Genomic DNA, 54790 nt, shown 5'->3' on the forward strand with positions numbered 1-54790 from the left:
AGCTTGCTCGGGGAGGATCGCTAAGGTCGAACGGGCGTTCAACAGCCGAGGAGACATTCCATGCCGCTGACCGACGATGCCGAGATCAAGTCGCTGCTGGAGGAAACGCGCACGATCGCGCTGGTGGGGGCGTCCGACCGGCCCGACCGCCCGTCGTACGGCGTGATGAAGGAATTGCAGGACCACGGCTATCGCGTGATCCCGGTCAATCCGCAGATCACGGGCGAGCATCTGCATGGCGAGTTCGTCTTCCGCGAGCTGGCGCAGCTGGGCGATCCGATCGACATGGTCGACATCTTCCGCCGGTCCGACGCGGCGGGGGAGGCGGTCGATGCGGCGATCGCGATCGGGGCGAAGGCGGTGTGGATGCAATTGGGCGTGGTGAACGAGGCGGCGGCGGCGCGCGCGGAGGCGGCGGGGCTGAAGGTCGTCATGGACCGCTGCCCCGCGATCGAGATCCCGCGGCTGGGCGTCGCGCGGGTCGACGCGTCGTGATCCTTCTGGCGTTCCTGTTGCAGGTCAGCGACGCGACCTTGGTCGCCGATGCGCGATCGCGCCTGTCGGCCGAGGCGCCCGCGCCGTCGCGCAAGGACACGCGTTACCGCATCGACGATGACGACGACACCGGCCCCGACGGCAAGACGCGCGCGCTGGGCGTGACGGGGCAGCCGTGCGCTCTGGTCGGCGCGCGCGTGTGCACGCGCAAGCCGCGGACATGGGTGAAGGCGCCGTTGCCGCAATGATCCGATCGCGGGACGATCGACTGTCGTTCGATCTTGTCGGCTGGTGATTGGTCGCCAGCCGCGATATCCCTGCAACGGTCGTCGCCCCGGATCGCGTCCGGGGTGACGGTCAAGGGATAGGAACCACCATGACCGACCGTGCCGACCTGACCATCGCCCCCGTCCTGACGGATTTCATCGAAGCGCGCGCGTTGCCGGGCACGGGGATCGAGGCCGCCCTCTTCTGGCAGGGCGTCGCGGCCATCTTCGCCCGCTTCACCCCCGACAATCGCGCCCTGCTGGCGCGGCGCGACTCGCTTCAGGCGCGGATCGACGCGCGCTATCGTGCGGGCGGCGCGGTGGATGCGGCGTTCCTGCGCGACATCGGCTATCTGGTCGACGAACCCGCGCCCTTCACGATCGCGCCGCCGAACGTCGACGCGGAAGTGGCGCGGATCGCGGGGCCGCAGCTGGTCGTGCCGATCCTGAACGCGCGCTTCCTGCTGAATGCGGCGAATGCGCGCTGGGGCAGCCTGTACGACGCGCTGTACGGCACCGATGCGATTCCGGGGGAACGGGCGCCGGGATACGACATCGCGCGCGGCGCCAAGGTGATCGCCTGGGCCAAGGCGTTCCTGGACGATGCCGTCCCGCTGGCGGAGGGATCGTGGGCGGACCTGGCCGGGGAGCCGGTGCCCGCCGATCCCGCGCTGTTCGTCGGGCGGTCCGACAAGGGCCTGCTGTATCGCCACAACGGCCTGCATATCGAGGTGGTGATCGATCGCGATCACCCGATCGGGCGCGACGATCCCGCGGGGATCGCGGACGTGATCCTGGAAAGCGCGATCACGACCATCTGTGACCTGGAGGATTCGGTCGCGGCGGTCGATGCGGACGACAAGGTCGCGGCCTATGCCAACTGGCTGGGGCTGATGAAGGGCGACCTGACCGATACGTTCGAGAAGGGCGGACGCAGCGTCACGCGCGCGTTGAACCCCGATCGCCGCTATACCGCGCCCGACGGATCGACCCTGACGCTGCCGGGGCGCAGCCTGCTGTTCGTGCGCAACGTCGGGCATTTGATGACGACGCCCGCGGTGCTGCTGCCCGACGGAAGCGAGGCGCCGGAAGGGATTCTCGACGCGATCCTGACCAGCCTGATCGCAATGCACGACGTTCTTGACGGGAAGGGGGGCCTGAACAGCCGCACCGGCAGCATCTATATCGTGAAGCCCAAGATGCACGGGCCGGACGAGGCGGCGTTCACCAACCGCCTGTTCGACGCGGTCGAGGACCTGCTGGGCCTGTCCCGCCATACGATCAAGGTGGGCGTGATGGACGAGGAGCGGCGCACGTCCGCCAACCTGGCCGCGTGCATCCACGCGGTGAAGGACCGCGTGGTGTTCATCAACACCGGCTTCCTCGACCGCACCGGGGACGAGATGCACACCGCGATGCAGGCCGGACCGATGATCCGGAAGGGCGAGATGAAGGCGTCCGGCTGGATCAGGGCGTATGAGGATCGCAACGTGCAGATCGGCCTCGCCTGCGGCCTGTCCGGCCGGGCGCAGATCGGGAAGGGCATGTGGGCCGCGCCGGACATGATGGCGGACATGCTGGAGCAGAAGGCGGCGCACCCGACGAGCGGCGCGACGACCGCCTGGGTCCCGTCCCCCACCGCGGCGACGCTGCACGCGACGCATTACCACCGCGTCTCCGTCGCCGAGCGGCAGAAGGCGCGCGCGGCCGAGCCGGTGGCGTCGCTCGACGCGCTGCTGGCCGTGCCGGTCGCGACCGGGCGCAACTGGTCGCCCGACGAGGTGCGCGAGGAACTGGACAACAATGCGCAGGGGATTCTGGGCTATGTCGTGCGCTGGATCGACCAGGGCGTGGGCTGTTCGAAGGTGCCGGACATCCACGACGTCGGCCTGATGGAGGATCGCGCGACGTTGCGGATATCGTCGCAGCACATGGCCAACTGGCTGCTCCACGGCGTCGCCACGCCGGAGGAGGCGGATGCGGCGCTGGCGCGGATGGCGGCGAAGGTGGACGCGCAGAATGCGGGCGACCCGGCGTACCGGAAGCTGACGCCCGACGGACTGGCGTGGCAGGCGGCGCGCGCGCTGGTGTTCGACGGCGTGGACCAGCCGAGCGGCTATACCGAACCGCTGCTCCACCGTTTTCGTGCTGAGGCGAAGGCGCGGGGGTGAGGACCGTTCACCGCCTCCGTTCGGCCTGAGCGACGTCGAAGGCCAAGCGCTGCCTGTGTGCTTCGACGACGCTCAGCACGAACGGATGTCGGGATCCGTCATTTCAGGCAGGAGTCCAGCCCGGCGCGGCGGATGACGCCGACGTGGCGGGCGATGGTGTTGCCGTGGCGGCGGACGAAGCCGCGGGGGGCCACCGCCTCGCGCTTCTTGGGCAGCGGCAGGACCGCGGCGATCCGGCCCGCCTCCGTCGGTGACAGCGTCGCGGCGGAATGGCCGAAATAGCGCTGCGCCCCGGCCTCGACCCCATAGGTGCCGATGCCCGTCTCCGCGACGTTCAGATACACTTCCATGATCCGCTTCTTCCCCCACAGCGTCTCGATCAGGAAGGTGAACCACGCCTCGAACACTTTGCGGACATAGCCGCCGCCCTGGAACAGAAAGGCGTTCTTCGCCGTCTGCTGGCTGATCGTGGAGCCGCCGCGAATCCGGCCGCCCTTCGCGTTCCGGTATGCGGCGTTGGCGATCGCGCCCAGATCGAAGCCGTTGTGCGAGCAGAAGCGCGAATCCTCTCCCGCGATCGCCGCGCGCGGCATGTCGGGATCGATCCGCGACAGCGGCGTCCAGTCCTTCGTGATCGAATGGCCGCCCAGAAGGTCGCCGACCATCGTGAAGGTGATGGGCGGGGGGACGAAGCGATAGAGGCCGACCCAGACCACGCTGACGACGACGAACCACAGGACGATCTTCGACAGGAAGCGGACGGCGTGGATCATCGCGTATCGCTAGGCGAAAGGGGGGTGGGGAGGGAAGCCCCGACGCTCGGCCCGTTTCCGTCATGCCGGGCCTGTCCGGGCATCGCGAATTACACGCGGCGGCGCCCGCGACTCTGGATCCTGGGACAAGCCGGGAACTACGCCGTCAGGCGGGCGGCGCGGATTGTCGCGCACGGTCAAACGAAACGCGGACGGAGGGGGAAGGGGGTGTGTCCCCGCGAAGGCGGGGACCCGGTCCGGGCTCCCGCCTTCGCGGGAGCACACACTATGCCGTCAGCAGCCGCCTGTCGCCCGCCAGCCGCATCATCGCGCGTTGCAGCTTCTCGAACGCGCGCACCTCGATCTGGCGCACGCGTTCGCGCGACACGCCGTACACCTGCGACAATTCCTCCAGCGTCTTGGGATCGTCGGTCAGGCGGCGTTCGGTCAGGATGTGCTTCTCGCGATCGTTCAGGTCGTCCATCGCGTCGACCAGCATGCCGTGGCGCACGTCCGCCTCCTGCTGGTCGGCCACCACCTTGTCCTGCAACGGGGCGTCGTCCTGCAACCAGTCCTGCCACTGGCCCTCGCCGTCCTCGCGCATCGACACGTTCAGCGACGTGTCGCCGCCCATCGCCATGCGGCGGTTCATGCTGACGACGTCGGATTCGTTGACGCCGAGGTCGGTCGCGATCTTCGTCACGTTCTCGGGGCTGAGGTCGCCGTCCTCGAACGCGTCGAGCCGCGCCTTCATCCGGCGCAGGTTGAAGAACAGTTTCTTCTGCGCCGCGGTGGTGCCCATCTTCACGAGGCTCCACGAGCGCAGGATGAATTCCTGGATCGACGCGCGGATCCACCACATCGCATAGGTGGCGAGGCGGAAGCCGCGGTCGGGCTCGAACTTCTTCACGCCCTGCATCAGACCGATGTTGCCCTCGGAAATCAGCTCGCTGACGGGCAGGCCGTAGCCGCGATAGCCCATCGCGATCTTCGCCACGAGGCGCAGGTGGCTCGTCACCAGCTGCGCCGCCGCGTCGGTGTCGCCATGTTCCTGGAATCGCTTGGCGAGCATGTATTCCTGCTCGGGCGCCAGGATCGGGAATTTCTTGATCTCGGACAGATAGCGATTGAGGCTCTGTTCACCGCCCAGCGCGGGGATCGTCGCGGGTACGTTGCTGCGGCCTGCCATGATCGAAAACTCCCTTTCCCTGTCGGGAATGCGTGCCCTGCTGCGGCGCAACACATATACCCGTTCTATACGTCGAGCTGACTGAACAGTTCCTGCATGTCGGCCGGCATCGCGCTCTCGAACGACACGGCGATGCCCGTCACCGGATGGACGAACCCCAGCAGCGCCGCATGCAGCGCCTGCCGGTGGAACGACAGGCGTTCCAGCAGCTCCTTGTGAGCCTGCTTTGTTCTACCGTACACCGGGTCGCCGAGCAAGCCGTGGCCGATCGAGGTCATGTGGACGCGCACCTGGTGCGTGCGCCCGGTTTCCAGCCGGCATTCGACCAGCGCGGCGCCCTTCAGACGCTGCACCGTGCGGAAATGGGTCACCGCGCGCTTGCCGCCCGATACGATCGCGACCTTCTTCCGGTTCTGCGGGCTGCGCGCCAGCGGGGCGTCGACCGTGCCCGCGGGCGGGACCGGATGGCCCGCGACGATCGCGCGATAGCGGCGGTCGATCGAATGCGCGGCGAACTGTTTCGCCAGCCCTTCGTGCGCGCGATCGGTCTTCGCCGCCACCATCAGGCCGGACGTGTCCTTGTCGATGCGATGGACGATGCCGGGCCGCGCGACGCCGCCGATGCCCGACAGCGATCCGCCGCAGTGATGCAGCAGCGCGTTGACCAACGTGCCGTCGGGATTGCCGCAGGCGGGGTGGACGACGAGGCCCGCGGGCTTGTCGATAACGATCAGATGCTCGTCCTCGAACGCCACGACCAGCGGGATGTCCTGCGCCACGTTGTGCGCGGGCGTGGGATCGGGGATGACGACCGCGAAGGCGTCGCCCGCGGCGGCGCGCTTCGCGGGATCGCGGACCAGCGTACCGTCGCGCGTGACCTGTCCGGAGGAGATCAGCGCCTTCAGCCGCTCGCGCGACAGCGTCGGGACCGCGTCCGCGAGCGCGCGGTCGAGCCGCCATCCGTCGGCGGCGGGCGCGATCTGCGCCTGTATGATGGAAACCCCCCGGTCCATTGCGTAAGCGAGATGGGGATGACCGCCGCGCTTTCAATCGAACTTTCGCTCGCCCAGCGCGAAGCCGTGCTTCGTCACGCGTCGGAAAGCGCGGACGAGGTGTGCGGCCTGCTGCTGGGACGGGGCGACCGCGTCATGGAGGTGAGGGCCTGCGCGAACGTCGCCGCCGATCCGGCGCGCCGGTTCGAGATCGATCCGGCGGCTTTGATCGCCGCACATCGCGCGGCGCGGGGCGGCGGGCCGCGCGTGATCGGGCATTATCATTCGCACCCGTCGGGCGACGCCACGCCGTCGCCGCGCGACGCCGCCGACGCGGTGCCCGACGGGTCGGTGTGGATCGTCGTCGCGGGCGACGCGCTGACCGCGTGGCGCGCGACGGCGGACGGCGCGCTGCATGGCCGCTTCGTCGCGATCGACGTCATGACGCCGGTTGCGCCGCGAGTCGCGAGCGGCCATTAGGTGCGGCGTCAAGGGTATCGGCCCGAGGGGATTTCATGACGATCAGCCCGGTGGATTTCGCCAGCCTGCTATGTTCGCGGCTGTGCCACGACCTGCTGTCGCCCGTCGGCGCGCTGAACAACGGGCTGGAGCTGCTCGCGGACGAAACCGATCCCGAGATGCGCGCGCGGTGCATGCAGCTGCTGCACGAAAGCGCGCGGGTGTCGGCGAACAAGCTGAAGTTCTTCCGCCTGGCGTTCGGCGCCGCGGGCGGGTTCGGGGAGCGGGTCGACACGCGTGAGGCGCGGGTGGCGCTGGAAGGATTGCTGGGCGACAACAAGCGGCTCGACCTGCATTGGCAGGTGGCGGAGAACGAGCTGCCGAAGGCGGCGGTGAAGGTGCTGCTGAACCTGGCGCTGATCGCGGGCGACGCGCTGCCGCGCGGCGGGGCGGTGACGATCGGCGCGGAGGAGACGGGGGAGGCGACCGAGATCGTGATCCAGGCCGAAGGGCCGCGCACGATCCTGGACCCCGAATTGCGCGACACGTTGGTCGACGGGGCCGCGGGCGACGCGGTGACGCCGCGCGCGGCGGCGGCGTTCCTGGTCCATGCGCTGGCCAGCGAGGCGGGCGGATCGGTCGTCGTCAGCGCGCCGGTCGACGGCGCGCTGCTGTTCGGGGCGACGCTGCCGACGCGGTGACGGAAACAACTCCCTTTCTCCTGCGGGGAGAGGGCCAGGCAACCACTCGACCTAAATCCCCTCTTAACCATCGCCGTGCGATGCGCGGCGCATGGACGATCTGTTGCAGGAATTCATCGCCGAGACGCGCGAGACGCTGGAGGCGATATCGGGCGAGATCATCGGATGGGAGGCGGCGCCGGGCGATCGCGCGCGGCTGGATGCGATCTTCCGCTTCGTCCACACGATCAAGGGCAGTTGCGGCTTCCTCGACCTGCCGCGGCTGACGCGCCTGAGCCATGCGGCGGAGGACGCCTTGTCCGCGGTGCGCGACGGCACGCGCGTGCCCGACGCCGCGCTGGTCACCGCGATCCTGGCCATCATCGACCGGATCGGCGAGGTGGTCGAGGCGATCGACGCGGGCGCCGCGCTGGACGACAGCGGCGAGGACATCCTGGTCGCCGCGCTGGACGGCCTGCCCGTGCCCGATCACGCCGCGGTCCCCGACGCGCAGGCCGAGGCGGCGGTGCCGCACGTCCCGCGCGCCGCCAAGCGTACCGTGCGCCTGTCGGTCGACCTGCTGGACCATATGATGAGCGGCGTGTCCGACATGGTGCTGGCGCGCAACCAGCTGGCGCGCGGGATGCGCGACACGGGCGATCCGCGGCTGGAATCGCTGCTGGAACGGTTGACGATGACGGTCGACAGCCTGCGCGACACCGTCACGCGGACGCGGATGCAGCGGATCGAGGCGCTGTTCGCGCCCTTGCCGCGGCTGGTGCGCGACGTGGCCGCGTCGGTCGACAAGCAGGTGGCGCTGTCGATCGAGGGCGCGGACGTGGAGCTGGACCGCGAGATGATCGAGCTGCTGCGCGATCCGCTGGTCCATCTGGTCCGCAACGCGATCGACCACGGGATCGAGGCGACGTCGGCGCGCCTCGCCGCGGGAAAGCCCGCTGCGGGCGCGCTGAAGGTATCGGCGCGGCAGGCGGGGAACCTGATCGTCATCGAGATCGCGGACGACGGCGCGGGCATCGATACCGACCGGCTGGTTGCCAAGCTGACGCGCGAGGACCCGTCGCGCGCGCGCGCGCTGGCGCAATTGTCCGACGCCGATCGCGCGGCGCTGGTGTTCGAACCCGGCCTGTCGTCGCGCGACGACGTGACCGCGGTATCGGGACGTGGCGTCGGCATGGACGTGGTGAAGGCCAATGTCGAACAGGTCGGCGGCCGCATCCAGCTGGTGAACCGGCCGGGCCAGGGGCTGGTCGTCGCGCTGGAGGTGCCGCTGACGCTGGCGATCCTGAATGCGGTGATGGTCAGCGCGGCGGGCAGCCGGTTCGCGCTGTCGCGCCAGGCGGTGGAGGAGATCGTCGCGATCGACCAGGCGCAGGTGCGCGTCGACCGTTTCGGCGCGACCGCGATGGTCGTGGTGCGCGGGCAACGATTGCCGCTGGTGCAGTTGCCGCGCCTGCTGGGCCAGCCCGATGCGGCGACGCTGCGGCTGCTTGCGGTCGTGTCGGTCCGCGCGGGGCGCTACGCGCTCGCGCTCGACGACGTGACCGATACGCAGGAACTGGTGGTGAAGCCCGCCGCGCCCGCCGTGATGCGCGCGGGCATCTTCGCCGGGCAGATGCTGCCCGACGACGGCGTCCCCGTCCTGTTGCTGGACGTCGCGGGCATCGCCGATCGCGCGGGCCTGTCGTTCGAGGATACGGTCGTCGCGGTAGAACCGGCGGCGGTGGTGGAGCCGCTGCGGGCGCTGATGTTCGACGACATGGACGGCGTCCGGCGGCTGATCCCGGCCGATGCGATCGATCGCATCGAGCGGGTCGTGGCGGGCACGGTGAACGTCGCGGCGGGCAGCATGTGGCTGACGTGCGGGGCGCGTTCCGTGCCCTTGTGGGGGGGCGTGCGCGACCCCGACACGGTGAAGACGGTGCTGCGCCTGACGCTGGACGGGCGCGAACTGGCCTATCCGGTGCGGCGCGCGATCGAGATCGTGCCGCTGCCCGACGACCCGGCCCCCGCCGCATCGGGCGCGGCGGTCGGCATCGTCGTGATCGACGGCCGGCCGGTCGAACTGCTCGACCCCTTCCTCCTGTTCAATCCCGCCGAAGGCGCGGCGGCGGCGGACCGGCCGCTGTGCCTGCTGCACGGCGGCGACGGACCGTGGATGGAGGCGTTCCTTCGCCCCACGATCGAGGCGGCGGGATATCGCGTCGCGCGCGTCCTGGCGCCCGGCGAGACGCCGCGCGTCGCGCTGGCGATGGCGGAGGACGCGGACCCGCCGGCGGGGCCGGTCATCCGGCTGGGCCGGAGGCGCGGCGAGGGCGTGTATCGCTACGATCGCGTCGCGCTGGTCGCCGCATTGCGGGAGGTGCGGGCATGAACGGGACGCTGAACCTGGTCGCGCACCTGGGCGGGTGCGGGCTGCTGATCGAGGCGACCCGCGTCGATTCGGTCGTCGACGTCGACACGCTGGTCCCCGTGCCGGGCGTGTCGCCCGCGGTGCTGGGCCTGGCGGCGATGCGCAGCCGGGTGGCGACCGTCATCGACGCGCGCCGCCTGCTGGGCCTGCCCGCCGCCGCCGCCGCCACCGCCACCGGGCGCGCCGTCGTGACCGCGGTCGACGGCCACCTGTACGCGATCGCGGTCGACACGCTGGAGGATGTGGCACGGTTCGAGATCGAGCCCGTCCCGCCGGGCATGAGCGCGGTATCGCAGGTCGTGTGCGGCGTCGCGGAAGGGGAGGGGGAAACGCTCCTCGCGCTCGACATCGACCGGCTGATCGCCGCGGTCGACGGCCATGTTAACGTCAAACTTACGCCTGCCGATCCATGTCGCGGCGGACAGAACAACGGGTGATGCGTATGAAGACCTGCCTCATAGTCGACGATTCGAAGGTGATCCGCAAGGTCGCCCGCCACATCCTGGAGACGCTGGATTTCACGGTGGCGGAGGCGGTCGACGGGCGCGACGCGTTGATGCAATGCCGCGCGTCCCTGCCCGACGTCATCCTGCTGGACTGGAACATGCCCGTCATGAGCGGGATCGAATTCCTGCGCGCGCTGGGCACCGAGCCGATGGCGCAGCGGCCCAAGGTCGTCTTCTGCACGACCGAGAACGGCATGGCGCACATCCGCACCGCGATCGAGGCGGGCGCCGACGAATATGTCATGAAGCCGTTCGATCGCGAGACGCTGCAAAGCAAGCTCCAGATCGTCGGGGTCGCCTGAACCCGCGATGCGTCCGTCGCATGCCCCCACCGATGCGCCGCCGCGCATCCTGATCGTCGACGATTCGGCGGTGGCGCGCGCCGCTCTGTCGCGGTTCGTGTCGGGCAGCGGGCGCTATGTCGTCGCGGGTGCGGTCGGTTCGGCCGACGCGGCGCTCGCCTTCCTGCGGGCCGAACGGGTCGACGTCGTCCTGCTCGACCTGGAGCTTCCCGGGACCAGCGGGATCGAGGCGTTGCCCGCGCTGCTTTCCGCCGGGCGGGGCGCGCGCATCCTGGTGGTATCCGGGTCCGCGGCCGAAGGGGCGGCGGTGACGATGCGGGCATTGGCGCTGGGCGCGGCGGACACGCTGGTGAAGCCGGTGGCGAACGCCTTCGCCTCCAGGTTCGGCGATCTGCTGGTCGGCCGGCTCGACCTCCTGACCGGCGGCGATGCCGCGACGCGGGCGCAGGCCCCGCGGCCGCGCGCCCCCGCCGGCGCGTTCGATGTCATAGCGATCGGTGCGTCGACCGGGGGCATCCACGCGCTGGCCACGCTGTTCGCCGCGGTGCCGGTGGAGATGACGCGCCCGATCCTGGTGACGCAGCATCTGCCCACCGCCTTCTCCCCCTTCTTCGCGGCGCAGGTCGCGCTGTCGGCACGGCGCCCGTGCGACGTGGCGCAGGACCGCGTCCGCATCCGCGACGGCCATGTGCTGGTCGCGCCGGGCGACGCGCATCTGGTGGCGGTGTCGCTGGGCGGCGGGGCCGCGGCGCGGCTGTCGCGCGAACCCGCGCCGACGGGCAACCTGCCGTCCGTCGACCCGATGTTCGCCAGCCTCGCCACGGTGTACGGCCCGCGCGTCCTGGCCATCGTGCTGAGCGGGATGGGGCGCGACGGGCTGGAAGGTGCGCGCGCCATCCGCGACGCGGGCGGCACGGTGGTGGTGCAGGACGCCGACAGTTCGGTCGTGTGGGGCATGCCCGGCGCGATCGCGGGCGCGGGCCTTGCCAATGCGGTCCTGTCGCCCGCGGAAATCGGCGTCTACGCCGCCTCGATCGGACGTGCCGCATGAACGCCCCGGCCCGCATCCCGTCCCCCGCGCGGCGCGGTCGTGCCGCCACCATCCTGGCGCGACTGCTGGAACAGCGGACCGGCCAGCGGCTCGCGGCCGATCGCGAATGGCGGATCGACACCGCGATCCGCCCGCTGCTGGCGGCGCTGGACCTCGACCATGCCGACGCGCTGGCCGCGCGGCTGGAAAAGGGCGGCGACGCCGGACTGGAGGAGCGGGTGGTCGACGCGCTGCTGAATCAGGAAACATCGTTCTTCCGCGACGCCGGCGTGATCGAATCCGCGGTGGAGGCGGTGCGCGGCGCCGCGGTGCCGGGCGCGCGGCAAAGGATATGGTGCGCCGCATGCGCGACGGGACAGGAGCCGCTGTCGCTGGCGATGCTGTTCGCGGAGGCGGGCGGCACCATGCCGGAAATACTGGCCACCGACGTATCCGCGGGCGCGATCGCGCGTGCGCGGTCGGGCGCCTATTCGCATTTCGAGATCCAGCGCGGCCTGCCGATCCGGCGCATGATGCGCTGGTTCGGGGACGAGGACGGCAAGTGGATCGCCGCGCCCGAACTGACGGGCATGATAAGCTTCCGCCGCCAGAACCTGGTCGCCGATCCGGCACCGGCGGGGGGATTCGACCTGATCCTGTGCCGCAACGTCCTGTTCTACCTGTCGCCCGGCGCGCGCGAGCAGGTGCTGGCGCGGCTGGCGAAGGCGTTGCGGCCCGACGGCCTGCTGCTGCTGGGCGCGGGCGAGACGGTGATCGGACAGTCCGCGCTGCTGCGGCCCAGCGCGCGGGCGCGGGGCCTGTACGAACGCATGGATCGCGACGCCGCCGGTCCGCCACGGGTTTACACCTAGCGCCGACGCCGCCAACGGTCGCGGCGTGCCTGCCCGCCCGCATCCCGCGCCGTTCGGCGCCCGCGACCTTCTGGTCGTCCTGGCCATGAACCTGTTGTGGGGGTTCAACATCATCGCGGTGAAGGCGTCGGTCGAGCTGATGCCGCCGCTGACCGCCGGGCTGTTGCGCCAGGCGATGGTCCTGATCGTGTGCGGCGCGGCGTTGCGCGTCGTGCCGGGGAAGATGCGCGCGCTGCTGCTGCTCGGCACGTTGACGGGCGGCGTGTTCTACATCTTCATCAACCTCAGCCTGGCGGTGTCGGACAATGTCGGCGCGCTGGCGATCGCGGGACAGCTGGGCGTACCGTTTTCCATGCTGCTGGCGGTGCTGGTGCTGCGCGAGAAGATCCACTGGCCGCGGATCGCGGGCATCGCGCTGTCGTTCGTCGGCGTCGGGCTGCTGGTGTTCGACCCCGCGGCGGCGAAGCAGGGCATGGGCCTGCTGCTGACCGCGGCGGCCAGCTTCGTCTGGGCGATCTGCTCGCTGATCCAGCGCAACCTGAAGGGCGTAAAGGTGCTGACCATCTACGCATGGGTCGGATTGATGGGCACGATCGTGATGGCGGCGGCGTCGCTGCTGGCGGAGCCGGGCGCGCTCGCCGCGGTGCCCGACCTGCCGATCGCGGTGCTGGCGCCGATCGCCTTTTCCGCGGTCGGATCGACCGTGCTGGGGCAGGGGGCGATGGTGTGGCTGTTGCAGCGGCACCCGGTGTCGACGGTCACGCCGCTGACGCTGGCGGCGCCGGTGGTATCCGTGTTCACCGCCGCCTATTGGTACGACATGCCGCCGACCTGGCCGATGCTGCTGGGCGGGGCGGTGGCGATGCTGGGGGTGGGAATCGTGACGGTGAGGACGGCGCAGGCGAGCGAAGGGAAAGCGGGCGGGGGGAAAGCGGGCGAGGGACGAAAAGCGGCATGACGCCAATCGAGCTGCCGTCCCCGAATTTCAACGCGCGCACCGGGCCGATCACCATGATCGTGCTGCATTATACCGGGATGCGCACCGCGCGGGAGGCGCTGGACCGGCTGCGCGACCCCGCCGCCGAAGTTTCCGCGCATTACGTGGTGGACGAGGACGGGACGCTCTACCGCCTCGTCGCGGACGAGCATCGCGCGTGGCATGCCGGCAAATCGCACTGGCGCGAATGCGACGACGTCAATGCCGCCTCGATCGGGATCGAGATCGTCAATCCCGGCCACGAATTCGGCTATCGCCCATTCCCGGAGGCGCAGGTCGACGCGGTCGTCCGCCTCGTCGCGCACCTGAAGGACCGGTACGAGATCACGCGCGGGAACGTCGTCGGCCATTCGGACGTCGCGCCGACGCGCAAGCGCGATCCGGGCGAGCTGTTCCCGTGGCACCGCCTCGCCCGCCTGCGGCTCGCGCTGCCGCGACCGACGAAGAATTTGATGGACCCCGAATGGGGGGAGGCGGCCTTCTGCCTCGCGCTCGAACGGTTCGGTTACGACGTGACCGACCGGATGGCCGCGATCATGGCGTTCCAGCGCCGCTTCCGCCCCGAGCTGATCGACGGCGAGATGGATGCGGAATGCCGGATGATCCTGCTCGCGCTGCTGTTGCCAAGGCCGCAGGGGGACGACTAGGACGGTCGCGCCGGAGGGCCGGGCGGCCGCGTCGCGATTCGTCGCGCCGAGGAAAGTCCGGGCTCCACGAAACGACGGTGGCGGGTAACGCCCGCCGGTCCGGGCTTCGGCCCGGGTCAGGGAAAGTGCCACAGAGAGCAGACGGCGACCACTTCGGTGACGCCACGGTGAAAGGGTGCGGCAAGAGCGCACCGCGCGGCTGGCGACAGTCGCGGCACGGCAAACCCCACCGGGAGCAAGACCGAATAGGGACGGCACATGGGTGTGTTTCCACCCGTCGTCCGGGTTGGTCGCTTGAGCGCGTCGGCAACGGCGCGCCTAGAGGAATGGTCGCCCATCCGGTTTCGGCCGGTGGACAGAACCCGGCTTACAGGCCCTCCGGCGCCTCTCCCCTCCCCACGTGGGGGAGGGGAGTTTGCATCGTCCCCCCGCCTCCCTATGTGCGGGCGCAAGATGTCGCGTCGACCCACCCGAACCAACGACTGGGGCTTTCCCCGCTGGCGCGCCTATGGCGCGGAGCGGGAGGCGGTGCGCGTGCGGCTGTGCGACCGCCACGGCTGTACCGAGCCGGGCGATTGCCCCGCGCCCAAGTCGCCCAACTCGCCCGACCGCTGGTATTTCTGCCAGGCGCATGCGGCCGAATACAATCGCGGCTGGAATTATTTCGAGGGGCTGAGCGCGGAGGAAGCGGCGGAGCGCGAGGCGACCGAGCGACGCAACGCGGGCGATTTCACCGAATCGCGGACCAACAGCTGGGCCGGGCCGGGCGACGGCACGCGCAGCCGCGACGAGATGCGCGCGCTGGACGTGCTGGAACTGGAGACGGACGCCACGATCGACGACGCGAAGCTGGCGTGGCGGCGGCTGGCGAAGGCCAATCACCCCGATGTCCGGCCCGGCGACGCGGAGGCGGCGGCGCGCTTCCTGGCGGTCCAGGCGGCGTGGGACGTGCTGCGCACCGCGGAGGAGGCGCGTACGTGGAAGCCGCTGTGAGGGTCCCGTGAAGGAACGGGTGTCGGCGCGCTGGGACGGCGCGATACTGGTGTGCGGCAAATGCTCGAAGAAGGTCGGCGGCGGCTTCGGCGCGAAGGGGAAGCGCGCGCTGGCGAAGGAATTGCGCGGGCAGCCGGGGCTGGGCAAGGGACGCAAGGCGGCGACGGGCGTGGTCGAGACGAAATGCCTCGGCATCTGCCCGCGCGGCGCGGTGGTGGTCGTCGATACGCGTGTGCCGGGGGAATGGCGGCTGGTGCGCGCGGGGGCGGACGTCGCGGCGCTGGCGGCGACGTTGCGCGGGTGATGGTTGCTTCTGCAAAGCGTCCCTCGCCCGTGTGGAGGCAGGGGCCGCCGTGACACGTCATTGCGAGCGTGGCGAAGCAATCCGGTGCCGCGCCTGACACCCTGGATCGCGTCGCTTCGCTCGCCATGACGAGCTACGCTTACACGTAGCGGGCGGCGGTTTCGCGGATCAGGGCGATCATGTTCGGGATGCCCTGCGTCCGGTTGGAGCTGAGCTGTGCGCCCAGCGCGAAGGGGGCCAGCGCGCCCTCGATGTCGGTGGCCATGATCTCGGCTGCGGTGCGGTCCTGCACCGTCAGCAGGACGAGCGCGATGATGCCCTTCGTGATGTGCGCATTGCTGTCGGCCAGGAAATGCAGCCGCCCGTCGTCGCGCAACGTCGGATAGACCCACACCGCCGCCGAGCATCCGCGGACCAATGTCGCATCGGTCTTCAGCGCGTCGGGCATCGGTTCGAGGCCGCGACCCAGATCGACGAGCAGGCGATAGCGATCGTCGCCTTCGAGGAAGTCGTATTCGTCGTGGATGGTGGTCAGGTCGTTCATGCGGCGGGTCGCTATCATATCCTCCCCGTGCCGGGGAGGGGGTGGGGGGGCGTCCACGAACGCGTCGCCTGTGGCACGCCCCCTCCACCATCCTTCGGATGGTCCCCCTCCGCGCGGAGCGGGGAGGATATTACAGGTCGACGCCGCTGGCGATCGCCTCCAGCTTGCGGATGCGTTCCTTCAGGTCCGCGATCTCGATGCGCGCGCTGGCGCTCGGGCCGGACGGGGCGACCGAATGATGATGCAGGTCGCCTTCCAGCCGCAACTGCTGCTGCTTCAGCTGAAGCCAGCCGCGCCAGCCGTTTAGGGCGGCGAAGACCAGCATCGCGAGGCCCGCGAGCGCCGCGACGGCGGTGGTGAGGTAGACGTTCGGATCGGACATCATTTGCCTTCTCCCTTCCCGGGCCGACCGCGGGTCAGCGGTCGCGCAGCTGTTCGATCTGGCGGTCCAGATCGTGGCTGCTGTGGTTGTCGGTGACGAGACGTTCGAGCACCTGGACGCGTTCGCGCAGGGCCTTCACCTCGTCGTTCTGCACCGGACCTGCGCCATCGGACCAGGGCGAGGGGGCATGCCCCTGCCGCGCGATCGCGCGGTGCCGCTCCTTCGCGACGCGGCCCAGCGTGGTGATGAGCACGATCGCGACGACCATGAATGCAATCGACCAGGGCACCTGTCTTCTCCGTTCCTAAAGGGTTTGTCCCGTCGCGCGGGCGGTCAGTTCAGCGGCCGTTCGCGGTGGGGGGCGGGCAGGTCGCGCAGCGTTTCGATCTCGTCCGCCAGGGCGACGCCGCGATCGGTCGCGATCCGTTCGAGCACGCGGACGCGCTGTTCCAGCCGTTCGGTGTGCGCGGCATATTGCGCCGCCTTCTCCGCGGTTTGCGCATTCAGCGCCTCCGCCATCCGTTCCTTGTGCTTCAGCCAGCGCTTGAACATGTCGCCGCCCACGCCCAGCAGGGTCGGCAGGCCGATCACGACGATGAAGAACAACAGGATAAAGGTCGACTTTTCCATCGTGGCGCTCCTTCAGTTCACCGGCCCGCGCAGGGCCTCGATCTCGTGGCTCAGGCGGTGCGAGCTGTCGGTGACGATCCGCTCCACGTTCGCGAGGCGATCCTTCACCGCGCCCAGTTCGGCGCGCAGTTCGCCGTTCTCCTGCGTCAGCAGGGTGATCCGCTGCGACGTGGCGTCGGTCTTCTGCGGGTAGACCGCCTTCCCCCAGCTGTTTTCCAGCGGGTAGCCGTTCTTGACCCGGAGCCAGGTGGTGAAGATCCATCCGCCGATGCCGGCGAAGCCCAGGGTCATGCCGCCGCCGATGATCCACGGCAGGTTGGGCACGATGATGTCCGCGGGGTTCATGTCGTTCCTCCCTCTGCCTGTCGGCGTCAGCGGTCGCGCAGCGCGTCGATCTCGCGCGCGGTTCGCGTCGCGGGGTCGGTGGCGATGCGTTCGAGGACCGCGATCCGCTCCTCCAGTCGGCTGACCTGCCCGGTCAGCTTCTCGTTCTGCGATTCCAGCAGGCGGACGTGGCGCTGCGCGTCGGGATCCGCCTTGTCGATGTTGCGACCCCAGTCGTCGCTGATCGAGTAACCGTGGCGGGCGCGGATGAAGTTGTTGATGACCCAGGCCGCGGTGCAGATCGCGACGAGGGAGATGACGAACCAGGGACCGTGCATTGTGTTATTCCCTTATTCCTGTCCGCCCCCCGCCGTTCGGCCCGAGCGCGGTCGAAGGCTGCGCCGTGCATGTGCTTCGACCTCGCTCGGCACGAACGGGGGTTGGGGCGATCGGCGTGCGTGTCAGCGCAGGCTGTCGATCTCGTTCGCCAGCGCGGTGTTGCGGCTGGTGTAGTGGAGTTCGATGTCGGCGAGGCGGCGGTCGAGTTCGCGGAACTTGCTGCGCACCTCCGCGGTCGAGCGTGTCGGGTTCGACCGCACGCCCTGCCAGAACTTCTGGTCGGCGCGGTCCTGGTACAGGTCGACCGGCTTGGCCTCCGCCATCCAGGCGATCAGCCAGTAGGCGACCAGCGTCCAGGGGAAGCCCCCGGCGAGGGTGAGCAGGATCATCGCGATCCGCACCCACATCACCTCGATCCCGGTATAGTCCGCGATCCCGGCGCAGACGCCCTTCCACTTGGCATCCTGCTTGTCGAGATAGAACTTCGTACGGCTGCCGGCCATCAGTTCCTCCTGTCGATCAGCGGACGCTCGATGCCCGCTTCGAGACGATAGTCGGGCTGCGACCGATAGTCGGCGATGCCCGGGCGAAAATCGGGATTGTCGGCGGCCACGATCCGCTCGACCGTATTGACGCGATCCTCCAGCCGGCGGGCGAGGTTGTACATCTCGTCCAGCAACCGTTCGTCCTCGTTCGTCATCTTCGGCGCCGTCTTCCACTTCGTGACGTAGTGGAACACCAGCCACGGCAGCGCGATGAAGAGGATGCCGCAGACGAATATCGGGACCAGAACATCTTCCATCCTAGCGATCCTTCTTCATGCGGGCGCGAAGCGCTTCCAGCTCCGCGTCGATCTTGTCGGAGGAGCGCAGTTCGTTGAACTCGTCCTCCAGCGATTTCGGGGTCAGGCCCATCGCCTCGGCGCGGCCCTCCGCCTCGTCCGCGCGGCGTTCCAGCAGCTCGAAGCGGCTGAAGGCGTCGTGCGTCTTGGGTCCGTTCCACATCTCGCGCAGGCGGGCCTTGTTGTTGGCGCTTTCCAGCCGGGTGGCGATCGCGTTCTGCTTCGCCCGCGCCTCGCGCAGCTTGCTCTGCAACTTCGCGATATCCTCTTCCGACCCGCGCAGCGCCTCTTCCAGCACGGCGGCCTCCTCGCGCAGCTGGGCCGCCATCTCGGCCGCCTTGCCGCGCTCGACCAGTGCCTGCTTGGCCAGATCCTCGCGATCCTTGCTCAGCGCCAGTTCGGCCTTCTCGGTCCAGCTGGCTTCCAGGTCGGTCAGCTTGCCGATGTGGCGCCGCATCTCCTTCTGGTCCGCGATCGTGCGGGCGGCGGAGGCGCGGACTTCGACCAGCGTCTCCTCCATTTCCATGATGATGATGCGGACCATCTTCGCCGGGTCGTCCGCCTTGTCGAGCAGTTCGGCCATGTTGGCGGCGACGATGTCGCGGGTGCGGGAGAAAATGCCCATCTGCGTGAAACTCTCCAAGTGCGGGCCCTTCCTATCGTTTAATGTCGCGGGGCGGGAGGGGGTCGTTCCCGCGCCGCGACCCGGCCGCTACGCGATGCGCGCGGCAGGAGCGGTGTGCGCCAGCGAGGTGGCCGGGCCGACCGTGCCGATCAGCAGCGTGGCGCTGGCGAGCAGGGTGAGGGCGACGGCGGCGAGCTTGCTGGTGAAGGTGGCGGTCATGATGTGTCTCCGTTGATCCTGTGGTCACCGTCGATGCGGTGTTGCCGGATACTTTGCATGGGCCGTGCCAGTTTCGGAAATGGCGGAAAACCGCGACTTTCTGAACGAGGGCTGTCGATTACAACAATAAACGCTTGCCAGCCGTTGGCGGAATGCGCCAGTTGTTGGCGATGCAGCGCAAGACCCAGGTGATCGGCCAATCGGGCGCCTTCCTCGACGCGCTGGAACGCGCCAGCCGCGCCGCCGCGCTGGATCGGCCGGTGCTGGTGATCGGGGAGCGCGGCACCGGCAAGGAGCTGGTCGCGGAGCGCCTGCACCGCCTGTCGCCGCGCTGGGACCAGCCGCTGGTCGTCATGAATTGCGCCGCGCTGCCCGAGACGCTGATCGAGGCGGAATTGTTCGGGCACGAGGCGGGGGCCTTCACCGGCGCGACCAAGGCGCGGACCGGGCGGTTCGAGGAGGCGCACGGCGGCACCTTGTTCCTGGACGAACTGGGCACGCTGTCGATGGGCGCGCAGGAGCGCCTGTTACGCGCGGTCGAATATGGCGAGGTCGCGCGGATCGGATCGTCGCGCCCGATCAACGTCGACGTCCGGATCGTCGCGGCGACCAACGAGCATCTGCCCGACAAGGTCGAAGCCCATGAATTCCGGGCCGACCTGCTCGATCGCCTGTCGTTCGAGGTCGTGACGCTGCCCCCCCTGCGCGCGCGGCGCAGCGACATTCCGGTGCTGGCGGACCATTTCGGGCGGCGCATGGCGGCGGAGCTGGGGTGGGACGGCTGGCCCGGCTTCGGTCCCGCCGCGGCGGACGCGATGCTGGAATACAGATGGCCCGGCAACGTGCGCGAATTGCGCAACGTGGTCGAACGCGCGGTCTATCGCTGGGAACGGGGCGGGGCGATCGACGCGATCGAGTTCGACCCGTTCCAGTCGCCCTTCCGGCCCGGCTCGGGCACACCGGCGCCGTCGCGACCGACATCCGCGGCCGCGCCGCCGGCGGAGGAGCAGGAGGACACCCCCGTCGTGGCGTGCGAGGAGGGGCCGAGCGATTTCAAGGCGCGGGTCGCGCGGTTCGAGCGTGAATTGCTCGCGCGGTCGCTGGCGGAGAACCGTTTCAACCAGCGCGCGACCGCGGAGGTGCTGGGCCTGTCCTACGACCAGCTGCGCCACGCGCTGCGCCGCCACGACCTGATCGGGACGGTAGCGTAACGAACAGGGAGCGATTAGGGCCGGGCTGCGTTACCCCCGCGACTTTTCAGGAGGACAAGATGGCGTTCGAACTTCCCCCGCTGCCCTATGGTTATGACGCGCTGGAGCCTGTCATCTCGAAGGAGACGATGACGTTCCACCACGACAAGCATCATGCCGCCTACACCGCCAAGCTGAACGAGGGCGTCGCCGCCGATCCGAAGCTGGAGGGCAAGACGATCGAGGAGATCCTCGGCATGATCTCGTCGCTGCCCCCGCTGGTCCGCAACAACGGCGGCGGGTTCTGGAACCACGATTTCTTCTGGAAGATCATGGCGCCGAAGGGATCGACGCAGCCGTCGGGCAAGCTGGCCGCGGCGATCGACGCCTATGGCGGGCTGGACAAGCTGAAGGAGGATTTCAACGGCAAGGGCGCGGGCCAGTTCGGTTCGGGCTGGGCCTGGGTCATCAAGGATTCGTCGGGCGCGCTGAAGGTGACGTCGACGCCGAACCAGGACAATCCCCTGATGGACGACGCCAAGGAGCCGGGGACGCCGATCCTGGGCAACGACGTGTGGGAGCACGCCTATTACCTGACGTACATGAACGACCGTCCGGGCTATCTGAAGGCGTGGTGGGACGTCGTGAACTGGGACGAGGCGGGCAAGCGGTTCGACGCGGCCTGACCCTCACCTGATCCTTTCCGTCATGCCGGGCTTGTCCCGGCATCCACCGGTCCGCGCGAGCGGAAGCCGTTCAGTACACGGCACGGTGGACCCCGGAACAAGTCCGGGGTGACGGGGGACAAGTGCCTTTGATTCCAACGAATCCGGAACCCCGCGCGCCATCGTCGGTTCGGCGTGGCATTACCGAAAACGCCCCGACCCGCACCACGCCCACCCGCCGCACGATCGTCGCCGGCATGGCCGCCACCGCCGCCGCTCCCGCCGTCGCGCAGGAGGCCAAGGCCCCCGGCGCGCCGACCGCACCCGCCGCCGCGGCCTATCCCAAACCGCCGTTTCCGATGCAGCGCCAGCCGTGGCCCGGCCTGGCGTCGAAGATGCAGCCGCGGCCGGATCACGGCGAAACCAGCTACAAGGGCGCGGGCCGGCTGGCGGGGAAGCGCGCGCTCATCACCGGGGGCGACAGCGGGATCGGGCGCGCGGCGGCGATCGCCTATGCGCGCGAGGGCGCCGACGTCGCGATCAACCACCTGCCCGAGGAGGAGGCCGACGCGCGCGAGGTCCTGGCGCTGATCCGGGCGGAGGGGCGCAAGGGCGTGTCGATCCCCGGCGACCTGAGGGACGAGGCGTTCTGCAAGCGGCTGGTCGCGCGTGCGGCGAGCGAGCTCGGCGGGCTCGACATCCTGGTCAACAATGCCGCGCGGCAGCAGACGCGCGCGGGTATCGCGGACATCAGCAGCGCCGATTTCGACGCGACGATGAAGACCAACGTCTACGCCCCCTTCTGGCTGACCAAGGCGGCGGTGGCGATCATGGCGCCGGGGGCGGTGATCGTGAACACCTCCTCCGAACAGGCGGGCGATCCCTCGCCCGATATCGTCGATTATGCGCTGACCCGCGCCGCGGTGCTGAATTTCACGAAGGCGATGGCCAAGCAGCTGGCGTCGCGGGGCATCCGCGTCAACGCGGTCGCGCCGGGGCCGTTCTGGACCCCGTTGCAGGTCAGCGGCGGGGCGACGCCCGAGAAACAGAAGACGTTCGGGCAGAGCAGCCCGCTGGGGCGGCCGGGCCAGCCGGCGGAGATCGCGGGGCTCTACGTCGCGGCGGCGGATCCCTCGCTCAGCTATTCCACCGGGCAGATATTCGGATCGACCGGGGGCAACGGGCAGCCGGCCTAACCCTCCGGCGGCACCGGCGCGGGTTCGTCGCCCAGTTTCAGGCCGTGACGCATCAGCATGGGCACGTTGGCGATCGCGAACAGGAAGGTGGCGGGCATCACGATCCACAATTTGTAGATCGTCCACAGGTCCCACCCCCGCCCTTCGCCGAACAGCGCGCCCGCGCCGCGCCACACCGCCTCGTTCAGTATCGCCATGACGGCGAAGAAGATCGCCCAGTTGATCGTCATCCGGCGCCAGCCCGCCTGCGACAGGCCGGGGTAGACCGTGCCGAGCAGCTGTTCCAGCAGCGGGCGGCCGGTCGCCAGTCCGAAGGCGAGGGTGGCGGCGAGGAGGACGTACACGATCGTCGGCTTCATCTGGATGAAGCGCGGATCGCGGAAATACATCGTCAGGCCGCCGAACACGACGACCAGCCCGCCCGATATCAGCAGCATCGGCGGGATGCGGCCCAGCTTCACCTTCGCCACCACCAGCGCCACCGCGCTGGCCAGCGCGAACACCGCGGTCGCGACGATGACGCGCGCCATCAGCAACGCCTCCAGCCGCCCCATCCCCGACAGCGTGCCGGTGAAGGCGTCCACGATCCGCCGCGCGACCTCCGCCGGCAGCAGGAAGTTGGCGAGGAAGAACAGCGCGAGCGGGCCGTAGTCGATCGCGGCGCGGATGCGGCCTTCGTTGGGGGATCGGGTGGTCATGATGCTCCGGGTTCGAACGAGGTCGTCACCCCGGACTTGATCCGGGGTCCATCGTGCCGCGTACATAACGCCCGATGCTCTTGCGGCGCGATGGATGCCGGATCAAGTCCGGCATGACGGGTGCGACGGTTCACTTCCGCTCCGTATCCACGCCCGCGATGATCCGGCTGACCTCGCGCGCGTCGAAGGGGCGGAGGTCGCCCATCTGCTCCCCGATCCCGATCGCATGGATCGGCAGGCCGTAGCGTTCCGCGGCGGCGACCAGCACGCCGCCGCGCGCCGTCCCGTCCAGCTTCGTCATGACGAGGCCGGTGACGCCCGCGACCTCCTTGAACACCTCGATCTGGCTCAGCGCATTCTGGCCCGTGGTGGCGTCCAGGACCAGCAGGACGTCGTGCGGGGAGGCGGGATTGATACGCCCCAGCACGCGGCGGATCTTCGCCAGTTCGTCCATCAGCTCGCGCTTGTTCTGCAAGCGGCCCGCGGTGTCGACGATCAGGACGTCAGTGCCGATTTCCGTCGCCTTCTTCACCGCGTCCCACACGATGCCCGCGGCGTCGCCGCCCTCCGGTCCGGTCACGATCGGCACGCCGATCCGCTCCGCCCACGTCCGAAGTTGCCCGATCGCGGCGGCGCGGAACGTGTCGCCCGCGGCCAGCATGACGGCGTAATCCTGTTCCAGGAACAGGTGGGCCAGCTTCGCGATGGTCGTGGTCTTGCCCGATCCGTTGACGCCGATGACCAGGATCACCTGCGGCCGGGGGAAGGCGTCGATCGCGATCGGGCGCGCGACCTCAGCCAACACCTTCTCCACTTCCTCCGCCACGACCAGGCGGATGCCCAGTTCCTCCATGTCGCGTTCGAACGTGCCCTCCGACAGGCGCTGGCGGACCTTGCCCGCGGTGGCGGGGCCGAGGTCGCTGGCGATCAGCGCCTCCTCGATCTCGTCCAGCGTATCGTCGTTCAGCCGCGCGCCGCCGAGCCCCGCCAGGTTGCCGACGAGGCGGTCGGAGGTGCGGCGCAGGCCGCCCAGCAGCTTGTCGTGCCAGCTGTTGCTCATGCGATATGTCCGGTCAGGTGGGTGTCGGTGGCGGCGGTGACGGCGACGGGGACGATGTCGCCGATTTCCACCCGCCCGGAGCGTCGTCGAAGGTCATGCGCGGCGCTCGGGCTTCGAGTTCGCTCGGCCCGAACGGAGGTGGTTTGGTCGTGAGCGGCCAACCGCACCTCCGCGAAGTTCGGCGCGTGGCCGCGGTCGCCGGGCTTTTCGATCACGACCGGCTGGGTCGTGCCGATCAGGCCCTTCAGCCATGTCGCCCGGTGCGCGGCGGCGGCGTCGCGCAGGGTCGCGGCGCGGCGACGGGCGACGTCGGGCGCGACCTGCGGCATCCGGGCGGCGGGGGTGCCGTCGCGCGGGCTGTAGGGGAAGACGTGGGCGTGGACGATGGCGCAGTCGGCGACCAGCGCCAGGGTGTTCGCGAAGGCGGCGTCGCTTTCGGTCGGGAAGCCCGCGATCAGGTCCGCGCCGATCGCGATGTCGGCGCGTGCGGTCTTCAGCCGGTCGACCAGGCGCACCATGTCGCGCCGCGAATGGCGCCGGCGCATCCGCTTCAGGATCAGGTCGTCCCCCGCCTGCGCCGACAGATGGACATGGGGCGTGACGCGCGCTTCCTGCGTCAGCAGCGCGAACAGCCGGTCGTCGACCTCCGCCGGATCGAGCGACGACAGGCGCAGGCGTGCGAGCGCCGGGACCTGCACCAGCAACGCCTCGACCAGCGCGGCCAGCGGCTGTCCGCGATCCGCGTAGCTGGTGAGGTCGACGCCGCTCAGCACGATCTCGCGCTGCCCGGCCGCCACCAGCGCGGCGACGCGCGGGACGATGTCGGGAATCGCGTCGGAGCGGCTCGCGCCCCGTCCGGCGGGGATGGCGCAGAAGGTGCAGGCGTGGTCGCACCCGGTCTGCACCGCGACGAAGCCGCGGGTGTGCGCGCGCGGCGGCGCCATGTTCGGCGCGCGCCCGTCGGCGCCGCGCCAGCTTTCGGGCAGCTGCTTCGCCGCGTTGGGTACGATGCGATCGACCTCCGGCATCGCGGCGAAGGCGGCGCGATCCATGTCCGACGCGCAGCCGGTGACGACCAGCTCCGCGCCCGGCCGCTGGCGGCGCAGGCGGCGGATCGCGGCGCGCGTGTCCTTCACCGCACGGTTCGTGACGCCGCAACCGTTGACGACCGCCACGTCGCGGCCATGGGCCAGGGCGCGGATCGTCTCGCTTTCGGCGATGTTGAGGCGGCAGCCCAGCGTGATTAGGGTCGGGCCGGAAGGGGACAGCATGGCGCGCGATCTAGGGATGACGGCAGGCGAAGTCGACTCCGCGGCGGGGGAGGTGCTCGACTTCTGGTTCGGGCTGCCGAAGGAAAAGAGGTTCGCGAAGGATCCCGCGCTGGATCGGGAGATCGCGACGCGGTTCGGGGCAGTGCGGCGGGTCGTCCACGATACGGCGGCGCAGGCGTGGCGCGACGATCCGCGGACATTGCTGGCCGCGATCGTGCTGCTCGACCAATTCTCGCGCAACCTGTTCCGCGACGATCCGCGCGCGTTCGCGTCGGACGGCATCGCGCGCGACCTGACCGACCGGGCGATCGCGAAGGGATGGGATGCCGCCATGACCGCGGAGGAGCGCGTGTTCCTGTACATGCCGTTGATGCATGGCGAGGATCCCGCGTCGCAGGCGCGGAGCGTGGCGATGTTCGAGAAACTGGGGATCGCGGAAAACCTCGCCTTCGCGCGGGACCATGCGGCGGTGATCGACCGCTTCGGCCGCTTCCTGTCGCGCAACGCCGCGCTGGGGCGGGAGACGACCGCGGTGGAGCAGGCGTATCTGGCCGATGGCGGCGGCTGGTAGGCGGGTCCTAGCGACGGACGACCCGGCGGATCGCGGCCTCCAGCGCGGCGGCGTCGTTCGCGCGGGCGAAACTGTGCGAGGCGGTGGGGACGATCGTCGCCGCGCCGCCCGGCCCGCGCGCGGCGGCGAAGGCGATGGCGGTCGCGTCGTGCGCCGCCAGGACGACCGTGGCGGCGTCTCCCCATGCGTCGATCGCGCGCACGACCCGCGGCGCCAGCGGCGGGGGCGGCGCGCCCCGGGCCAGCTTCGCCAGCCCGCGGGCGAACTTCGCCAGGTCCACGCCCCCCGACAGCAACCGGCGCCATTCGTCGGGACGGCGCAGCTTCGCGGCATAGCCCGCGCGGATCGCGGCGGCGGGGGGCAAGGCGTCGCGCTCGTCCCCGGTCCACGGGTTCGCCAGCACGACCGCGTCGATGCCCAGCGCGCGTCCCTCGATCGCCAGCAGGGTGGCGGCGTCGCAATTGCCGAAGCCGACGACCCGCGCGACGCCCGCCTCCGCGCGGAAGGCGGCGAGCGCGGCGGCGAGGTCGGCGCGTGCCTCCGGCTGGCCCACGTTCGCGCCGGGCGAATCGCCCACGCCGCGACGATCGTAGCGCAGGACGGGGATATTGTCCGCCGCCAGCCGCGCGGCGAGCAGCGCCATGCCGCGATGCGCGCCCGCGCGTATTTCATTGCCCCCTGATACGATCAGCAGGCCGGTATCGCCCCGCCCCTCGTCCAGCGTGCCCAGCAACGTCTCGCCCGCGCAGGGGAAGGCGATCACCCGTCGCATGCGGCGATCCAGGCGGCGATGTCGTCGGCCAGCGTCGCGGCGAGCGCGGGATGGTCCAGCGGCTCGCTCGTGCGCCACGGGGGCGGGGCGGCGACGTGCAGGTCGGCGGCACGCGGATCGCCGTCGAGCCGGACGGTGCGCACCGGGGCGGTCGTGGCGGGCACGGCGGCGTCGAGCTGCGCCATCATGGCGTCGTCCACGACGTTCCCGGCATAATCCTCGCCACCTGCGAGGGCGCGGACGCGGCGCAGGTCGCGCGTGACGGCGGCGCCGGGGACGGGCGACAGGTGCCAGCGCGATACGACCGACGCATGACCATCGACCAGCGCGCCGCCGCGGATCGCGACGACATGGACGGGGCCGGGCAGCGACGCCGCGGCGGCGGAAAATGCGGCGCGCCAGTCGGGCAGGCGGGCGTCGGCGGTAGCGACGAGGCTGTCGTTCTGACCCGGCAGGTCGGGCAGCGCCGATGCGATCCCGCGCGCGCCGAGGCGACGGAGCGTGTCGACCAGCAACCGGCGCGTACGGTTCGCTTCCTCGAACAAGGCGGGCGCGGCGAGGATCGTGGGGCCGGTGCCGGGGCCGAAGCGAAGCATCGCCTCCTCCCCGCCGGTCCAGAAGTAGCGGGCGGTCCGCGCCGTCAGATCAGCGCCTTGCCCGCGGCGAAGCGGGTCAGCGCGCCGAAGGTTTCCAGCATCTCGCCATCCACCTCGTCGTCGTCGATGACGATGCCCAGCCGGTCCTCCAGCTCGGTCAGCACCCCCGCGACCGCCATCGAATCCAGTTCGGGCAATGCGCCGAACAATTCGGTCGTGGCGTGGAACGCGGCGACGCGATCCTCCGACAGCGCGAGCACGTCGCGCAGGACCGCGCGCACGGTGTCTTCCACCTGGCTCGTACCGTCCGGGATCAACCGCTCTCTCCCAATGCTGCGACCGCGAAGATGCCCCGATAAGCGCGGGGGATGAAATCCGCAACGGGGTGGGGCATGGAAGCTTCATGGCCGCGCCCGACCTCCTGCCCGATCCCGTCCCCCGGCCGATCGACCACGTGCTGCGCGGACGCCCCGACGCGGTCGCGCTGATCGATCGCGCGGGGACGATGACGGTCGCCGAGGCGGAGGCGGCGGTCGCGCGGCTGGCGGGATGGCTGGCGGCGCAGCGGTTCGCGCCCGGCGACCGCGTGGCGACGTGGTTGCCCAAGACGCGGGTCGCGTGTCTGATGCCGCTGGCGGCGGCGCGTGCGGGACTGGTCCACGTGCCGGTCAATCCGGTGCTGAAGCGCGCGCAGGTGGCGCATATCCTGGCCGACAGCGGGGCGCGGATGCTGCTGACGCAGGCGGCGCGCGCGGCGACGTTGGAACCGGGCGATGCGCCGATGGTGACGACCGAGGCGGGCAGTGGCGACGCGATGCCGCGATCCGCGGCCGATCCGGCGGCGTTGGCGGCGATCCTGTACACGTCGGGATCGACCGGGCGGCCGAAGGGCGTGATGCTGAGCCACGCCAACCTGTGGCTGGGTGCGATATCTGTCGCGCACTACCTTGGAATCACGGCGGAAGATCGCGTGCTGGGCGTGTTGCCACTGGCGTTCGACTATGGCCAGAGCCAGCTGCTGTCGACGTGGGTCGCGGGGGCGGCGGTGGCGCCGCTGGATTACCTGACCGCGCGCGATGTGGTGAAGGCGGTGGAGCGGGTCGGGGCGACGACGCTGGCCGGGGTGCCGCCGCTGTGGACGCAATTGCTGGAGACGGCGTGGCCCGACGCGGCGGCGGGATCGCTGCGGCGGCTGACCAATTCGGGCGGGGCGCTGACGCCCGCGATGGTGCGGGCGTTGCGCGCGCGCTTCCCCGCGGCGCGGCTGTTCGCGATGTACGGCCTGACCGAGGCGTTCCGGTCGACGTACCTCGACCCGGCGCTGGTCGACGCGCACCCGGATTCGATCGGGCGCGCGATCCCGTTCGCGGAAGTGATGGTCGTGCGGCCCGACGGGGGCGCGGCAAGGCCGGGCGAGGCGGGGGAGCTGGTCCACGCCGGGCCGCTGGTGGCGCAAGGATATTGGCAGGACGCGGCGCGGACCGCGGCGCGGTTCCGCCCGGCGCCCGCCTTCTCCCGATACGGCGGCATCGCAGTGTGGTCGGGGGACAATGTGGTGGCGGACGACGTCGGGCTGCTGCGTTTCGTGGGACGTGACGACGAGATGATAAAGACCGCCGGTAACCGATTGAGCCCGCAGGAGATCGAGGAGGCGGTCACCGCGGGGGGCGAGGTCGTTGAGGCGGTGGCGGTGGGGGTGGCCGACGCGCGGCTGGGACAGGCGATCGTCGTCGTCCTGCGCGGCGACGCGGCACGCGAGCCCGCCCTGCGCGAGCGGCTGAAGCGCGACCTGCCGACGTTCATGCAGCCGTCCCGGATCGAATGGCGCGCGGAATTACCGCGCAATGCCAATGGCAAGCTGGATCGTGCTGCCATCGCGCGGGAGGTTCGGGCATGAAGCCGATGGGCCCGTTGCCGCCCGAGTTCGCGTCGCAGGCAGGATCGTTGACGATCGGCGGCCGTTCCGCGGACGAGTGGGTCGCGGACCATGGTTCGCCCGTGTTCGTGTACGATCCGTCGATCGTCGCGGCGCGGGTCGCGCGGTTTCGCGCGGCGATGCCCGGTATCGACCTGCATTATGCCATGAAGGCCAACCCGTTACCGGCGTTCCTTGCGGCCGTCTCGCCGCTGATGGATGGACTGGACGTCGCGTCGGCGGGGGAACTCGCCACGGCGTTGCGCGTGAAGCCCGCGGGGGCGATCAGCTTCGCCGGGCCGGGAAAGCGCGACGACGAGTTGACGGCGGCGATCACGGCGGGGGCGACCCTGAACGTCGAGAGCGAGGGCGAGGCGACACGCGCGCTGGCGATCGGCGACGCCCTGGGCATCACGCCGCGGCTGGCGGTGCGCGTGAACCCCGACATCGAACTGCGCGGATCGGGCATGAAGATGGGCGGACGCGCGTCGCCCTTCGGCGTCGATGCGGAGCGCGCGGCGGCGCTGATCCGGCGCATCGTGGCGGCGGGTGCGGACTGGCGCGGGCTGCACATCTTCGCCGGATCGCAGGCGCTGGATACCGCGGCGATCGTCGAGACGCAGGCGGCGACGCTGGCGCTGGCGGCGCGATTGACGGAGGAGGCGGGGGCGATGCCGCCGCTGGTGAACCTGGGCGGCGGGTTCGGCGTCCCGTATTTTTCGGGCGATACCCCGGTGGACGTGGAACGGATTGGTGCCGCGCTGGCGGCGGGAATCGCGGAATCGCCGCTGCGGACGCGCCATGCGATCGAACTGGGGCGGTGGCTGGTGGCGGAGGCGGGCGTGTATCTGACCCGCGTGGTCGATCGGAAGGAAAGCCGGGGGGAGACGTTCCTGGTAGTCGATGGCGGGCTGCACCATCAACTGGCGGCGAGCGGGAATTTCGGGACGGTGGTGCGCCGCAACTATCCGCTGGCGGTGGCGGATCGGATCGGCGCGCTCGCGGACGACGTCGTGTCGGTCGTCGGGTGCCTGTGCACGCCGCTGGACCGGCTGGGCGACCGCGTGGCGTTGCCGCGGGCGGACGTGGGGGATGTGATCGCGGTGTTCCTGGCGGGGGCCTATGGCGCGACGGCCAGTCCGGGGGGATTCCTGGGGCATGCTCCGGCCGGGGAGGTGGTGGCCTAGATTTCGTTCACGCGAAGACGCGAAGACGCGAAGGAGGGAAGGGATCGTTCGCGCAGAGGCGCGGAGGACGCAGAGGGGGACGAACGTCGCACCTCCGCGGGATCAATTCTCTTCGCGTCTTGGTGTCGTCGCGTGAATCTCCTCCGCTTCGCGGGCCGGCCCTGTCGACGGTCGGTGTGGCGCTAAGCTAAACGCTATCTTCACCTCTGTCCGGCCATAGCCTTCGCCAAAGCGCCGTCGGGCGCGGTGGAGGTTTGACATGCGCGTGGGTGTCGTATCGTTGGTCGCGGCAACGATGCTGTCGGGGATGCTGTCGGGATGCGGCGGCGGGGCCGGGGGGCGGCCGGAGCTGCCCGCGGCGACCTTCGTCGCGACCAAGGAGCAGCCGGGCGAGGAATATGTCATCGGCCCGCTCGATTCGCTGCAAATCTTCGTCTGGCGCAATCCCGAACTGTCGTCGAAGGTGCAGGTCCGCCCCGACGGCCGGATCACCACGCCGCTGATCGCCGACATGCCCGCGGTGGGGAAGACCCCAGCGATGCTGGCCGCCGACATGAAACTGGCGCTGGGCGAATATATCAAGGACCCGATCGTCTCGGTCATCGTCGACAGCTTTTCCGGCACGTACAGCCAGCAGGTCCGCATCGTCGGCGCGACGCAGAAGCCCGCCAGCCTGCCGTACCGCGCCAACATGACGCTGCTGGACGCCATGATCGCGGTCGGGGGGCTGGGCGAATATGCCGCGGGGAACAAGGCGCGGCTGATCCGGTACGACCGCGCGACGGGGAAGCAGACCGAATATGCGCTGAAGATCGGGCGGCTGCTGAAGAACGGCGATGCCTCGGCCAACGTCAAGCTGGAGCCCGGCGACGTCGTCATCATCCCGGAAAGCATGTTCTGACGTGACCGGCCTGTTCGAGGAAGTGCGGATCGCTCTGCACACCATCTGGACGCGCCGCTGGCTGGGGCTGGCGGCGGCGTGGGGCGTATGCCTGCTCGGCTGGCTGGTCGTCAGCCAGGTGCCGAGCAAGTACGAATCGCGTGCGCGCGTGTTCGTTCAGATGCGGTCGGTCCTGCCCGCGGGGGCGGATCCGGGCGCGGCGAGCGACGCGGCGCAGGATATCGACACCGTCCGCCAGACGCTGACCAGCGCGGTGAACCTGGAGAAGGTGGTGCGCGGCACCGACCTGGCGAAGGGCGTGGCGACCGATCGCGACGTCGCTGATCGCGTCGCGGGGTTGCAGAACGCGATCAAGGTCGTGGCGCAGCAGAACAATCTGTTCGAGATCACCGCCACCGCCGCGACCCCGAAGCTGGCCGCGGCGATCACGCAGAAACTGATCGACATCTTCGTCGAGACCAACCTGTCCGACGACCGGCAGCAGGCGACGCAGACGCTGACCTTCCTGGACGGGCAGTTGCAGACGCTGGGCGCCAAGTTGCAGGACGCGGAGGCGAAGCGCGCGGATTTCCAGAACCGCTACCTCGGCAGCCTGCCCGGCACCGGCACGATCGGCGACCGCATCGGCGCGGCGCGCGCGCAGATGAGCCAGGTCGACGGCGACCTGGCCGCCGCGACCAGCAGCCTGGGCGCGGTGCAGGGGCAGATGGCGAGCGTGCCGCGCATGGTGGCGGGCGGCGGGGGCATCGCGCCCGGCATCGGCCCCGCGCGCGCGCGGCTGGCGGCGATCCAGGGGCAGCTCGCCGATGCGCGCGGGCGCGGCTACACCGACCAGCATCCCGACGTGGTCGCGCTGAAGCAGCAGCTCGCCATGGCGCAGGGCGCGGCCCGGAGCGAGCCGATGGGCGCGGGCGCGGACGGCAGCGTCGCCAACCCGGCGTACCAGTCGTTGCAGGCGATGGTCGCGGACCGCCAGTCCGCGGTGGCCGCGTTGCAGATGCGGCGGCGGCAGTTGCAGGGCGACCTGGACCAGCTCAACGCCAAATTGGCGGGCGATCCCGCGGTCGCCGCCGAACAGGGCGACATCGACCGCGACGCCACGGTGCTGAAGGCGCAGTACGACCAGTTGCTGGCGCAGCGCGAGCAGGTGAGCCTGCGCGCGCAGGCGGCGACGCAGACCGATGCGGTGAAGTTCAGCGTCATCGATCCGCCCACCGCGCCGCGCGTGCCCACCGCGCCCAACCGGCCGCTGCTGCTGAGCGGCGTGCTGATCGCAGGATTGCTGGCGGGCGTCGGCGCGGCGTTCGCGATGGGGCAGGTGCAGGCGACGTTCCCCACCGCACAGCGGCTGGAGAAGGTGTCGGGCATGACCGTCATCGGATCGGTCGGCGAGATGCTGACGCGGCGGCAGGAGGACGAGCGGCGCCGGCGGCTGAAATGGTTCGCGGGCGGGGCGGCGGCGCTGGCGGTCGCCTATGTCGGGCTGCTGGGGCTGGAGATGGTGCAGCGGGGGCTGGCGGCATGAAGCACGAGACGCTGATCGAGGCGGCGGCGCGGGTCTACGACTTCGACGCCTATTTCCGTCCCGCCGCGCCGGTGGCCTCTCCCGTCATCGCGGCGCCCGCGCCCGCGGCGGACGACGTCATGCCGACGCTGGCCGCCATTCCCGTGGAGTTCCTCGCCAACGGCGTCGACGACGAGGACGACTGGACCCCGCCGCCGTCGGGCATCGCGCCGATCGACCGCACGATGCTGGCGGAAAAGGGCATGCTGGTGCCCGGCGCCCCGGTGGGGGCGCTGGCGGAGGAATTCCGCCTCATCAAGCGGCAGCTGCTGCTGACCGCGCAGGAGGTGGGCGAGGGCGGGAAGGCGCAGCGCGCGCGCACGATCCTGGTCGGATCCGGCAAGCCGGGCGAGGGCAAGACCTTCTGCGCGATCAACCTGGCGATCAGCCTCGCCGCGGAGCGCGACGTCGAGATCCTGCTGGTCGACGCGGATTTTGCGAAGCCCGACGTCATGGCGTCGCTGGGCCTCGACGATTCGACCGGGCTGCTGGACATCCTGGCCGATCCGACGATCGATCCCGAGGCGTGCGTCGTGCGCACCGACGTGCCGCATTTGTCGCTGCTGCCCGCGGGGAAGCGCAGCCACTCGGATACCGAATTGCTGGCGAGCCGGCGGACGGAGGCGGTGCTGGACCGGTTGCTGGCGGCCGATCCGCGGCGGCTGATCGTGTTCGACACGCCGCCCGCGCTGGCGGCGTCGCCCGCATCGGTGCTGGCGCTGCTGGTGGGGCAGGTGATGCTGGTGGTGCGCGCGGACCGAACGACGGAGGCCGACGTGCGCGAGGCGGTGCAATTGCTCGACGGTTGCGACGAGATCGCGCTGGTCCTGAACTCGGTGTCGTACGAGCCGGGGCGCGGGCGCTTCGGCAGCTATTACGGTCAGGGGGAGTGATCGTGGTTCGATCTCGATCGGAGGCGGTCGTCACCCCGGACTTGATCCGGGGTCCATCGTGCCGCGGGGATAACGATCGTCGGAGCATGCGGCGCGATGGATGCCGGATCAAGTCCGGCATGACGGTGGCGATCGGGGCTGCTGCTCTCGTATGCGCTGCCACCCCTGCGACGGCGCAGCGGGCGCGTTACGTGCAGCCCTATGTCGATGTCGCGCAGGTCGTGGCCGCGGACCTGACCAACGACGATGTCCTGACCTACACCTCGCTGGCCGCGGGGATCGACGCGGGCGTCAATACCGCGCGCAGCCAGGCACAGGTCAGCTATCGCTACGAGCGGCGGTTCGACTGGGGCGACGATGCGGTGACGCAGGACGTCCATTCGGGGCTGGCGCGTGCCGCGATCGGCATCGGCCGGGGCGTGAACCTCGAAGCCGGGGCGATCGCGACGCGCAGCCGCAGCGACATCCGCGGCGCGGCGCCGGGCAATTTCGTCGGCGACGTGGCGAACGTGGCGCAGGTCTATTCCCTCTACGCCGGGCCGTCGGTGACGACGACGTCGGGGCCGCTGAACATCGCGGGCAGCTATTATTTCGGCTTCACGAAGGTGGAGACGCCCGACGTGCCCGGCCCGGTGCCGGGGCAGCGGCTGGATTATTTCGACACCTCCACCAGCCATCTGGCGCAGGCATCGGTCGGCATCGCGGCGGGCGACGTGGCGCCGGTCGGCGTCACGCTGTCGGGCGCGTACGAGCGCGAGGATGCGGGGCAGCTGGACCAGACGTACGAGGGATGGTTCGGGCGCGGCGACGTCATGCTGCCGCTTTCGGGCAATGTCGCGGTGCGCGCGGGCGCGGGATATGAGCGGATCGAGGCGACGCAGCGCGATCCCCTGCTCGACGGCACGGGCAATCCGGTGCTGGACCGCAACGGCCGGTTCGTGACCGACCCCGCCTCCCCGGTCAGGATCGCGTACGAAACCGACGGGCTGATCTACGACGCGGGAGTCATCTGGCGCCCCAGTCCGCGGCTGGAATTGCAGGCGAATGCGGGCTGGCGCTACGGCGGGGAGACGTATTTCGGCTCGCTGAGCTACACGCCGAACCGCAACGTCGGGCTGGGCGTGATCGTCTACGACGGGATCGAGACGTTCGGGCGGCAGGTCCGCGACGGCCTGCGCGACATGCCGACCGCGTTCGACGCGCGGCCCGATCCGTTCGGGCAGCAATTCTCCGGCTGCGTGTTCGGCGCGCGGCCGGGCACGGGCGGCAGCGGCGCGGGCGGGTGCCTGAACGACGTGTTCCAGTCGATCGCGACCGCCAGCTATCGCGCGCGCGGGATCGATGCGGTGCTGAGCGCCAGCTACGGCCGGACGCGCTTCGGCATCGGCGGCGGCTATGCCAATCGTCGGTTCAACGCGCCCAATGGTTCAGGGGGCGGCGCGCCCGGCGTCGTCTATTACGGGGTGGAGGACCAGAGCGCCTACGCACAGGCGTTCTGGGGCCGCGACCTGTCGCGCGTGTCCGCGGTGGACGTGACATTGTTCGGGAACTGGTCGTCGAGCGGGCTGGCCGGTTTCGCGGGGGCCGGCAGCGACGTCTACGGCGGGGGCGCCAACGCCACCTATTCGCTCCAGCTCGGCCGCCTCGGCACGCTCGCCAGCCTCGGCGTCTACGGCTTCGACCAGGAGGGGTTCGACACCCAATGGTCGGCGCAGGCGCTGCTCGGCGCACGATACACCTTCTGACGGAAAAGCAACGATGTACGACAGCTTCTTCGGACTTGCCGATCGCCCGTTCCAGCTGACGCCGGACCCGCGCTTCTGGTACGACACCGCCACCCACAAGAAGGCGATGGCCTACCTCGGCTACGGCCTGGCGCAGGGCGAGGGGTTCATCGTCATCACCGGCGACATCGGCGCGGGCAAGACGACGCTGGTCGGCCATTTGATGGAGCGGATCGACCCCGCCAGTCTGAACGCGATCCGCATCGTCTCCACCGCGGTGCGGGCGGAGGACCTGCTGCGCATCGTCGCCGACGGGCTGGACGTCGCGCACGAGGGAAAGACGAAGGCGGAATTGCTGCTGGGGATCGAGCGCGGGCTGCATGCCGTCGCGCGCACGGGGCGGCGGACGCTGCTGATCGTGGACGAGGCGCAGGCGCTGCCGATCGCGGCGCTGGAGGAATTGCGGATGCTGTCCAACTTCCAGGCGGGGGGGCATGCGATGTTGCAGATCTTCCTGCTGGGGCAGCCCGAATTCCGCGAGCGGCTGAACGGGTCGCAGCGGCTGGAGCAATTGCGCCAGCGCGTGATCGCGGTGCACCACCTCGATCCCATGGGCGCGGACGAGATCGCCGCCTATGTCGGGCATCGTTTGCAGGTGGCGGGCTGGCAGGGGCGGCCCGCGCTGGCGGACGACGCGTTCGCCGCGATCCATGCGGCGAGCGACGGCGTGCCGCGGCGGGTGAACCAGTTGATGACGCGCGCGCTGCTCCACGCCGCGGTGACGCAGGCGGAGGTGCTGGACGCCGCGCTGGTGGCGTCGGTGGTCGCGGAGCAGCGCGGGGAGCTGGCGGCGCCGGTGGTACCGGCGGTCGTCGTGGAGCCGGTGGAGGAAGAGGTGGCGCCTTCCCGTCATGCCGGACCTGATCCGGCATCCATCGCGCCGCGGGAGCAACCGGCCGATGTGGGCGCGGAGGGATGGACCCCGGATCGGGTCCGGGGTGACGAAGAGAGTGGGGTGCGCGACGTACCCTCGATCGCGCCGTCACCCCGGACTGATTCCGGGGTCCGCCATGCCGCCGATCTTCACCCCGTCGAGGACGTGGCGCGGTCGACGCCGGGACAGGCCCGGCATGATGAGGAGGTCGGCGCGCGGGCGGTGGCCGATGCGTGGATGCCGTTGGAGGAGCCGACGGTGACGACCACGGCGGACCCCTTCCCCGAGGGCGCGGGGCTTCGCGACATGTCGGCGATGGAAGCGCGCGTCGCCGCGCTGGAATCGCGGATAACCGAGCAGGACGAGGCGCTGCGCCGCGTACTGACGCTGTTGATGGACTGGGTCGAGAAGGATGCGGCGCCGGAGGCGTTGCGGGGCGTCGCGTGAGCGGCAACATCGCACCCGTTATCAACGCCCTGTCGGTCGATGTGGAGGAATGGTTCCAGGTCGGCGCATTCGAGGCGACGATCGACCGCGCGGACTGGGACGACCTCGAATCGCGCGTCGCGGACAACACCGCGCGCGTGCTGGACCTGTTCGCCGCGGCGGGGGTGACCGCGACGTTCTTCACGCTGGGCTGGGTCGCGGCACGGCAGCCGCGGCTGATCCGGCGGATCGTCGACGAAGGGCACGAACTGGCCAGCCACGGCTGGGACCACCAGCGCGTCTTCACGATGGATGCGGATAATTTCCGCGCCGACCTGTCGCGCGCGAAGGCGGCGCTGGAGCAGGCGGGCGGGGTCGCGGTCACCGGCTATCGCGCGCCGAGCTTCTCGATCGATGCGGGGACACCCTGGGCGCATCGCGTGCTGGCGGACGAGGGCTATGCCTATTCCAGCAGCGTCGCGCCGTTGCGGCATGACCATTACGGCTGGCGCGACAGTCCGCGCTACGCGTGGCGGCCGGTCGACGGCAGCGCGCTGGTCGAGCTGCCGGTGACGGTGGCGGAGGTCGCGGGGCGGCGGATGGCGACGGGGGGCGGGTTCTTCCGCATGCTGCCCGCCGCGCTGACCGATTTCGCGTTGCGTCAGGTCAATCGCGCGGCGCAGCCGGGTGTGTTTTACTTCCACCCGTGGGAAGTCGATCCCGGCCAGCCGCGCGTCGGCCACGCGCCGTTGCGGTCGCGGGTGCGGCATTATGCGCGTCTGGGCGCGATGGCGGGTAAGCTGGACGGCCTGATCCGGCGGCACGAATGGGGCCGCGTCGATCATGTGGTGGAGCGGCTGGCGGCATGACCGCACCGATGCTTCGCGTGCCGCTGGGGGTGCGGGTCGCGGACCCAGCGGACCGCGCGCGCGTGGCGGCGTTCGTGCGCGCGCATCCGGACGCGACCCCCTTCCACCTGCCCGAGTGGGGCGAGGCGGTGGCGCGGGGGTGCGGGCAAAGCGCGGTGACACTGATCGCGGAGCGCGCCGACGGGCGGATCGCGGGCGTCCTGCCGCTGACCCACGTGCGGTCGCCGCTGTTCGGGCAGGCGCTGGTGTCATGCGGGTTTGCGGTCGACGGCGGGATCCTGGGCGATGCGGTGGAGGAACTGGCATCGGGCGCGCGGGCACTGGCGCGGGAACGCGGCTGCCCGTCGGTGGAACTGCGCGGCGGCGCGGCGCCGGGCGATTGGGACGTCGACACGTCCACCTACCTGGGTTTCGCGCGCGATCTGGCGGCGGACGAGGCGGCCGACCTGCTGGCGATCCCGCGCAAGCAGCGGGCGGAGGTGCGCAAGGCGCTGGCGACCGACCTGACGATCGATATCGGGGACGCCGACGCGCATTACCGGGTGTACGCCGAATCGGTGCGCAACCTGGGCACGCCGGTGTTCCCGCGCGCGCTGTTCCGCGCGGTATTGCAGACGATCGACGCAGACGTGCTGACGGTGCGGCATCGCGGGCGCGCGGTGGCGAGCGTGCTGAGCCTGTACTGGCGCGGCACGGTCTACCCCTATTGGGGCGGCGGGACGCGGGCGGCGCGGGGGTTGCGCGCGAACGACCGGATGTATCTCGCGCTGATGGCGCATGCGCGGGCGCGGGGATGCACGCGGTTCGATTTCGGCCGGTCGAAGGCGGGTACCGGGGCGGCGGCGTTCAAGAAGAATTGGGGGTTCGAGGGCGTGCCGCTGTCCTATGCGTCGTGGCAGGAGGGCGGAGCGCGGGCGATCAATCCGCTGAACCCGAAATATGCGCTGATGGTGCGGGCGTGGCAGCGGACGCCGCTGCCGGTCGCCAATCTGCTGGGGCCCTGGATCAGCCGGGGGCTGGGGTGAGCGACATCCTGTTCCTGGCGCACCGCGTGCCGTTCCCGCCCGATCGCGGCGACCGCATCCGCAGCTTCCATGTGCTTCGGCATCTGGCGGCGCGGGCGCGGGTGCATCTGGTCGCGTTCGCGGATTGCGCCGCCGACGTGGCGGTGCCGCCGGCGTTCCGCGCGTTGCTGGGCGAGTGTGTGGTGGTGAAACGCACCAAGTCGCGGGCGCGCGCGCTGGTCGAGGCGCTGGCGAGCGGGCGGCCGGTGTCGCTGACCGCGTTCGACGATGCGCGCGTCCATGTGGCGGTGGCGGGGGTGATGGCGCGGCATCCGGTCGGATGCGCCTATGCCTTTTCGGGGCAGATGGCGCAGTATCTGCCGACCGGCGTGCGGCAGGTGATGGATTTCGTCGACGCCGATTCGGCCAAGTTCGCGGCCTATGCGGAGGGGCCGCTGGCGTGGCTGATGCGGCGCGAGGCGCGGTTGCTGGGCGCGTATGAGCGCGACGTCGCGGCGCGGGTCGATGCGGCGCTGTTCGTGAGCGCGGCGGAGGCGGCACTGGTGCCGGGCGGCGGCGTGCTGGAGAACGGCATCGATACCGCGCGGTTCGATCCCGCGGCGGCGTTCGTGCCGGTGATGGGGCCCAAGAGCGGGGGGGGCAGGCTGGTCACGTTCACGGGGCAGATGGATTATCGCCCGAACGTCGAGGCGGTGGTGCGGTTCGTGCGCGAGGTGCTGCCGGTCGTGCGCGCGCGACATGGCGACGTGCGCTTCGCGATCGTCGGCCGCGCGCCGACCGCGGCGGTGCGGGCGCTGGCGTCGCGCGACGTGATCGTGACGGGGGAGGTGCCCGACGTGCGCGGATGGCTGGCGGCGTCGGACGTCGTGGTCGCGCCGCTGATGCTGGCGCGCGGCGTGCAGAACAAGGTGCTGGAGGCGATGGCGATGGCGCGGCCGGTCGTCGCGTCGCGGGCGGCGGCGGAGGGGATCGACCATGCGGGGACGATCCGGGTCGACGACGGCGCCGACGCGGTGTGCGCGGTGCTGGACGATCCGGCGGGTGCCGCGGTGCTGGCGCGCGCGGCGCGGGCGCGGGCGATCGCGCGCTACGGCTGGGACGCGGCGCTGGCGCCGCTGGATGCTATCGTCGGGCTGGACCGGGCGCGGGTGGCGGCGTGAGTGTGGCGACCCGTCATGCCGGCCTCGAGCCGCGGCGAGGGCAACCGCGGGAAGCACCTGCGGAGGGATGGACCCCGGATCGGGTCCGGGGTGACGCGCGTGTGTGGCGACGGCACCTTGCCACGCTGGGCGTCGTCGCGGTCCTCCTGCTCATCCTGTTCCGCGACGACGTCGCGGACGTCACGCATATCTGGTGGACCAGCACGACGTTCGGGCATTGCCTGTTCATCGCGCCCGTCGTCGCGTGGCTGGTGTGGACGCGGCGGCGGGAGGTCGCCGCCCTGACGCCCGTCGGCTGGTTGCCGGGCCTTGCGGTCGTCGCGGCGGGCGGCATCCTGTGGTTGCTGGGCGATGCGGGCAGCGTGGCGCTGGCGCGGCAATTGGGGCTGCTCGTGATGCTGGAGGGCGCGGTCGTCGCGTGCCTCGGGCCGGACGTGGCGCGCGGGCTGGCGTTTCCGCTGGCCTATGCCGCGTTCATGGTGCCGTTCGGCGACGGGCTGGAACCGCCGTTGCAGGACGCGACCGTCGCGATGGTCCTGCCGATGCTGCACGTCGCGGGCGTGCCCGCGGTGGTGGACGGGGTGCTGATCCACGCCGGGCGTTACTGGTTCGAGGTCGCGGAGGCGTGTTCGGGGGCGAAGTTCGTGCTGGCGATGCTGGCCTATGGCGCGCTGGTCGCGAACGTCGCCTTCCGCGGGTGGCGGCGGCGCGCCTTGTTCCTGATCGCCTGCGTCGTCGTGCCGGTGCTGGCCAATGGCGTGCGCGCGTTCGCGACGATCTATGCCGCGCATCTGACCAGTGTCGAGGCGGCGACGGGGCTGGACCATATCGTCTACGGCTGGGTGTTCTTCGCCATCGTCATGGCGGCATTGATGGCGGGGGCGTGGCGGTGGTTCGATCGCTCGCCCGACGCGCCCGCGTTCGATCCGGCGGCGATTTCAACGCGGCCGCGGATGACGGTGGAGGTCGTGGTCGCGGGGGCGCTGGTGCTGGCGACGGCGGCGGTGTTTCCGGCGTGGAGCGGGGCGATCGCGGCGCGCGCGGCGCCGCTGCCGGGGCGGATCGACCTGCCCGTGGTGGCGGACTGGACGCGCGCGCCGGTCGACGATGCGGTGGCGTGGCGGCCGGTCTATCCGGCGGCGGACCATTATCTGTTCGGGCGCTATCGCGATGCGCAGGGGCGCGCGGTCGACATGGGCGTCGCGGCGTTCGCGGGGCAGCGCGAGGGGCGCGAGCTGGTCGCCTATGGCACCGGAGTCCTGGGGGAGGCGACGCGCTGGACGCGGGTGGCGGACCCGCCCGCGATCGACGGCGGCGCGGCGGTGCGGATCGTCGCGGCGGGGCCGGGCGGGCGGAGCGTCGAGCGCGTCGTCGCGACCTGGTATCGCGTCGGCGGCATCGTGACCGCGAGCGGGACGCGCGCGAAGATCGCGACGGTTCGCGACAAGCTGGACGGCGGGACGCAGACCGCGGTGGCGCTGCACCTGTCGGCGGAAGGGCCGGGCGCGGTCGCGGCGATCGCGGCGTTCCGGCGCGCGATGGGGCCGGTGGATGCGGTGGTGGACGGGATTGTGGCGCGGCGGCGTTGAACGCACGCACCCTACGTCCGGCCTGAGCCCTTCGACAAGCCGGCGCGCCTGTGCTTCGACTTCGCTCAGCACGAACGGAGGCGAATGCGCGGAAGGAAAAGTTTTGCCGTTCACCCACCGTTCGGCCTGAGCGAAGTCGAAGGCTAGGCGCAGACGGGGTTTCGTTGCCGCCCGATTGGGCGGTAGGGCGCGCGTACTGGATAGGGGTCACTGACATGTGCGGGATCGCGGGGCTGTTTCATCCCGCCGTGGCGAAGCCGGTGGATCCGGCGCGAGTGCGGGCGATGGGGGATGCGATGGCGCATCGCGGGCCGGACGGCAGCGGCGTATGGACCGCGCCGGGCGTCGGCCTCGCGCACCGGCGGCTGTCGATCATCGACGTCGCGGGATCGCCGCAGCCGATGGTCGACGCGGACGCGCGCCATGCGATCGTCTTCAACGGCGAAATCTACAATTACCGCGACCTGCGCATTGAATTGCAGGCGCTGGGCCGGGTGTTCCGGACCGACGGCGATACCGAGGTGCTGCTGCACGGCTATGCCCAATGGGGGCCGTCGCTGCTCGACCGGCTGAACGGCATGTTCGCCTTCGCGATCCACGATGCGAAGACGCAGACGTTGTTCATGGCGCGCGACCGGATCGGGGTGAAGCCGCTCCATTATGTCGAGCTGTCGGACGGCGCGCTGGCGTTCGCGTCGGAGCTGAAGGGGCTGACCGCGCACCCCTCGCTGCGGCGGGTGCCCGACGTGCGCGCGGTCGAGGATTTCCTGGCGTTCGGCTACGTCCCCGACGATGCCTGCCTGCTGGCGGGGGTGAGGAAGCTGCCCGCGGGGCATTTCCTGCTGGTCGAGCGCGGGAAGCCGGTGCCGCATCCGCGCCAATGGTGGGACGTGTCCTTCGCCGATCGCGCGCGGGGCGGCGTCGCGGCGCTGGAGGAGGAATTGCTCCAGCGGCTGCGCGAGGGCGTGACGTCGCGGATGGTGGCGGACGTACCGCTGGGCGCGTTCCTGTCGGGCGGAGTCGACAGTTCGGCGGTCGTCGCGCTGATGGCGGAGGCGAGCCGGCAGGCGGTGGCGACGTGCACGATCGGCTTCGACGAGGCGGGGCATGACGAGCGCGCCCATGCCGCCGCGGTCGCGGCGCGGTTCGCGACCGATCACCGCGAGCGCGTGGTGCGCAGCGACGATTTCGCGCTGATCCCGACGATCGTCTACGCCTTCGACGAACCGTTCGCGGATGCCAGCGCGCTGGCGACGTATCAGGTCTGCGCGCTGGCCCGCGAGCGCGTGACGGTGGCGCTGTCGGGCGACGGCGCGGACGAGGCGATGGCGGGATATCGCCGCTATCGCTTCCAGGCGGCGGAGGAGCGGGTGCGGGGGTTCGTGCCCGCGAGCGTGCGCGCGTCGCTGTTCGGCGCGCTGGGCGCGGCGTATCCGAAGGCCGACTGGGCGCCGCGGCCGTTGCGCGCGAAGGCGACGCTGCTGAACCTCGCGCGCGATGGGGCGGAGGGCTATGCGCGGTCGGTGGGGGTGACGTCGCCCGAATTGCGGGCGGCCCTGTTCACCGATGCCGCGCGGGCGGCGTTGCAGGGGCATCGTGCCGAGGACCGCTACGTCGCGGCGATGCGCGACGCGCCCGCGCGCGATGCGCTGGACCGCGCGCAATATGCGGACATGAAGATCTGGCTGCCCGGCGGCATCCTGACGAAGGGCGACCGGACCAGCATGGCGGTGGGGCTGGAAGCGCGCGAGCCGTTGCTGGAGCATCGGCTGGTCGAATTCGCCGCCCGCCTGCCGTCGTCGATGCGATTGCGCGGGGGCGAGGGCAAGTGGCTGATGAAGCGTGCGCTGGAACGCTATCTGCCCAAGGACATATTGTACCGGCCGAAGATGGGGTTCGTGACGCCGGTCGGCGACTGGTTCCGCGGTCCGCTGGCGGAGCAGGCGGCGGGGCTGGCGCGATCGCGGACGCTGGCGGGGACGGGATGGTTCGATCTCGACCGGCTGGGGCGACTGGCGGCGGCGCACCGCGCGGGGCGCGAGGAGCACGGGCGGACGCTGTGGCAGTTCGTGATGCTGGAGCGGAGCCTGGCGCGGATGTGGGGGTAGGAAAATATCCTCCCCGGCACGGGAGGGGGACCAGCCGCAGGCTGGTGGAGGGGGCGGGCCGCAGACGTCGCGCTTCGTGGCGCTCCCGCTCCACCACCGGCTGCGCCGGCGGTCCCCCTCCCCGTGCCGGGGAGGATAAAAAAGGGGAAGGGGCGGGTTGGTCCCGTCTCCGTCCCCCGCACCCTCTCCGTGCTTCGTTCGGCCCCGCCGCGGGCGAAGCCCGCGTCGTCGGACGGCGCTGCGTGCCGCTGGCCGGGCGTCCCGCGCGGTGGCCGCAGCGTCGCTGCGGCCGTCCCGCGTCACGCCGCAAACTGGTTCATGGTGTTGTGCGTGCCGCCGGCCTTCAGCGCCGCCTCGCCCGCGAAATATTCCTTGTGGTCGTCGCCGATGTCGGACCCGCTCATGTTCTGATGCTTCACGCACGCGATGCCTTCGCGGATTTCCTTCCGCTGCACGCCCTTGACGTAGCCCAGCATGCCTGCATCGCCGAAATATTCCTTCGCCAGATTGTCCGTGGACAAGGCGGCGGTGTGATAGGTCGGCAGCGTGATGAGGTGGTGGAAGATGCCGGCCCGCGCCGCGGCGTCCTTCTGGAACGTGCGGATCCGCTCGTCCGCCTCCGCCGCCAGCGGGGTTTCGTCGTAATCCACGCTCATCAGCCGCGCGCGGTCGTAGGGCGCGACATTCTTGCCCGCCTCGACCCAGGCGTCGAACACCTGCTGGCGGAAATTCAGCGTCCAGTTGAACGACGGCGAGTTGTTGTAGACCAGCTTGGCGTTCGGGATCACCTCGCGGATGCGGTCGACCATGCCCGCGATCTGCTCGATATGCGGCTTCTCGGTCTCGATCCACAAAAGGTCCGCGCCGTTCTGCAACGACGTGATGCAATCGAGGACGCAACGGTCCGCGCCGGTGCCCTCGCGGAACTGGAACAGGTTGGACGCGAGCCGCTTGGGCCGCATCAGCTTGCCGTCGCGCTCGATCACCACGTCGCCGCGCAGCGAGGACAGGTCGGTCACCTCCTCGCAATCGAGGAAGGCGTTATACTGGTCGCCGATGTCGCCGGCTTCCGTGCTGTACGCGATCTGCTTCGTCAGGCCCGCGCCCAGCGAGTCGGTGCGCGTGACGATGATGCCGTCTTCCACGCCCATTTCGAGGAAAGCGTAGCGGCAGGCGCGCACCTTCGCCAGGAAGTCCTCGTGCGGCACGGTGACCTTGCCGTCCTGATGCCCGCACTGCTTCTCGTCGCTGACCTGGTTCTCGATCTGGAGCGCGCAGGCGCCCGCCTCGATCATCTTCTTCGCCAAAAGGTACGTCGCCTCGGCATTGCCGAAGCCCGCGTCGATGTCCGCGATGATCGGCACGACGTGCGTTTCGTAACCGTCGATCGCGTTCAGCAGGCGCTGCGCCTCCAGTTCGTTGCCCGTCTCGCGCGCGGCGTCGAGGTCGCGGAACATCATCCCCAGTTCGCGCGCGTCGGCCTGCTTCAGGAAGGTGTACAATTCCTCGATCAGCGCGGGCACGCTCGTCTTCTCGTGCATCGACTGGTCGGGCAGCGGTCCGAAATCGCTGCGCAGCGCGGCGACCATCCAGCCGGACAGGTAGAGGTAGCGGCCCTTGGTGGTGCCGAAATGCTTCTTGATCGAGATGAGCTTCTGCTGCCCGATGAAGCCGTGCCAGCAACCCAGCGACTGCGTGTACTCGGCGGGGTTGGCGTCATAGGCGGCCATATCGCGACGCATGATGCCCGCGGTGTATTTCGCGATATCCAGCCCGGTGCGGAACCGGTTCTGCAACTGCATCCGCGCGACCGATTCGGCGTCGATGCCGTCCCATGTGCCGTTGAAGCTGCGGATCAGCGTGTCGGCGCCGGCGATCTGGTCCTGATAGGTCACGGGGTCATCCTTGGTTCTGTCGAATCCCCACCGCCGTTCGCCCTGAGCGACGTCGAAGGGCCTGCCGAGCGCATCGGCTTCGACTTCGCTCAGCCCGAACGGTGGTGGGGACTCTGGATTCTTCGCGGGGGGAATGTCCGCCGGCGCTTGGGACGCCGGCGGACACCTTTCCTCCCCAGGAAACGGGTTGGTTCAGCCGAGGCGGCCGAGGCGGTGGTACAGGGCGGAGAATTTCGACGAGCGCGGATCGTCCGCGATCTGCTTCACGTAGCTGGCGACCGCTTCCTTCATCAGGCCGAAATCCTCGGTCGAGAACACGGCGCGGGCGCGCTGGGGTTCGGTCGTCATCGTGGGTCTCCTCGTTCGCGGCATCGCTGCCTTGCGACCGGGGTTACGCCGCGGAAATTGTCACGAACACCTGTATCGACACCGTTTCGGGGTCGCATCGTCGCATGAAACGGTGTTAACCCGTGTGAAGCTGTAAAGGATTTACAACGCGTCATGGCGGTCGACAAACTGATGGCGGGGCATGTCGTGCGGCGGCTGCGGCGGCGGCTGGCGTTGAGCCAGGCCGCGATGGCGGAGATGCTGGGGATCAGCCCCAGCTACCTCAACCTGGTCGAACGCAACCAGCGGCCGGTGTCCGCGACGGTACTGGTGCGGCTGGCGGAGACGTTCGACCTCGACCCCCGCGCGCTGGCCGCGGCGGAGCCGGGGGGCGGGGCGGCGGCGATGCGGCGGCGGCTGGCCGACCCCCTGTTCGCGGACCTGGAAGTCGACCGCACCGAGCTGGAGGAATGGCTGGCCGCCGCGCCCGGCGGGGCGGAGGCGTTCGCGCGCGCCTACGATCGCGGGGGCGCGGGCGGCGAGGCGGCGCCTGCGACGGACGATCCGGTCGCGGCGGTGCGGCGCGAGATCGAGCGGTGGCGCAACCATTTCCCCGACCTCGACGCGGCGGCGGAGGCGCTGGCGGACGAATTGCGGCTGGCGGCGGGGGACCTGTACGGCGTGATCGCGGAGCGGCTGCGCGCGAAGCATCAATTGTCGATCCGCGTCCTGCCCGCCGACGTGATGCCCGACGCGTTGCGGCGGCTGGACCTGCACGCGCGGCAGTTGCAGCTGAGCGAGCTGCTCGACCCCGCCAGCCGCACCTTCGCGGTCGCGATGCACCTGGCGCAGGGCGAGGCGCGGGCGGAGATCGAGGCGCTGGCGCGCGGCGCGGGCTTCACCGACCGGACGAGCGAGCGGCTGTATCGACGCCACCTGTCGGGGTATTTCGCGGCGGCGGTGATGATGCCCTACGCCCGCTTCCTGCGCGCGTGCGAGACGACGGGATATGACATCGAACTGCTCCAGCGGCGCTTCGGCGCGGGGTTCGAGCAGGTCGCGCACCGGTTGACGACGCTGTCGCGGGTCGGTGCGCGGGGCCTGCCCTTTTTCATGATCCGGATCGATCGCGCGGGCGTGTCGTCGAAACGCTATGCGGGGGCGAGCGGCGCCGCGCTGGTGGAGGCGGACGCGCGCTGCCCGCTGTGGCGGTTGCACCATGCGTTCGACCGGCCGGGCAGCCTTGCGGTGCAGCTGGTCGAGCTGGAGGACGGTGCGCGCTTCCTGACGATGGCGCGGACGGTGGCGCCGCAGGGACGGCGCCACGGGCTGGTCGCGGCGGAGTTCGCGGTCGGGTTGGGGGTCGAGGAGGGGATGGCGGGCGCGCTGGCGGCGGCCCGCGGCATGGACCTGGCCGGCACCGCGACGCCGATCGGGCTGGGGTGCCGCCGCTGCCTGCGCCCTGCCTGTCCGCAGCGGTCGGCGGTGCCCGCGGGGCGGGCGTGGGTCGTGAACGAGCGCGAGCGCGGGGTGAGCGCGATCGCCTTCGCCGGGGACTGACAAGCCGCGATCGCGCGGGCATAGGCGGCGTCATGAACGCGACCCATTTCGCCGCCGCCCTGACGCTCGCCGTCGCGACGCCCGCCGCCGCGCGAGTCGACCACGATGCCAGTGTCTGGCTGAACCTGACGGCGACGGGGAAGATATCGGGCAAGCTCATCTACTTCGCCGAGATCCAGCCGCGCGTCGGCAACGACGTGTCGGAGGTCGAGCAGGTGCTGCTGCGCCCCGCGATCGGCGTGCAGGCGACGCGCGACATTCAGCTGTTCGCGGGATATGTGCACGTCGCCGAGCCCGCGGCGAACCGCAACGAGGAGCGGTTGTTCCAGCAGGCGACGGTGTTCTTCCGCGACCTGCCCGGCGAGTTGCAGTCGCGCACCCGGCTGGAGCAGCGCTGGCGGTCGGACGGGCGCGACATGCAATGGCGGCTGCGCGAGATGCTGCGCTACGAATATCCGGTCACGCCCCGGCTGGCGCCGATGGCGTCGATCGAGGGGTTCGTCGCGCTCAACGCACCCGACTGGCGCGCGCGCGAGGGGTTCGACCAGCTGCGGACGTTCGTCGGCGTGGAGGTCGGGCTGAAGGGACGGTCGACGATCGAGGCGGGATATCTGAACCAGATCGTCGACCTGCCGGGGGCGGCGTCGCGGATGAACCACGTCCTGTCGGTGGCGGTGTTCTTCCGCCACTGACGCAGGGTCAGGCGCCGGCGTCGGTCAGCCGGGCCTGCTGCTCCGGCGACAGCGCCAGGTCCATCGCGCCCAGCAGGTCCGCGACCTGCTCCACCGACGTCGCACTGGCGATCGGGGCGGTGACGCCCGGCTGGTCCTTCAGCCACGCCAGCGCGACCTGCGCGTGGGTCGCGCCGGTGTCGGCGACGACCGCGTCCATCGCGGCCAGGACCGCGGCGCCCGTGCCGGACAACAGATCCTTCATCCGCCCGCCGCGGACGCTCTTGCCCAGGTCGTCGGCCGAACGGTATTTGCCGGTCAGGAAGCCCGATGCCAGCCCGTAATAGGGCACGACGCCGACGTTCTCGGACACGCACAGGTCCTGCAACTCGCCCTCGAACTTGTGGCGGCTGACCAGATTATATTCGGGTTGCAGCACGTCGTAGCGCGGCAGCCCCGCGGCGCGCGCCGCCTCGTTCGCGGATTTCAGCCGCGCGGCATGGAAGTTCGACGCGCCCAGCACGCGCACCTTTCCGGCCGCGACCAGCGTGGCGAACGCCTCCAGCACCGCCTCCTGCGGCACCGAATCGTCATCCTGGTGCGCGAAATACAGGTCGATGCGATCAGTGCCGAGCCGCTTCAGCGACGCCTCGCACGCCGCGGCAATCCGCGCGGGCGCCAGCTTCTCGCCGCCTTCGCCCGGCAGCATCCCGACCTTCGTCGCGATCAGCACGCGATCGCGCTTCCCCGCGTCCGAGCGCAGCCATTCGCCGATCACGCTTTCGGACTCGCCCCCGGCATGTCCCGGCACCCAGGCGGAATAGACGTCGGCGGTGTCGATCATCGTCCCCCCGCCGTCGACGAAGGCGTCGAGGACGGCGAAACTGGTGGCCCGGTCCGCGGTCCAGCCGAAGACGTTGCCGCCCAGTACCAAGGGCGCGATGCGCAGGTCGGACGATCCCAGTCGGCGGGTGTCGGTCATGGTCGCGGATCGCCTATATTGTCGGTGACGTCCTCCAGCGCGACGCTGTTCGCGTCGAGCATCTCGGCCGCCCGGTTCAGTTGCCGGTCCTCATTGGGAGACAGGACCGTGGAGGGATCGTCGCCGCCCGAACAGGCGGCGACGACCAGCAGCCCGGCGATCGCCGCGCCGCGACGCATCAATCGCGGTCGCGGATCGCGTTGCCCGCGCGGGTCAGCGCGTTGCCGGTGGCGTCGGCGGCGTCGTCCGCCGCGGCGCCGATTGCGGCGCCCGCGCGGTCGGCCGAATTCTCCGCACCCGCCAGCGCATCCTCCGTTGCGGTCCGGACGTCGCGCGACGCGTCGCGGGTCGCGGCCTCGACGTCGGAGGAGGCGTTGTCCACGGTCGCCGCGGTATCGGCGGCGATGACGTTGCCCGCCTGCGCCGTCTCGTCCTCCGCCCGCTCGCTGCATGCGGCGGTCGACAGCGTCGCCGCCATGGCGAGGCCCAGGGTGGTCGCGAACTTCATATGGTTTCTCCCCATCACGGACTGGAACACATGCCAGCGGGCTGGGCAACGAAGCAAGCGCGCGAAGGGTCCGGTACGGGACGGACGGATAAGACGCCGATGCCGCGTTGACCGCATATAAAGATATCTTTATATGTTGATCGCAATGACGATCGCCCTCGATATCTTCCGCGCGCTGGCGGACTCGTCCCGCCTGCGGATCGTCGCCCTGCTGCGCGCGATGGAATTGTCCGTCGGCGAACTGGCACAGGTCCTGGGACAGAGCCAGCCGCGCGTCAGCCGGCATGTGAAGATCCTGACCGATGCCGGGCTTGCCGAACGGCGCAAGGAAGGCAGCTGGGTGTTCGTGGCGCTGGGCGAGGCGGCGCGGGTCGCCCCGGTACTGGCGGCGCTGGACGCCTGGGGCGCGGAGCGCGAGACGGTGGCGGATGCGGCGCGGCTGGCCGCGGTGCGCGCGGACCGCGCGGCGGCGGCGGCGGGCTGGTTCGAGGCGCATGCGCGCGAATGGGACGCGATCCGCTCGCTGCACGTGGCGGAGGATCAGGTCGAGGCGGCGATGCTCCGCGCGCTGGACGGCGAACCGATCGGGCGGCTGATCGACATCGGCACCGGCACAGGGCGGATGATCGAATTGTTCGCGGGCCGTGCCAGCCATGCGCTGGGCATCGACCGGTCGTCCGAGATGCTGCGGCTGGCGCGGGCCAAGCTCGGGGCGGGGGGGCTCGCCAATGCCGAATTGCGGCAGGCGGACCTGTACGCGCTGCCCATGGCGGACGATGCGGCGGACGTCGCGATCATCCACCACGTCCTGCACTTCGCGCAGCAACCGGGTGCCGCGATCCAGGAGGCGGGACGCGTGCTGGCGCCGGGCGGACGGTTGCTGATCGCGGATTTCGCGCCGCACGACCGCGAGGAACTGCGCGCGCGCGACGCGCACACCCGGCTCGGCTTCTCCGACGCGCAGATCGAGGGGTGGTTCGACGCCGCCGGGCTTCGTCCCGCGCGAGTCGATACGCTGGAGGGCGGGGAGCTGACGGTGAAATTGTGGCTGGCGCGCAAGACGGGCGCGCCGCTGAGAGAGGTGAAGGCGGCATGAATTTCTCGGTCCGGCAGATGACGGAGGCCGCACGCGCCCTGGACGCGCCGCTGTACGCCGACGTCGGCGGCGACGTGGAGGTCAGTTTCGAATTCTCGCCGCCCAAGACCGACAAGGCGGAGGCGACATTGTGGGAATCGATCGAGACGCTGGCGCCTTTGTCGCCGCGTTTCCTGTCGGTCACCTACGGCGCGGGCGGGTCGACGCGCGATCGCACGCACGCGACGGTGGCGCGGATCGCGCGCGAAACCACGGTGCCCGCCGCCGCGCATCTGACCTGCGTCGAGGCGACGCGCGACGAGATCGATGCGGTGGCGGAGGAATATTGGGCGGCGGGCGTGCGGCACATCGTCGCGCTGCGCGGCGATCCCCCCGCGGGCGCGCAGGATTATGCGCCGCATCCCGGCGGATACGAGAATGCGGCGGCGCTGGTGGAGGGGCTGCGGCGGCTGCACCCGTTCGAGATTTCGGTCGCGGCCTATCCCGAATGCCATCCGTCGTCGGCCAATCTGGCGGCGGACCTCGATAACCTCAGGCGGAAGCTGGACGCGGGCGCCAATCGCGCCATCACGCAATTCTTCTTCGAGCCCGACACCTTCTTCCGCTATCGCGACGCCGCGGCGGCGGCGGGGATCGATGCGGAGATCGTGCCGGGCGTGATGCCCGTGGGCAGCTTCGCGGGCATCCGCCGCATGGCCGCGATGTGCGGCACCGACGTGCCCGGCTGGCTCGACCGCCTGTTCGAGGGGCTGGACGACAAGCCCGCGGCGCGCCAGCTGGTCGCGGCGACCGTCGCGGCCGAATTGTGCCGCAAGCTGTATGCGGGCGGGGTCAAGCAATTCCACTTCTACACCATGAACAAGGCCGAGCTGAGCTTCGCGATCTGCCACCTGCTGGGGGTGCGCAGCGCGGGCCGGGCCGCGGCGGAGGCGGCGTGATGACGGTACGCGAGACATTCCTGGCCGAGGCGGCGAAGCGCATCCTCATCACCGACGGCGCGTTCGGGACCGAGATCCAGAACTGGAAGCTGTCCGAGGCGGATTACGCCGGGACGCTGACGCTGGGCCACGACCAGAAGGGCAACAACGACATCCTCGCGCTGACCAAGCCCGAGGTGCCCGAAAGCATCCACCGCGCCTATTTCGAGGCGGGGGCGGATATCGCGGAAACCAACACCTTTTCGGCGAACCGCATCAGCCAGGCGGATTACGGCGCCGAAGGGCTGGTGCGCGAGATCAACGTCGAAAGCGCGGCGATGGCGCGGCGGCTGGCGGACGAATTCGCGGGCCGCGACGGGCGCCCGCGCTTCGTCGCGGGCGCGATCGGCCCGACGAACAAGACATTGTCGCTGTCGCCCGACGTCAACGATCCGGGCTATCGCGAGATCGACTTCGATTATCTGAAGGACGTGTACCGCGAGCAGACCGACGCTTTGGTCGAGGGCGGCGCGGACTTCATCCTGATCGAGACGGTGTTCGACACGCTGAACGCCAAGGCGGGGATCATGGCCGCGATCGAGGCGGGGGAGGCGCTGGGGCGCGACCTGCCGATCATGCTGTCGATGACATTGACCGACCTGTCGGGCCGCAACCTGTCGGGGCATACGGTGGAGGCGTTCTGGCACGCGGTGCGCCATGCCAGGCCGCTGACGATCGGGCTGAACTGCTCGTTCGGGGCGGAGCAGCTGCGCCCGCACGTGAAGGTGCTGAGCGACATCTGCGACACCCTTATCATGGTCTATCCCAATGCGGGCCTGCCCAACGAACTGGGCGAGTATGACGAGGCGCCGGCGACGACCGCGGGGCTGGTCGGCGAATGGGCGCAGGGGGGGCAGGTGAACGTGCTGGGCGGATGCTGCGGATCGACGCCCGCGCATATCCGCGCGATCGCGGACATGGCGCGCGGCGTGCCGCCCCGGGCGGTACCGGTGCCGCCGGTCAGGACGCGGCTGGCGGGGCTGGAGCCGTTCACGATGGCCGCCTAGCCGCGACGACCCGTCACCCCGGCGCAGGCCGGGGTCCAGAATTACACGCGCTGCCGCCCGGAAACCTGGATCCCGGCCTGCGCCGGGATGACGTATAAATGACCCAGTTCGCCACGCAGTTCGTCAATATCGGCGAGCGTACCAACGTCACCGGCTCCGCCGCGTTCAAGAAGCTCGTCATGGCGGGCGACTATACCCGCGCGGTCGAGGTCGCGCGCGCGCAGGTCGAGAACGGCGCGCAGGTGATCGACGTCAACATGGACGAGGGGCTGCTCGACGCGCACCACGCCATGACGACGTTCCTGAAACTGATCGCCGCCGAACCCGATATCGCGCGCGTGCCGGTGATGATCGACAGTTCCAAATGGGACGTGATCGAGGCGGGGCTGAAATGCGTGTCGGGCAAGCCGATCGTCAATTCCATCAGCATGAAGGAGGGCGTCGAGCCGTTCCTGGTCCATGCGCGCAAGTGCATGAACTACGGCGCCGCGGTCGTCGTCATGGCGTTCGACGAGGTCGGGCAGGCGGATACGAAGGAGCGCAAGGTCGAGATCTGCGCCCGCGCCTATGACCTGCTGACCGGCATCGGCTTTCCGCCGGAGGATATCATCTTCGACCCCAACGTCTTCGCAGTCGCGACGGGGATCGAGGAGCATGACAATTACGGCGTCGACTTCATCGAGGCGGTGAGGGAGATCAAGGCGCGCTGCCCGCACGTCCACATATCGGGCGGGCTGTCGAACCTGTCGTTCAGCTTCCGCGGGAACGAGCCGGTGCGTCGGGCGATGCACAGCGTGTTCCTCTACCACGCCATCCCCGCGGGCATGGACATGGCGATCGTCAACGCCGGGCAGCTCGACGTCTATGACGCGATCGACCCGGAATTGCGCAATGCGTGCGAGGACGTGATCCTGAACCGCGATCCGGCGGCGGGCGACCGGCTGGTCGCGCTGGCGGAGAAATACCGCGGCACCGACGCGGTGGCGGAGAAGGCGGCGGCGGAATGGCGTTCGCTCCCCGTCACGAAGCGGCTGGAATATGCGCTGGTCAAGGGCATCGACGCGCATGTCGTCGACGATACCGAGGAATGCCGCCAGCAGTTCGCGAGGCCCATTGAGGTGATCGAGGGGCCGTTGATGGACGGTATGAACGTCGTCGGCGACCTGTTCGGCAGCGGCAAGATGTTCCTGCCGCAGGTCGTGAAGTCCGCGCGCGTGATGAAGAAGGCGGTCGCGCACCTCCTTCCCTTCATCGAGGCGAGCAAGGAGCCGGGCGCGAAGGGCAAGGGCAAGATCGTGATGGCGACCGTGAAGGGCGACGTCCACGATATCGGCAAGAACATCGTCGGCGTGGTGTTGCAGTGCAACGGCTTCGACGTGGTCGACCTGGGCGTCATGGTCCCGTGGTCGAAGATCCTGGCGGCGGCGAACGAGAACGATGCCGACATGATCGGCCTGTCCGGCCTCATCACGCCCAGCCTGGACGAGATGGTGACCGTGGCGGAGGAGATGAAGCGCGCGGGGATGACGATGCCGCTGCTGATCGGCGGCGCGACGACGTCGAAGGTGCATACCGCGCTGCGCATCGCGCCCGCCTATGACGGGCCGATCGTCCACGTGCTGGACGCCAGCCGCGCGGTAGGTGTGGCGACGACCCTCGTCAGCGAGACGATCCGCGACGATTTCGTGGCGAAGACCGCGGCGGATTATCAGGCGGTGCGCGACGCGCGCGAGGGGAAGGGGCAGAACGCACTCCTGCCGCTCGACGTCGCCCGGTCGCGCGGGATGGCGGTCGATTTCGCGCTGAAGGCGCCCGCGCCGAAGCGGCCGGGCGTGCATGTGTTCGACGACTGGGACCTGGCCGACCTGGCGAGCTATATCGACTGGACGCCGTTCTTCCGCGCGTGGGAACTGGCGGGGAACTATCCCGCGATCCTGACCGACGAGGTCGTCGGCGAAAGCGCGACCAGCCTGTATGCCGATGCGCGCGCGATGCTGGATCGGATCGTGGGCGAGAAATGGCTGACCGCGCGCGGCGTCGCGGGGCTGTGGCCATGTCATCGCCACGACGACGACGTGTGGGTGTACGACCGCCACAGCGTCGACCGGCGCACCCCCGACGGCGGCAGCGTGCCCGAGGGGTTCAGCCTGCCCGACCTGGACCGCCGCAACGAACATTCGACGCGGTTGCCCTTCCTTCGCCAGCAGATCGCGAAGCGCGAGGGGCGGGCGAACATGTGCCTGGCCGATTTCGTCGATCCCGCAGGCGACTGGATCGGCGGCTTCGCGGTCGGCATCCACGGGATCGAGCCGCACCTGGCGCGGTTCCAGGCGGGGCACGACGATTACAACGACATCCTGTTGAAGGCGCTGGCGGACCGGCTGGCGGAGGCGTTCGCGGAACGGCTGCACGCGCATGTCCGCACCGACCTGTGGGGCTATGCCGCGGGCGAGCAGCTGACCA

Annotated in this window: 60 protein-coding genes and 1 other RNA gene (1 of these 61 only partly in view); 37 read left to right on the forward strand and 24 right to left on the reverse strand. The window is 70.3% G+C overall.

Annotated elements, in window-relative coordinates; translation table 11 throughout:
• Positions 1 to 60 precede the first annotated feature (60 nt).
• From ASG29_RS05430 to ASG29_RS05440, 3 genes are all read left to right on the forward strand, one after another.
• Entirely contained in the window at positions 61 to 495 is a 435-nt protein-coding gene (locus ASG29_RS05430) for a CoA-binding protein (protein WP_055981388.1), read from the forward strand.
• Positions 492 to 743 carry a hypothetical protein gene (locus ASG29_RS05435; protein ID WP_055981391.1) on the forward strand — a complete coding sequence of 84 codons (252 nt, stop codon included), beginning with the start codon at positions 492 to 494 and terminating at the stop codon, positions 741 to 743. The genes ASG29_RS05430 and ASG29_RS05435 overlap by 4 nt, the downstream gene beginning before the upstream one ends.
• 128 nt (positions 744 to 871) lie before the next feature.
• Positions 872 to 2932, forward strand: a complete 2061-nt coding sequence (locus ASG29_RS05440) for a malate synthase G (protein WP_055981394.1) — start codon at positions 872 to 874, stop codon at positions 2930 to 2932.
• A gap of 98 nt (positions 2933 to 3030) precedes the next feature.
• Here ASG29_RS05440 and mtgA read toward each other — a convergent pair whose 3' ends face one another.
• From mtgA to ASG29_RS05455, 3 genes are all read right to left on the reverse strand, one after another.
• On the reverse strand, positions 3031 to 3705 hold the full coding sequence (gene mtgA, locus ASG29_RS05445) for a monofunctional biosynthetic peptidoglycan transglycosylase (protein WP_055981397.1): 675 nt from the start codon (positions 3703 to 3705) through the stop codon (positions 3031 to 3033).
• Positions 3706 to 3970: 265 nt separating this feature from the next.
• Positions 3971 to 4873: an RNA polymerase sigma factor RpoH gene (rpoH, locus tag ASG29_RS05450; RefSeq protein WP_055981400.1), complete on the reverse strand. Its 903-nt coding sequence runs from the start codon at positions 4871 to 4873 to the stop codon at positions 3971 to 3973.
• Positions 4874 to 4938: 65 nt separating this feature from the next.
• On the reverse strand, positions 4939 to 5886 hold the full coding sequence (locus ASG29_RS05455; RefSeq protein WP_055981403.1) for an RluA family pseudouridine synthase: 948 nt from the start codon (positions 5884 to 5886) through the stop codon (positions 4939 to 4941).
• An 18-nt stretch (positions 5887 to 5904) separates the two neighbouring features.
• On the opposite strand from ASG29_RS05455, the gene ASG29_RS05460 reads away from it, so the two are divergent.
• The 12 genes from ASG29_RS05460 (at position 5905) to ASG29_RS05510 (ending at position 15086) form a co-directional block, all read left to right on the forward strand.
• A complete protein-coding gene (locus ASG29_RS05460) occupies positions 5905 to 6345 on the forward strand; it encodes a M67 family metallopeptidase (protein WP_055982265.1) in 441 nt (146 codons plus the stop codon).
• A gap of 35 nt (positions 6346 to 6380) precedes the next feature.
• Entirely contained in the window at positions 6381 to 7025 is a 645-nt protein-coding gene (locus ASG29_RS05465; RefSeq protein WP_055981406.1) for a histidine phosphotransferase family protein, read from the forward strand.
• Between the two features lie 91 nt (positions 7026 to 7116).
• On the forward strand, positions 7117 to 9396 hold the full coding sequence (locus tag ASG29_RS05470) for a chemotaxis protein CheA (RefSeq protein WP_055981409.1): 2280 nt from the start codon (positions 7117 to 7119) through the stop codon (positions 9394 to 9396).
• Positions 9393 to 9872 (forward strand): chemotaxis protein CheW, encoded by a 480-nt coding sequence (locus tag ASG29_RS05475; RefSeq protein WP_055981412.1) that lies wholly within the window; start codon positions 9393 to 9395, stop codon positions 9870 to 9872. The genes ASG29_RS05470 and ASG29_RS05475 overlap by 4 nt, the downstream gene beginning before the upstream one ends.
• 5 nt (positions 9873 to 9877) lie before the next feature.
• Positions 9878 to 10243 (forward strand): response regulator, encoded by a 366-nt coding sequence (locus tag ASG29_RS05480; protein ID WP_055981415.1) that lies wholly within the window; start codon positions 9878 to 9880, stop codon positions 10241 to 10243.
• Between the two features lie 7 nt (positions 10244 to 10250).
• Positions 10251 to 11294 carry a chemotaxis protein CheB gene (locus tag ASG29_RS05485; protein ID WP_055981419.1) on the forward strand — a complete coding sequence of 348 codons (1044 nt, stop codon included), beginning with the start codon at positions 10251 to 10253 and terminating at the stop codon, positions 11292 to 11294.
• Positions 11291 to 12145: a CheR family methyltransferase gene (locus ASG29_RS05490; protein ID WP_082515679.1), complete on the forward strand. Its 855-nt coding sequence runs from the start codon at positions 11291 to 11293 to the stop codon at positions 12143 to 12145. Before ASG29_RS05485 ends, ASG29_RS05490 begins: the two co-directional genes overlap by 4 nt.
• 25 nt (positions 12146 to 12170) lie before the next feature.
• A complete protein-coding gene (locus tag ASG29_RS05495) occupies positions 12171 to 13103 on the forward strand; it encodes a DMT family transporter (RefSeq protein ID WP_235532790.1) in 933 nt (310 codons plus the stop codon).
• Positions 13100 to 13789: an N-acetylmuramoyl-L-alanine amidase gene (locus ASG29_RS05500; RefSeq protein ID WP_055981422.1), complete on the forward strand. Its 690-nt coding sequence runs from the start codon at positions 13100 to 13102 to the stop codon at positions 13787 to 13789. The genes ASG29_RS05495 and ASG29_RS05500 overlap by 4 nt, the downstream gene beginning before the upstream one ends.
• A 10-nt stretch (positions 13790 to 13799) precedes the next feature.
• Positions 13800 to 14175, forward strand: an RNA gene (gene rnpB / locus ASG29_RS07105) — RNase P RNA component class A.
• Positions 14176 to 14242: 67 nt separating this feature from the next.
• The gene (locus ASG29_RS05505) at positions 14243 to 14782 is read left to right on the forward strand and encodes a J domain-containing protein (protein WP_055982273.1); all 540 of its coding nucleotides are present in this window, start codon (positions 14243 to 14245) and stop codon (positions 14780 to 14782) included.
• A gap of 7 nt (positions 14783 to 14789) precedes the next feature.
• Positions 14790 to 15086, forward strand: coding sequence for a hypothetical protein (locus tag ASG29_RS05510; RefSeq protein WP_055981425.1), 297 nt, complete (start codon positions 14790 to 14792; stop codon positions 15084 to 15086).
• A 139-nt stretch (positions 15087 to 15225) separates the two neighbouring features.
• On the opposite strand, the gene ASG29_RS05515 is transcribed toward ASG29_RS05510, so the two are convergent.
• The 10 genes from ASG29_RS05515 to ASG29_RS17725 form a co-directional block, all read right to left on the reverse strand.
• The gene (locus tag ASG29_RS05515; RefSeq protein ID WP_055981427.1) at positions 15226 to 15630 is read right to left on the reverse strand and encodes a SufE family protein; all 405 of its coding nucleotides are present in this window, start codon (positions 15628 to 15630) and stop codon (positions 15226 to 15228) included.
• 130 nt (positions 15631 to 15760) lie between these two features.
• Positions 15761 to 16012 carry a hypothetical protein gene (locus ASG29_RS05520; protein WP_055982275.1) on the reverse strand — a complete coding sequence of 84 codons (252 nt, stop codon included), beginning with the start codon at positions 16010 to 16012 and terminating at the stop codon, positions 15761 to 15763.
• 34 nt (positions 16013 to 16046) lie between these two features.
• On the reverse strand, positions 16047 to 16301 hold the full coding sequence (locus tag ASG29_RS05525) for a hypothetical protein (protein WP_156457900.1): 255 nt from the start codon (positions 16299 to 16301) through the stop codon (positions 16047 to 16049).
• A gap of 44 nt (positions 16302 to 16345) precedes the next feature.
• Entirely contained in the window at positions 16346 to 16642 is a 297-nt protein-coding gene (locus ASG29_RS05530) for a hypothetical protein (RefSeq protein WP_055981430.1), read from the reverse strand.
• Positions 16643 to 16654: 12 nt separating this feature from the next.
• Positions 16655 to 16987: a hypothetical protein gene (locus tag ASG29_RS05535; RefSeq protein WP_055981433.1), complete on the reverse strand. Its 333-nt coding sequence runs from the start codon at positions 16985 to 16987 to the stop codon at positions 16655 to 16657.
• A gap of 26 nt (positions 16988 to 17013) precedes the next feature.
• Entirely contained in the window at positions 17014 to 17304 is a 291-nt protein-coding gene (locus tag ASG29_RS05540) for a hypothetical protein (RefSeq protein ID WP_055981437.1), read from the reverse strand.
• A gap of 123 nt (positions 17305 to 17427) precedes the next feature.
• Positions 17428 to 17808: an envelope stress response membrane protein PspC gene (gene pspC / locus ASG29_RS05545; RefSeq protein WP_055981440.1), complete on the reverse strand. Its 381-nt coding sequence runs from the start codon at positions 17806 to 17808 to the stop codon at positions 17428 to 17430.
• The gene (gene pspB / locus ASG29_RS05550) at positions 17808 to 18107 is read right to left on the reverse strand and encodes an envelope stress response membrane protein PspB (protein ID WP_055981443.1); all 300 of its coding nucleotides are present in this window, start codon (positions 18105 to 18107) and stop codon (positions 17808 to 17810) included. The genes pspC and pspB overlap by 1 nt, the downstream gene beginning before the upstream one ends.
• Position 18108: 1 nt before the next feature.
• The gene (pspA, locus tag ASG29_RS05555; RefSeq protein WP_055981446.1) at positions 18109 to 18771 is read right to left on the reverse strand and encodes a phage shock protein PspA; all 663 of its coding nucleotides are present in this window, start codon (positions 18769 to 18771) and stop codon (positions 18109 to 18111) included.
• A gap of 87 nt (positions 18772 to 18858) precedes the next feature.
• Positions 18859 to 18990, reverse strand: coding sequence for a hypothetical protein (locus ASG29_RS17725; protein WP_268796209.1), 132 nt, complete (start codon positions 18988 to 18990; stop codon positions 18859 to 18861).
• A gap of 170 nt (positions 18991 to 19160) precedes the next feature.
• Here ASG29_RS17725 and pspF point away from each other — a divergent pair, with 170 nt between their 5' ends.
• The 3 genes from pspF (at position 19161) to ASG29_RS05570 (ending at position 22041) form a co-directional block, all read left to right on the forward strand.
• Positions 19161 to 20201 carry a phage shock protein operon transcriptional activator gene (gene pspF, locus ASG29_RS05560; RefSeq protein ID WP_055982278.1) on the forward strand — a complete coding sequence of 347 codons (1041 nt, stop codon included), beginning with the start codon at positions 19161 to 19163 and terminating at the stop codon, positions 20199 to 20201.
• Between the two features lie 59 nt (positions 20202 to 20260).
• Entirely contained in the window at positions 20261 to 20866 is a 606-nt protein-coding gene (locus tag ASG29_RS05565) for a superoxide dismutase (protein WP_055981449.1), read from the forward strand.
• A 236-nt stretch (positions 20867 to 21102) separates the two neighbouring features.
• Entirely contained in the window at positions 21103 to 22041 is a 939-nt protein-coding gene (locus ASG29_RS05570; RefSeq protein ID WP_082515681.1) for an SDR family oxidoreductase, read from the forward strand.
• Here the strand turns inward: ASG29_RS05570 and ASG29_RS05575 are convergent.
• The 3 genes from ASG29_RS05575 to ASG29_RS05585 all read right to left on the reverse strand — a co-directional run bounded on the left by ASG29_RS05575 (position 22038) and on the right by ASG29_RS05585 (position 25070).
• Positions 22038 to 22739: an inner membrane-spanning protein YciB gene (locus ASG29_RS05575; RefSeq protein ID WP_055981452.1), complete on the reverse strand. Its 702-nt coding sequence runs from the start codon at positions 22737 to 22739 to the stop codon at positions 22038 to 22040. The genes ASG29_RS05570 and ASG29_RS05575 overlap by 4 nt on opposite strands.
• Positions 22740 to 22869: 130 nt before the next feature.
• Positions 22870 to 23799 (reverse strand): signal recognition particle-docking protein FtsY, encoded by a 930-nt coding sequence (gene ftsY, locus ASG29_RS05580; protein ID WP_055981455.1) that lies wholly within the window; start codon positions 23797 to 23799, stop codon positions 22870 to 22872.
• Positions 23796 to 25070 (reverse strand): MiaB/RimO family radical SAM methylthiotransferase, encoded by a 1275-nt coding sequence (locus ASG29_RS05585; RefSeq protein WP_200932372.1) that lies wholly within the window; start codon positions 25068 to 25070, stop codon positions 23796 to 23798. The genes ftsY and ASG29_RS05585 overlap by 4 nt, the downstream gene beginning before the upstream one ends.
• On the opposite strand from ASG29_RS05585, the gene ASG29_RS05590 reads away from it, so the two are divergent.
• Entirely contained in the window at positions 25069 to 25641 is a 573-nt protein-coding gene (locus ASG29_RS05590) for a DUF924 family protein (RefSeq protein WP_055981458.1), read from the forward strand. The genes ASG29_RS05585 and ASG29_RS05590 overlap by 2 nt on opposite strands.
• A 7-nt stretch (positions 25642 to 25648) precedes the next feature.
• Here the strand turns inward: ASG29_RS05590 and ASG29_RS05595 are convergent, their stop codons facing one another.
• From ASG29_RS05595 to ASG29_RS05605, 3 genes are read right to left on the reverse strand one after another with little or no spacing between them, the layout of a single operon-like run.
• A complete protein-coding gene (locus tag ASG29_RS05595) occupies positions 25649 to 26413 on the reverse strand; it encodes a hydrolase 1, exosortase A system-associated (RefSeq protein WP_055981461.1) in 765 nt (254 codons plus the stop codon).
• The gene (locus tag ASG29_RS05600) at positions 26401 to 27009 is read right to left on the reverse strand and encodes a hypothetical protein (RefSeq protein ID WP_055981463.1); all 609 of its coding nucleotides are present in this window, start codon (positions 27007 to 27009) and stop codon (positions 26401 to 26403) included. The genes ASG29_RS05595 and ASG29_RS05600 overlap by 13 nt, the downstream gene beginning before the upstream one ends.
• Positions 27010 to 27053: 44 nt before the next feature.
• Positions 27054 to 27302 carry a phosphopantetheine-binding protein gene (locus tag ASG29_RS05605; RefSeq protein WP_414884204.1) on the reverse strand — a complete coding sequence of 83 codons (249 nt, stop codon included), beginning with the start codon at positions 27300 to 27302 and terminating at the stop codon, positions 27054 to 27056.
• Positions 27303 to 27412: 110 nt separating this feature from the next.
• On the opposite strand from ASG29_RS05605, the gene ASG29_RS05610 reads away from it, so the two are divergent.
• From ASG29_RS05610 to ASG29_RS05665, 12 genes are all read left to right on the forward strand, one after another.
• Positions 27413 to 28906 (forward strand): AMP-binding protein, encoded by a 1494-nt coding sequence (locus tag ASG29_RS05610; RefSeq protein WP_055981467.1) that lies wholly within the window; start codon positions 27413 to 27415, stop codon positions 28904 to 28906.
• Positions 28903 to 30111 carry a pyridoxal-dependent decarboxylase, exosortase A system-associated gene (locus tag ASG29_RS05615; protein WP_055981471.1) on the forward strand — a complete coding sequence of 403 codons (1209 nt, stop codon included), beginning with the start codon at positions 28903 to 28905 and terminating at the stop codon, positions 30109 to 30111. Before ASG29_RS05610 ends, ASG29_RS05615 begins: the two co-directional genes overlap by 4 nt.
• A gap of 259 nt (positions 30112 to 30370) precedes the next feature.
• Complete coding sequence (locus ASG29_RS05620) at positions 30371 to 31012, forward strand: XrtA/PEP-CTERM system exopolysaccharide export protein (protein ID WP_055981475.1); 642 nt, start codon at positions 30371 to 30373, stop codon at positions 31010 to 31012.
• Between the two features lies 1 nt (position 31013).
• Positions 31014 to 32537: an XrtA system polysaccharide chain length determinant gene (locus tag ASG29_RS05625; protein WP_055981478.1), complete on the forward strand. Its 1524-nt coding sequence runs from the start codon at positions 31014 to 31016 to the stop codon at positions 32535 to 32537.
• On the forward strand, positions 32534 to 33469 hold the full coding sequence (locus tag ASG29_RS05630; RefSeq protein WP_055981481.1) for an AAA family ATPase: 936 nt from the start codon (positions 32534 to 32536) through the stop codon (positions 33467 to 33469). Before ASG29_RS05625 ends, ASG29_RS05630 begins: the two co-directional genes overlap by 4 nt.
• Before the next feature lie 191 nt (positions 33470 to 33660).
• Positions 33661 to 35214: a hypothetical protein gene (locus tag ASG29_RS05635; RefSeq protein ID WP_235532791.1), complete on the forward strand. Its 1554-nt coding sequence runs from the start codon at positions 33661 to 33663 to the stop codon at positions 35212 to 35214.
• A gap of 13 nt (positions 35215 to 35227) precedes the next feature.
• On the forward strand, positions 35228 to 36574 hold the full coding sequence (locus ASG29_RS05640; RefSeq protein ID WP_055981488.1) for an ExeA family protein: 1347 nt from the start codon (positions 35228 to 35230) through the stop codon (positions 36572 to 36574).
• The gene (locus tag ASG29_RS05645; protein ID WP_055981490.1) at positions 36571 to 37422 is read left to right on the forward strand and encodes an XrtA system polysaccharide deacetylase; all 852 of its coding nucleotides are present in this window, start codon (positions 36571 to 36573) and stop codon (positions 37420 to 37422) included. Before ASG29_RS05640 ends, ASG29_RS05645 begins: the two co-directional genes overlap by 4 nt.
• Positions 37419 to 38447, forward strand: coding sequence for a FemAB family XrtA/PEP-CTERM system-associated protein (locus ASG29_RS05650; RefSeq protein ID WP_055981494.1), 1029 nt, complete (start codon positions 37419 to 37421; stop codon positions 38445 to 38447). The genes ASG29_RS05645 and ASG29_RS05650 overlap by 4 nt, the downstream gene beginning before the upstream one ends.
• A complete protein-coding gene (locus ASG29_RS05655) occupies positions 38444 to 39607 on the forward strand; it encodes a TIGR03087 family PEP-CTERM/XrtA system glycosyltransferase (protein ID WP_055981497.1) in 1164 nt (387 codons plus the stop codon). Before ASG29_RS05650 ends, ASG29_RS05655 begins: the two co-directional genes overlap by 4 nt.
• Before the next feature lie 101 nt (positions 39608 to 39708).
• Positions 39709 to 41196: an exosortase A gene (xrtA, locus tag ASG29_RS05660; RefSeq protein ID WP_055981499.1), complete on the forward strand. Its 1488-nt coding sequence runs from the start codon at positions 39709 to 39711 to the stop codon at positions 41194 to 41196.
• A 215-nt stretch (positions 41197 to 41411) separates the two neighbouring features.
• Positions 41412 to 43304, forward strand: coding sequence for an XrtA/PEP-CTERM system amidotransferase (locus tag ASG29_RS05665; protein ID WP_055981502.1), 1893 nt, complete (start codon positions 41412 to 41414; stop codon positions 43302 to 43304).
• Between the two features lie 299 nt (positions 43305 to 43603).
• Here the strand turns inward: ASG29_RS05665 and ASG29_RS05670 are convergent, their stop codons facing one another.
• A complete protein-coding gene (locus tag ASG29_RS05670) occupies positions 43604 to 45199 on the reverse strand; it encodes an isocitrate lyase (protein WP_055981505.1) in 1596 nt (531 codons plus the stop codon).
• A gap of 192 nt (positions 45200 to 45391) precedes the next feature.
• Positions 45392 to 45547 (reverse strand): hypothetical protein, encoded by a 156-nt coding sequence (locus ASG29_RS17185; RefSeq protein ID WP_200932373.1) that lies wholly within the window; start codon positions 45545 to 45547, stop codon positions 45392 to 45394.
• Positions 45548 to 45700: 153 nt separating this feature from the next.
• Between ASG29_RS17185 and ASG29_RS05675 the strand changes: the two genes are divergently transcribed.
• Positions 45701 to 47086, forward strand: coding sequence for a helix-turn-helix domain-containing protein (locus ASG29_RS05675; protein ID WP_055981508.1), 1386 nt, complete (start codon positions 45701 to 45703; stop codon positions 47084 to 47086).
• A 32-nt stretch (positions 47087 to 47118) separates the two neighbouring features.
• Complete coding sequence (locus tag ASG29_RS05680) at positions 47119 to 47778, forward strand: DUF2490 domain-containing protein (RefSeq protein ID WP_055981510.1); 660 nt, start codon at positions 47119 to 47121, stop codon at positions 47776 to 47778.
• Positions 47779 to 47785: 7 nt separating this feature from the next.
• On the opposite strand, the gene ASG29_RS05685 is transcribed toward ASG29_RS05680, so the two are convergent.
• Genes ASG29_RS05685 through ASG29_RS05695 form a run of 3 tightly spaced genes read right to left on the reverse strand, consistent with a single transcriptional unit; the run spans position 47786 to position 49247 of the window.
• Entirely contained in the window at positions 47786 to 48739 is a 954-nt protein-coding gene (locus tag ASG29_RS05685) for an aldo/keto reductase (protein WP_055981513.1), read from the reverse strand.
• Positions 48736 to 48921 carry a hypothetical protein gene (locus ASG29_RS05690; RefSeq protein ID WP_162242940.1) on the reverse strand — a complete coding sequence of 62 codons (186 nt, stop codon included), beginning with the start codon at positions 48919 to 48921 and terminating at the stop codon, positions 48736 to 48738. The genes ASG29_RS05685 and ASG29_RS05690 overlap by 4 nt, the downstream gene beginning before the upstream one ends.
• Positions 48918 to 49247 (reverse strand): hypothetical protein, encoded by a 330-nt coding sequence (locus tag ASG29_RS05695; RefSeq protein WP_055981518.1) that lies wholly within the window; start codon positions 49245 to 49247, stop codon positions 48918 to 48920. Before ASG29_RS05695 ends, ASG29_RS05690 begins: the two co-directional genes overlap by 4 nt.
• Before the next feature lie 145 nt (positions 49248 to 49392).
• Between ASG29_RS05695 and ASG29_RS05700 the strand changes: the two genes are divergently transcribed.
• The 4 genes from ASG29_RS05700 to metH all read left to right on the forward strand — a co-directional run.
• A complete protein-coding gene (locus ASG29_RS05700; RefSeq protein ID WP_055981520.1) occupies positions 49393 to 50343 on the forward strand; it encodes an ArsR/SmtB family transcription factor in 951 nt (316 codons plus the stop codon).
• Positions 50340 to 51281 carry a methylenetetrahydrofolate reductase [NAD(P)H] gene (metF, locus tag ASG29_RS05705; RefSeq protein ID WP_055981523.1) on the forward strand — a complete coding sequence of 314 codons (942 nt, stop codon included), beginning with the start codon at positions 50340 to 50342 and terminating at the stop codon, positions 51279 to 51281. Before ASG29_RS05700 ends, metF begins: the two co-directional genes overlap by 4 nt.
• Positions 51281 to 52327: a homocysteine S-methyltransferase family protein gene (locus tag ASG29_RS05710; protein ID WP_055981526.1), complete on the forward strand. Its 1047-nt coding sequence runs from the start codon at positions 51281 to 51283 to the stop codon at positions 52325 to 52327. Before metF ends, ASG29_RS05710 begins: the two co-directional genes overlap by 1 nt.
• Positions 52328 to 52425: 98 nt before the next feature.
• A protein-coding gene (metH, locus tag ASG29_RS05715; protein ID WP_055981529.1) for a methionine synthase crosses the window boundary here: on the forward strand, positions 52426 to 54790 show its 5' portion. It continues 308 nt past the right edge of the window; 2365 of the gene's 2673 nt are visible here — the first part of the coding sequence; the start codon lies at positions 52426 to 52428; its stop codon lies off the right edge, out of view.

This window comes from Sphingomonas sp. Leaf412, assembly GCF_001425405.1.
GTDB lineage: Bacteria > Pseudomonadota > Alphaproteobacteria > Sphingomonadales > Sphingomonadaceae > Sphingomonas.

Excerpts from the sequence above, each read along its gene's own strand:
- ASG29_RS05540 (WP_055981437.1), bottom strand. The coding sequence starts at position 17,304 with ATGCACGGTCCCTGGTTCGTCATCTCCCTCGTCGCGATCTGCACCGCG.
- ASG29_RS05485 (WP_055981419.1), top strand. The coding sequence starts at position 10,251 with ATGCGTCCGTCGCATGCCCCCACCGATGCGCCGCCGCGCATCCTGATC.
- ASG29_RS05520 (WP_055982275.1), bottom strand. The coding sequence starts at position 16,012 with ATGTCCGATCCGAACGTCTACCTCACCACCGCCGTCGCGGCGCTCGCG.
- ASG29_RS05460 (WP_055982265.1), top strand. The coding sequence starts at position 5,905 with ATGACCGCCGCGCTTTCAATCGAACTTTCGCTCGCCCAGCGCGAAGCC.
- pspC (WP_055981440.1), bottom strand. The coding sequence starts at position 17,808 with ATGGCCGGCAGCCGTACGAAGTTCTATCTCGACAAGCAGGATGCCAAG.
- ASG29_RS05700 (WP_055981520.1), top strand. The coding sequence starts at position 49,393 with ATGACGATCGCCCTCGATATCTTCCGCGCGCTGGCGGACTCGTCCCGC.
- ASG29_RS05565 (WP_055981449.1), top strand. The coding sequence starts at position 20,261 with ATGGCGTTCGAACTTCCCCCGCTGCCCTATGGTTATGACGCGCTGGAG.
- pspF (WP_055982278.1), top strand. The coding sequence starts at position 19,161 with ATGCAGCGCAAGACCCAGGTGATCGGCCAATCGGGCGCCTTCCTCGAC.
- ASG29_RS05455 (WP_055981403.1), bottom strand. The coding sequence starts at position 5,886 with ATGGACCGGGGGGTTTCCATCATACAGGCGCAGATCGCGCCCGCCGCC.
- pspB (WP_055981443.1), bottom strand. The coding sequence starts at position 18,107 with ATGGAAGATGTTCTGGTCCCGATATTCGTCTGCGGCATCCTCTTCATC.
- ASG29_RS05595 (WP_055981461.1), bottom strand. The coding sequence starts at position 26,413 with ATGCGACGGGTGATCGCCTTCCCCTGCGCGGGCGAGACGTTGCTGGGC.
- ASG29_RS05710 (WP_055981526.1), top strand. The coding sequence starts at position 51,281 with ATGACGGTACGCGAGACATTCCTGGCCGAGGCGGCGAAGCGCATCCTC.
- ASG29_RS05430 (WP_055981388.1), top strand. The coding sequence starts at position 61 with ATGCCGCTGACCGACGATGCCGAGATCAAGTCGCTGCTGGAGGAAACG.
- ASG29_RS05685 (WP_055981513.1), bottom strand. The coding sequence starts at position 48,739 with ATGACCGACACCCGCCGACTGGGATCGTCCGACCTGCGCATCGCGCCC.
- ASG29_RS05490 (WP_082515679.1), top strand. The coding sequence starts at position 11,291 with ATGAACGCCCCGGCCCGCATCCCGTCCCCCGCGCGGCGCGGTCGTGCC.
- ASG29_RS05615 (WP_055981471.1), top strand. The coding sequence starts at position 28,903 with ATGAAGCCGATGGGCCCGTTGCCGCCCGAGTTCGCGTCGCAGGCAGGA.
- ASG29_RS05680 (WP_055981510.1), top strand. The coding sequence starts at position 47,119 with ATGAACGCGACCCATTTCGCCGCCGCCCTGACGCTCGCCGTCGCGACG.
- ASG29_RS05675 (WP_055981508.1), top strand. The coding sequence starts at position 45,701 with ATGGCGGTCGACAAACTGATGGCGGGGCATGTCGTGCGGCGGCTGCGG.
- ASG29_RS05470 (WP_055981409.1), top strand. The coding sequence starts at position 7,117 with ATGGACGATCTGTTGCAGGAATTCATCGCCGAGACGCGCGAGACGCTG.
- ASG29_RS05695 (WP_055981518.1), bottom strand. The coding sequence starts at position 49,247 with ATGAAGTTCGCGACCACCCTGGGCCTCGCCATGGCGGCGACGCTGTCG.
- ASG29_RS05500 (WP_055981422.1), top strand. The coding sequence starts at position 13,100 with ATGACGCCAATCGAGCTGCCGTCCCCGAATTTCAACGCGCGCACCGGG.
- metF (WP_055981523.1), top strand. The coding sequence starts at position 50,340 with ATGAATTTCTCGGTCCGGCAGATGACGGAGGCCGCACGCGCCCTGGAC.
- ASG29_RS05475 (WP_055981412.1), top strand. The coding sequence starts at position 9,393 with ATGAACGGGACGCTGAACCTGGTCGCGCACCTGGGCGGGTGCGGGCTG.
- ASG29_RS05535 (WP_055981433.1), bottom strand. The coding sequence starts at position 16,987 with ATGAACCCCGCGGACATCATCGTGCCCAACCTGCCGTGGATCATCGGC.
- ASG29_RS05585 (WP_200932372.1), bottom strand. The coding sequence starts at position 25,070 with ATGCTGTCCCCTTCCGGCCCGACCCTAATCACGCTGGGCTGCCGCCTC.
- mtgA (WP_055981397.1), bottom strand. The coding sequence starts at position 3,705 with ATGATCCACGCCGTCCGCTTCCTGTCGAAGATCGTCCTGTGGTTCGTC.
- ASG29_RS05620 (WP_055981475.1), top strand. The coding sequence starts at position 30,371 with ATGCGCGTGGGTGTCGTATCGTTGGTCGCGGCAACGATGCTGTCGGGG.
- ASG29_RS05530 (WP_055981430.1), bottom strand. The coding sequence starts at position 16,642 with ATGGAAAAGTCGACCTTTATCCTGTTGTTCTTCATCGTCGTGATCGGC.
- ASG29_RS05465 (WP_055981406.1), top strand. The coding sequence starts at position 6,381 with ATGACGATCAGCCCGGTGGATTTCGCCAGCCTGCTATGTTCGCGGCTG.
- ASG29_RS05610 (WP_055981467.1), top strand. The coding sequence starts at position 27,413 with ATGGCCGCGCCCGACCTCCTGCCCGATCCCGTCCCCCGGCCGATCGAC.
- ASG29_RS05600 (WP_055981463.1), bottom strand. The coding sequence starts at position 27,009 with ATGCTTCGCTTCGGCCCCGGCACCGGCCCCACGATCCTCGCCGCGCCC.
- ASG29_RS05640 (WP_055981488.1), top strand. The coding sequence starts at position 35,228 with ATGTACGACAGCTTCTTCGGACTTGCCGATCGCCCGTTCCAGCTGACG.
- ASG29_RS05575 (WP_055981452.1), bottom strand. The coding sequence starts at position 22,739 with ATGACCACCCGATCCCCCAACGAAGGCCGCATCCGCGCCGCGATCGAC.
- ASG29_RS05650 (WP_055981494.1), top strand. The coding sequence starts at position 37,419 with ATGACCGCACCGATGCTTCGCGTGCCGCTGGGGGTGCGGGTCGCGGAC.
- ASG29_RS05630 (WP_055981481.1), top strand. The coding sequence starts at position 32,534 with ATGAAGCACGAGACGCTGATCGAGGCGGCGGCGCGGGTCTACGACTTC.
- ASG29_RS17185 (WP_200932373.1), bottom strand. The coding sequence starts at position 45,547 with ATGACGACCGAACCCCAGCGCGCCCGCGCCGTGTTCTCGACCGAGGAT.
- ASG29_RS05505 (WP_055982273.1), top strand. The coding sequence starts at position 14,243 with ATGTCGCGTCGACCCACCCGAACCAACGACTGGGGCTTTCCCCGCTGG.
- ASG29_RS05665 (WP_055981502.1), top strand. The coding sequence starts at position 41,412 with ATGTGCGGGATCGCGGGGCTGTTTCATCCCGCCGTGGCGAAGCCGGTG.
- ASG29_RS05570 (WP_082515681.1), top strand. The coding sequence starts at position 21,103 with ATGGCCGCCACCGCCGCCGCTCCCGCCGTCGCGCAGGAGGCCAAGGCC.
- rpoH (WP_055981400.1), bottom strand. The coding sequence starts at position 4,873 with ATGGCAGGCCGCAGCAACGTACCCGCGACGATCCCCGCGCTGGGCGGT.
- pspA (WP_055981446.1), bottom strand. The coding sequence starts at position 18,771 with ATGGGCATTTTCTCCCGCACCCGCGACATCGTCGCCGCCAACATGGCC.
- ASG29_RS17725 (WP_268796209.1), bottom strand. The coding sequence starts at position 18,990 with ATGACCGCCACCTTCACCAGCAAGCTCGCCGCCGTCGCCCTCACCCTG.
- ASG29_RS05440 (WP_055981394.1), top strand. The coding sequence starts at position 872 with ATGACCGACCGTGCCGACCTGACCATCGCCCCCGTCCTGACGGATTTC.
- ASG29_RS05515 (WP_055981427.1), bottom strand. The coding sequence starts at position 15,630 with ATGAACGACCTGACCACCATCCACGACGAATACGACTTCCTCGAAGGC.
- ASG29_RS05480 (WP_055981415.1), top strand. The coding sequence starts at position 9,878 with ATGAAGACCTGCCTCATAGTCGACGATTCGAAGGTGATCCGCAAGGTC.
- ASG29_RS05590 (WP_055981458.1), top strand. The coding sequence starts at position 25,069 with ATGGCGCGCGATCTAGGGATGACGGCAGGCGAAGTCGACTCCGCGGCG.
- ftsY (WP_055981455.1), bottom strand. The coding sequence starts at position 23,799 with ATGAGCAACAGCTGGCACGACAAGCTGCTGGGCGGCCTGCGCCGCACC.